Source organism: Mycobacterium intermedium (genome assembly GCF_002086275.1).
GTDB lineage: Bacteria > Actinomycetota > Actinomycetes > Mycobacteriales > Mycobacteriaceae > Mycobacterium > Mycobacterium intermedium.
Genome location: NZ_MVHT01000019.1, coordinates 1 through 57,671, shown reverse-complemented (window position 1 = coordinate 57,671; position 57,671 = coordinate 1). Strand labels below are relative to the sequence as shown.

Sequence of the window (57,671 nt, the reverse complement as noted above, 5' to 3'; positions counted from 1 at the left end):
TGTGACGACCGTTGACCAGGGGAGCGGCGAAACCATGGCCCGGCGTCGTTGTCACATGGGCGACGCACTGAGGGGAGCACACCGTCCGGATGGTCCAGGTCGAGGTGTCCCCGTCCTCGTCCAGGTAGGTATAGACACCTTCCATGACCGGGACCTCGGCTCTGGCTGATGGTTGTGCCCCGGCGCTCGCGCTGAGCAAAAGGCTGGATAGTAGTGCAGCGGTCGCGGCGAGCCTGTTGAACCTCATCTACCAGCCTTTCGCCAAGTTAATTGCGCATGCGCAACTTATGTATAGAGGATCAGCGGGGCGGCGGACAACTCCGCATGTCCAAGCACGCTCATGGACGACTCCTATGGATCGAAACCATTTGGAGTGGTTGATCAGCAAATTACGCTCACGCTGCGCAAATAGTATCTGCGGCGCGCGTCGCGGAAGCTGTGAATTGGATAAGTGTCAGCGGCCGTCAACGACCGATTCGGGGTAGCGGCTTATCGCCGCCACCTATGTCTGCTCAAGCAGTCGGCACGGTGAAGGTGATCCCGCCGATCGCGGCAATGAGGGTCCGGAGAACGAGCGAAATGACGATTTCGACCGCTGCAGCGATGATCGGCCCAATAAAAAAGCCGAACGGATTCTGCAGGATGGTGAGCAGTAGATTCAGCGCGGCAACGAAGCTGTTCAGCGCTGGGATCTGGATGGCGGCGGCGGTGGGAATCGTGCTGGCAATCTCAAGAGCGGGTTGCAACGCGGCGGTGTTAGCCGACTCGGCGCTGCCATACGCGGCCGCGCCGGCGGTCAATCTATCGACAAACTGCTGGTGAAATGTGGCCGCTCGCCCGGCCAGGTCCTGGTAGTCCTGGGCGTGCGCCGAGAACAGTTGAGCGATGTTTGCCGAGATCTCATCAGCGGCCGCGGGTGGCAGTGTGCTCGTCGAGGGGGCGGCGGCCGCATGCGCTGCACTCAGGGTCGAACCGATATTTGCCAAATCCGCTGCCGCCGTGGCCATCAGACCAGGTATTGCGATCACATTCGACATGTCTGCCCCCGCTCATCATCGGGCCGCCAAAGTGGCAAGAGTATCGCGTGGGCTGGCCGTATCCAGCAATTTTGCTCCAAGTCGTCGCCGAACACTCAAATAAAGTGCACCGCAGATGTTTTCAATAATCCCTATCGGGTGACCTGCATCGAAGGGCGCTCGCACCGAGTTCGCCGAAGGTGGGGCAGGTTGCCCGCCGAAGGCGATTCCGAGTGCACGCGCCACACATTCGGCGTCGGGTGGAGGCCCCACTCGTTCATCAGCCGCCGAAGACGGAGAGGTCCCTGTATGGGGAGGGCGGCCCCACCGGTGGGGACTTGCGAACTGCGCCCTTCTGACCATAATTGGCACTCATAGAGGGAGAGTGCTAACGCGTGTGGTGAAGCGGAGGGAGGGAAATGTCCATGCGCGGTGCTGATTTCGTGTTTTGGTCTGATGGTGCGGAGTCCGCTCGTCCACTGCGGATCGTGATGGTCGCACCGCCGTATTTCGACATCCCGCCGACCGGCTACGGCGGTGTCGAGGCCGTCGTCGCCGACCTCGCCGACACCCTCGTCGCGCGCGGCCACCACGTCACCGTGATCGGTGCCGGAAAGGGGCGGACCGCGGCGCAGTTCGTGCCGTTGTGGAGCCGCACGATGCCGGAGCGGTTGGGGGAGCCCTACCCCGAGGTGATGCACGCGTTGAAGGTGCGCAGCGCGATCGCCCGAATCGCGGCGGACCAAGGTGTCGATGTCGTGCACGACCACACCTTCGCCGGCCCGTTGAACGCACCGGCCTATCAGGCCATGGGGCTGCCGGTGGTGGCGACCGTGCACGGGCCCGTCGATGACGACCTGTACCCGTACTACCGCGAACTCGGCCCGGACGTGGGTCTGGTGGCCATCAGTGACCGTCAGCGCGAACTGGCACCCGACCTGAATTGGGTTGGGCGCGTACACAATGCGTTGCGGATCAACGATTGGCCGTATCAGCCGGACAAGGGTGACTACGCCTTGTTCCTGGGGCGGTTCGCGCCGTACAAGGGCGCGCATCTGGCCGTGCAGGCCGCGCACGAGGCGGGTATTCCGCTCGTCCTCGCCGGCAAGTGCAGCGAGCCCGCGGAGAAGGAGTACTTCGAGGAATGTGTGCGACCGCTGCTCACTGACACCGACCATCTGTTCGGCGAGGCCGACGCGGTCAGCAAGCGCAAGCTGTTGGCCGAAGCGCGGTGCCTGCTGTTCCCGGTGCAGTGGGAGGAACCGTTCGGGATCGTGATGATCGAAGCGATGGCGTGCGGTACCCCGGTTGTCGCGCTGCGCGGTGGCGCGGTGCCAGAGGTGGTTGTCGACGGTGTGACGGGCTTCGTCCGCGACGATCCCGCCGACCTGCCGGCCGCGATCGAACAGGCGTCCACCGTCGATCCGCAGGCCTGCCGCCACCATGTCGCAACCAACTTCGACGTCGTGCGACTGGGTAGCGGCTACGAGCGGATCTATCGAAAGGTCAAGCGGCAGCACGTGATTCAGTCCGGAACATCAGGAATGGTGGAACCGACGGCGCAGCGCTCGCTGGTCCGGGAACTGAGTGACAAGGCCACTGCATGACTGCTTCGGGCGGGTTCAACACCGGTGCCCCCGCCCAGATCGGCTCGGGCGCCGAGAACGTGACACTGGTCGAAGGGGCGACATTCTGCCTCTCCGACCGGCGTGGCGACGTGCTGCTCGGCACGTCACACGGACTGTTCTTCCGTGACGCGCGGGTGCTGTCACGTTGGGAACTGCGGGTCGACGGCCAGGCCCCCGAGTCGTTGTCCGTGGAGCCGACGGAAGCCTTTGCGGCCCAATTCATTCTGCGTCGGGCACCGCGCGCCGGACGAGCCGACAGCACGTTGCTCGTGGTTCGCGAGCGGTTGATCGCCGACGGGCTCCGCGAAACCATTTCGCTGCACAACCTCGACGACGAGAGCACTGTGGTGTCGCTGGAGCTGCATGCCGACGCCGACTTCGCCGATCTATTCGAGGTCAAGGCGGGGCGTGTCGCGGTGCCCGGTGCCGACATGGCCGTCGTCGACGGCGAGCTCGTCTTGCGTGAGCCGGGTGATCAGGTGCGAGGCCTGACGGTCGCGGCGACCGGTGACCCCATCGTGCTGCCCGGTTCGCTGAACTGGCGGGTGGTGGTGCCGCCGCGGGGGCGCTGGCAGACCGAGATTGTGGTGCAGCCGACGTGGGCCAACCAGAAGATCACTACGCGGTTCACGCGCGGCGAGGACGTGCATTCCAGTGCTCCGGCCCGCAAGATCAAGGCGTGGCGGAGCACGGCGACCACCGTCGTCACCGACTACCCGCTGCTGACGCAGGTTTTGCGCCAGACCGAAAGCGACCTGGGCGCGTTGCTCATGCACGACGAAACCGGCCGTGGCCGCTCGTTCGTCGCCGCGGGGGCCCCGTGGTTCATGACGCTGTTCGGCCGCGACAGCATTCTGACCGCATGGATGGCCCTGCCCTTGGAGGTCGGGTTATCGATAGGCACGCTGCAGCGACTCGCCGACTTGCAGGGCCGGCGCGTCGACCCGATCACCGAGGAAGAACCGGGCCGGATCATGCACGAGATCCGCCGCGGCCCTGCCAGTGACGATGTCCTGGGCGGCAGCATTTATTACGGGTCGATCGACGTCACGCCCTTGTTCGTGATGCTGCTGGCGGAAAGCTGGCGATGGGGCGCCGACGAATCAGCCGTGCGATCGCTGTTGCCCGCGGCCGACGCGGCACTGGCCTGGGCGGAACGCTACGGCGACCGTGACGGCGACGGCTTCATCGAATATCAGCGCGCCACCGACCGTGGCCTGATCAACCAGGGGTGGAAGGACAGCTTCAACGCCCTCGCGGACGCCGCCGGGCGTGCGGCCGACCCGCCGATCGCACTGTGTGAAGCCCAGGGCTACCTCTATGCCGCGTTGCTCGGGCGGGCCGAGCTCGCCGACGCGTTCGGCGACGCGGCCGCGGCGGCGCTGTTGCGCGAGCGCGCGCAAACCTTGCGCAGGGAGTTTCACAACGCCTTCTGGCTGCCCGAACAGGGCTGGTACGCGTTCGCCCTGGACGGCCGAAAACGCCCGGTTGATGCACTGACCAGCAATGTCGGCCATTGCCTGTGGACGGGGATTGCGTCGGACGAGCATGCCGCGGTGCTCATCGAACGGCTCTCGGGCCTCGAGATGGACTCCGGGTTCGGTTTGCGCACGTTGGCGACGACGATGGGCGCCTACAACCCGATGAGTTACCACAACGGCTCGGTGTGGCCGCACGACACCGCAATCGCGGTGGCCGGACTGCTGCGGTACCGCCATTTGCCCGGCGCCGTCGCACTCGCCGAACGGCTGACCACCGGCCTGCTCGACGCGGCGGAGGCGTTCGGCGGGCGATTACCCGAGTTGTTCTGCGGCTTCCCCCGCTCCCAGTTCCGCACCCCGGTGCCCTATCCCACGTCGTGTTCCCCGCAAGCCTGGGCGAGCGCCGCGCCGCTGCTGTTGCTGCGATCGTTTTTGGGTCTGGACCCCGACGTGCCACACCGACGTTTGTCCGTGGCGGCCCAATTGCCTGCCGCCTGGGGACGCGTCGTACTCACCGATCTGCGACTCGGCAACCTGACGGTGCACATCGAGGCCGAGGGACAGCAGGTCAAGACGCAAGGGTTGCCCGCCGACTGGGAGCTCCTGACCGGTTCTGACTGACCCGGCCGACCGCGCCGTGACAGGACAACAGGTGCCGATCAGGCTTGCTTGGTCTCCCAGAAGATCTTGGCGATCTCGTCGATCTTGTCGAGGAGTTGCTGCGCAACCTGCGGGTCGATGGAGCCCTTGGTACCGCCGGCGCCGGCGAGCTTGGTGGCTTCGTTCACCAACTGGTGAAGCTGGGGGTACTTCTCGAAGTGAGGCGGCTTGAAGTAGTCGGTCCACAGCACCCACAGGTGGTGCTTGACGAGTTCGGAACGCTGCTCCTTGATGATCAGCGCCCGGGTGCGGAACTCGGGGTCCTCGTTCGCCTGGTACTTCTCGGCGATGGCCTTGATCGACTCGGCCTCGATTCGCGCCTGGGCCGGGTCGTACACACCGCAAGGCAGGTCGCAGTGCGCACGAGCGATGAGGTTAGGGGCGAGAAAGCTCGGCAGTCGCATTCGATCCTCCAACAACGCAAACTTCGGTGTGGCTGCGCGAATGTCTGTTCGCGCACGGAGAGCGGTGTTCGGTCTCCTTACTGGCGACCCTACCGCTAAAACACCAGATAAACCGATGCAGAACCTGGACGGAATTTCGGGCGGCGGCTGACATCGCGGCCTGGTGGTCTCGTAAGCGGACGGTACGGTTCGGCTGTGACCCCGGTGCGGCGCAGGACGGTCGTGGTAGTACTTGCCGCCGCGGGCGCGGCGGTCGGGTGGCTGGTGTCGCGGGCGTTGCGAGTCGGAGTGTCCGGGCCCTCGATGGTGCCGACGCTGCGTGACGGTGACGCGCTGGTGGCTTACCCGGTGCGCCGAGTGCGGCCGGGCGACGTGGTGATCGCGCGATTCCGCAGCCGACCGGACCTGCTCGTCGTCAAACGGGCGATACGGCCACATGGGGACGGCTGGTGGATCGAGGGCGACAATCCGCTCGTCACGGACGACTCGCGGAAATACGGTGAAGCGATCGTGTTGGGTCGCGTCCTCTTCCGGTACTGGCGTTCCGATGCTGGCGGCGTCCCCGGTCGACGCGGTCCGTAGATGTCGTCCACCCGTGTCGCTCAGAAAAGACTTGCCGAGAGCCCCCCGTCGACCACAAACGCACCGCCGGTGCTGAATTGTGCGCGATCACCAGCCAGGAAGACGGCCAGATCCGCGACGTCGTCGACTGTGACGTAACCGCCCTGTGTCTGGGCCAGCAGGTCGTCGAAATCGATGCCCAGGGCCTGGTTGTACAGTTCGCGGTTCCCGGTCACCAGCTCCGTCTCCACGAAGCCCGGCAGTATCGCGTTGACCCGGATCCCGGCGGGCCGCAGCTCGAGCGCTGCTGTTTTGGTCAGGTTGACCACGCCGGCCTTCGCCGCGGCGTAGTGCCCAGCCAGCGGCACTGCGGCCAGGGCGGTCACGGACGCCATCGTGATGATGGATCCCGCCACCTGCGAGGCGATCATCGCGCGGGCGCCATGTTGCACGGTGAGGAAGACGCCATCGAGGTTGATCGACATCATCTGCCGCCACATGTCAAACGGCATGTCGAGCAGCGGTGCAAGAGTAGCGATTCCGGCGTTCGCCACAACGATGTCGATCTTGCCGTGCTCGGTGAGCACGTGATCGAACAGGGCTGCGGTGGTGACTTCGTCGCGGACGTCGCACCTCACGGCGGTGGCGTTGGGCAACGTCTGTGCGGCCGAGGCGGCCGCATCCTCGTTGATGTCGGACACGACGACCACCGCACCGTGAGCTGCGTATTTCTTGGCGACTTCGTAGCCGATGCCGCGGGCGGCGCCGGTGATGACGGCCACCTTGCCGGCCAGGGAGCCGGACGTGCTGATTGTGAAGCGTTCAGGTGAAGTTGTGATTGTCATTTGTGTTCTCCTAGAAAAGGTTTGCGGTGAGTCCACCGTCGAGCAGGTAGTGAGATCCATTGACGAAGCGGGCTTCGTCAGAGGCAAGGAAGGCGACGGTTTCGGCGACCTCGGCGGGGGTGCCGTAGCGGCCCTGCTTGAGGTTGACCAGGTCGTCGAAGGGGATCGGTGCGATCGCCTCGACGGCTGCGCCCAGTCGGTCGCCCATGTCGGTTTGGATGATTCCGGGACAGACCGCGTTGACGCGGATGCCGACCTGGCGAAGCTCGATGGCGGCCGACTCCGTGAAGCGCACGACCGCTCCCTTTGATGCGCAGTACGCACTGAGCAGTGGCCCACCCGCGGTGCCGGCGGCGGAGGCCAGGTTGACGATCGCGCCCCCTCCGGACGCGGCCATCACGGGGACCACCGCCTTGGTGCAGCGGAACGTGCCGACGACGTTGATGTCCAATATGTGGCGGAATTCCTCGTCGGTGAGTTCCGTGATGGGCTTGGCGATTTCGATGCCGGCGTTGTTGACCAGCAGGTCGAGGCCGCCGAATGCTTTCACGGTGGCTTCGACGGCGGCCTGCACATCGTCGGTGGAGCGCACATCGCAGCCCAGGCCGATGCATCCGTTGCCGAGTTCGTTGGCGGCGGCGACGGCCCCATCGGCGTTGAGATCGGCCAGTGCCACGCGGGCACCGCCCTGGACCAGGCGGCGCGCGATGGCCAGGCCGATGCCGCGTGCAGCGCCGGTGACGAGTGCGCGTCGCCCTGAGAGATCATTCATTTCCGTTTCCTCGAGTTGTCATTTGATTTGTCGTTCAACGCAGTTCGTCAAGCGCGAGCTGCGCGGCATTGGCCCCGCACATGCCGTGTGCACCCGGGCCCGGCGGTGTGGCCGCCGAGCAGATGAACATTCCGGGTATCCCTACGCGGTAGGGCGAGAGTGTGGTGCGCGGACCGAAGACGAGCCGGCGGACGTCCTTCGAGCCAGTCATGATGTCTCCGCCGACGTAGTTGAGGTTGTAGGACGCCATCTGCGTGGTCGATCGGACCGTGTATCCGACGATCCGTTCCCGGAAACCCGGTGCGAATCGCTCGATCTGGCAGACGATCGCCTCCGTCGCATCACCGGTGTAGCCGTTCGGGACGTGGGCATAGGTCCATAGCGGATGGACGTTGCCGACGGAGCGCTGCGGGTCGGCGAGATACTGCTGCCCGACCAGCACGAAAGGACGCTCGGGCATCCGGCCGGCGTGAACGTCCCGTTCGGCGGCGGCCAGCTCGGGGAATTCGCCGACCACGTGGACCGTCCCAGCGTGGCGCGCGGCAGGATTGGTCCATGGGACGCTGTCCTCGACGGCGAAGTCGACCTTGAATGCACCCGGTCCGCGCCGGAATCGCCGATAGGCCCGGGAAACCCTGCGCGGCAACCGATCTCCGAGGATTCCCGCTATCGCCTCCGGGGCCAGATCGAACATCGTGACGTCGTTGGGCGGGAGCTGCGACGCCGTTTCGATACGCACGCCGGTCTCGATCTTGCCACCGAGGTCGACCAACAGCGATGCCATCGCGTTGGCAATGGATTGCGAGCCGCCGGCAGCGACCGGCCAGCCGTGGCGATGGCCGGCGGTGAGTATCCCGAGTCCGATCGCCGACGTCATGGGATGGTGCAAAGGCCGGAATGCGTGGGCGGCAACACCTCCGAACAGGGCGCGGGCTTCGGGGGTACGAAAGCAGCGGGCCAGCGTTGACGCGGGCAGCACGGTCGGAACGCCAAAGCGGGCCAGTGTCAAGGGATGTGAGGGAATCCGCAGCAGCGGACCCATGATGTCGTCGGACAGCGCATCGTATTTCGAGGATGGACCACTGAACAGTGCGCGCCAGCGCGATCCATCACCACCCAGACCGTCCGCCGTCTGATCCACCGAGCGGTAGAGCACGCCGGCGCTGCCGTCGTCGAGCGGATGGGCACAGTCGACCTCGGACCACCGCCAGGACAATCCGTAGCGCTCCAATGGCAGCCCACTAAGAAACGGCGATCCCACGGCCATCGGGTGTATGGCGGAGCAGTGATCATGCAACAGTCCCGGAATGATCGCCTCGCTGCTCCTGGTACCGCCGCCGATCTCGTCGGCGGCCTCCAGCACGGTCACCTGGACTCCCGCTTGAGCGAGTGTGATCGCGGCGGCGAGCCCGTTGGGCCCGGCTCCGACGACGATCGCGGTGCTCATGGCAGGGCCTCAACGCGGTGGTTCTGCCTAGTCCAGCTCACCTCGGTCGGGATAGGGCCGTTGGGCAGCCACGGCTGCTCGGCAACTGCGTCGGCGACCTTCCAAGTGCCACGCTCGATCACGCCCAGGGCGGCGTCGATGACCTTGTAGTGCTGTACCTTGCTGCCCCAGGCCTGCGACTCGACCCACGCGACCACCAGTTCGCCCGGCTCGAAGGCCGCTTCCCGCTGCACAGCGGCGATCAGGTCCTCGTTATGCAGGTGACCGTCACCGAAGTTGAACCCGATCAACGAATTGCAGACGAACTCAGCCTCACGCACGGTGCGGGTGTCGATGTCGGGCAAGTTGTTCAGTAGCACCGACAACAGGCCGCGGCCCTGGCTGTGCATGGTCCGAAACGCAACGGGTTGGTGCATCGTGATTTCGGCCCACCGCGGTTCGTACCCGAAGTCGACAAACTGGTCGACCAGGTTCTTCGTCGAGCGCGTGACCTTGTCGAGCTTCTTCTCCCCACCTGGCGCGAACGCCCAGACGGCCGAGGCCCAGTTGCCGGAGTACTGCCGCAGCGACGGCAGAAACGACACCTTGTCGGGTCGGAAGCTGCCGAGGATCGGGAAGAACAGCAGACCAACGACGATCCCTGCCAACAACCACGGCGACGACATGTCCGTGGTCGCGTATCCGTTCCAGTTCGGGAAGCCGAGGAACAGGAAAATGGTTGTGTAGGCGAACATCACGTTCCACTCCAGCGGTACCGCCAGGGGGAACGTCGAGATGATGAACAGGTGGAACCCAACCATCAGGACCACAGCGGCGACCGTCAGCCATTTGTTGGTGGAGAACAGCAGGATCAGCGGGGCGATGATTTCGACGGTGGTGCCCAACACGTGGGCCATCCCATCGGCGAGCCGTGACGGGCGCAGGTCGCGGGGGAAATCGCGGTAGTGCGCCCGCTTCAGCCACTTGAACCGGACCAACGGGCTGTTACTCACCATCGGCGGGATGACGTTGGAAAAGTGCTTGCCGAACTTCGACACTCCCGCACCGACCCACACCGCGACGATCAGCAGCTTGAGCGCGATGATCATGTCGATGAACGGCAGGACCGTGAAGAAAAGGATCGCGGGCAGGTACTGCTCGCTGCGTGCAGCCAGGAAGATGATTTTGTCCCGCAGACCGAGCACTACCAGCAGCACCATCGGTGCGACGAGTAGAACCGGACTCACCAGACCCGAGACGTTGTGGGGCATGACCGCAGACAGTGAGTCGCTGTGCACGCCGGGTGAAAGCAGCGGAACGGCAACGGCGATGAGCAGCGCGACATAGAGCACCACGTCGAACCAGGTACGGCGGTCTCCGCCGGTGAATGGCACCCACCTGAAGGGACGTAACCGGATGGTGCCCGGTCGTGCCCAGAAACGGGCTCCACCAGTCATCGGTTTGACCTTGCCGCACAACGGTCCCCATGCGCCCGCGACGTTCAAGCACTCGAGCAGCACGGTCCAGAGCACGAACTTTCGATACACGATCGGCTGGTTCCACCATTCGGAGATGTGCCAGAACGCCGGCAGATCCGACGTCAACGTGGCGACGAGGACACCGCCCAGCGCGTAGCAGAAGATCAGTTTGACGATGTAGATCGCGTGGACCATCGTCGGCGAGCCGAACCCGTTGTCAACCCAGTTGGTCGTGAGCAGGCGCATCCGCTCCGTAAATGTCTTCTGCAGAAACGTGTCCGGATCGACGTCCGGGAACACCGGTGTAGTAAATCCCATTTGAGTGAATCCTGGTTCGTTGGATGGGTGTTGGAGGTTGGGTGTTACGCGGTGTGCGGAACGGTCTGCAAGTTCTTCCGGAGCGACGGCTTGTCGATTTTGCCGACGGGGTTCTTCGGAAGTTCGTCAAGAATCGTGATCTCAACGGGCAGCTTGTATTTCGCTATGGCACCGGAGAGGTACTCGCGAATCTGATCGGGCTCGATTGTCATACCCGGGGTCGTCCCGACGAACAGGACGGGCTCTTCGCCGTAGACCGGATGGGCGCGGCCGACTACGGCCGCCTCGGCGATTTCCGGCAACTGGTAGACGACGGTCTCGATTTCCTTCGGATAGATGTTCTCGCCGCCACGGATGATCATGTCCTTGGCCCGGTCGACGAGAACGAGGTAGCCGTCCTCGTCGAACCGGCCGATGTCGCCGGTATGCAGCCAGCCGCCGACCAGCGCCTTGGCGGTCTCCTCCGGCCGATTTAGATACCCGCGCATGACATTTGGTCCTTGTATTAGGACTTCGCCGGCCTGACCGTCGGGGACGGGTTGACCGCTTGCGTCGGCGATGCGGATCGTCTGCCCGGGCAGCGGCAGTCCGACCGTGCCCGCCTTGCGCGTACCGTGGAGCGGGTTGATAGTGCTCGCACAGGACCCTTCGGACAGTCCGTACCCTTCGATAAGTGGTATGCCATAACGGTTTTCAAACTTGTTCAGCAGCTGGACGCTGGCTGGGGCGGCACCGCAGACGGCGAACCGTACCGAGGATGCATCCGGGCGGATCTCGGCGGGCAGGTCGGCCAGCATCGCGTAGATGGTTGGGACGGCCGAGAAGTACGTGGCGCGGCTCCGCTCGATCCGATTCCAGAATGTCTTCGGGCTGAACCGGCCGGCGATGGTCGTGCGACCGCCTGCGAGCAGCGGTGAAAGCGTGCCCGCCACAATGCCGTTGGCGTGGAACAGGGGCAGGATCAGCAGGCTGTGGTCGGCTTCGGTGAGTTTGAACGCATCGATCGCCATGGCGCACATCGCATCCAGGTTGGCGTGGTCGAGCATGACTCCTTTGGGGCGCCCCGTCGTTCCGCTGGTGTAGATCAGCAGTGCGAGCGCATCACCGACGACCGGGGTGGCAGCCGCGGACCCGGCGGAGGTCAGCTCATCGGTCAGGAGCACCTCCGCAGAAACCTCGAAATCGATGGGATAGTCAACAATCACGACCTTCGCCGCGGCGTCGGCCACCTGATAGACCGCCTCCGCCGGCGCGAGCGCGGGATTGATCGGGGTCACCGCCGCGCCCAGACGCCATGCTGCGAAAAGGGATACGACAAGGCTGGCGGTGTTGGGCAGCATGACGGCAACGACATCGCCGGCGCGAACGCCGTGCGCCTGCAGGGTCGCGGCGGCGCCGGTGACCGCGTCGAGGAACTGTGCGTTGTTGAGGTCAAACCGGTCGTCGGCGATGGCCGGCGCGCCGGGGTCCTGCTGTGCGCGAAGGTCGGGGAGGGTAGGCAAGTTCATGTGATGAACGTACGAATCGGCGGCGCTCAAAACACCGTCGCGACGCCATGAACTTCATTCCCGCTTTTGTCGCCGGAAGACAGTATTTCCCACAGTCGGGTCCCGAGACGTTCTACAGTTTGTTCATGCCGGATCCGAACCGGTGCGACGAGGCGGCCGTCACCGAGACAGCCGCCGCGGTGGTCGATCGGCTCGCCGCCCGGCTACCCAGCCTGACGCGGGCCGTGGTGGACACCTTGACGAGGGGTATCTCGGAGCTCCCTGGCGACGCCCAACTGATGGGCCTGCTCGCCGCCAGTACCGCAGGAAACGTGGATACGGTCTTTCGCGCCTTCCAGCACGACATTCCGATCGATCGAGTCGAGCCCCCTACTGCGGCGCTCGAATACGCCAGGCGGCTGGCGCAGCGCGGCGTGCCGATGCATGCAATGGTGCGTGCATATCGGTTGGGGCATCAGGCGATGGTGGGGATGATTGCCGACGAGGTCCGCACGCTCAACCTCGATCCGGCGCTTGGCCGCGACGTCTTCGAGTGGATGACCGAGGTGACCTTCCGGTATATCGACTGGATTTCCCAACAAGTCGTTGAGGTATACGAGGCCGAGCGGGACCTTTGGCTGGAGAACCGCAGCCGCGTGCGTGCCGTCCGCGTTGCCGAGATCCTCACCGGCGGCGACGTCGACGTGGACGCGATGACGACGGCCATCGGCTACCCGCTGCGGCGAACGCATTTGGCGCTCATCCTCTGGCTGCCCGACGACTCGACGGCAGGCAACGAAATCGCAAGGCTGGAACGCTATCTCAACGAAATCGCCGACACCGCGCAGGCCAGCAATGCGTTGTTCATCGCGGCCGATCGGCTCACCGGATGGGGCTGGATCGCACTCGGGGCCGACGCCGGTGCCAACCCGATCGGGCGCATCCGCGCACTGCTAGCCGATAAGTCCGACGGACCGCGTGTCGCGCTCGGGACGGCGCTGCCCGGCGTCGACGGGTTCCGGCGCTCGCACGGCCAGGCGCAGAATGCCCGCCGCGTGGCAATCGCCGCCGGATCCGCGTCGCCCCGCATTGTCGCCGCAAGCGAGCCGGGATTGACCCCGGCGGCACTGTTGAGCGGCGATATCGGCGAAACGCGCGCGTGGGTGCGTGAGACTCTCGGCCCGCTGGCGAACGATTCCAAAAACGATCGACTCCTGCGCGAAACGCTGCGGGTGTTTCTTCGGGAGGGCGGCAGCTACAAGGCGGCGGCCGAGGAGCTCAACCTGCATTTCAATTCGGTGAAATATCGCGTGCAGCGGGCGATCAGTCGCCGGGGATGCCCGATCGAGGACGACAGGCTCGACGTCGAGCTGGCATTGCTCGTCTGCCACCGGCTTGGTACTGCAGTCCTCGAGGGTTAACCAGAAGATCGCCACGCGGTTCCTGCGCGAAGTTCGCGAGCGACCGCGTTTGTACGGCGACACGCCGCAGATTACGTACAAATGCGCGCGCTCGCGCCGGGCTCGGCGGCCAACGCCGCTATCGACGTGACCAGATCCTGCGGAGCTTGCCTCCGCGCTCCCCGCCCGAACCTGGAGTCCGACCGGAAGCCTGCGCGGGCACGGTGTGCACCTTGAGGTCCTCCGCGCAGTCGCATTCGGCGATCACCTTGCGGAATCCGGCGCCATCGCCCTCGATAGCACGGCGTTGAAATTCCATCAGCAGCTCGATGGCTTCAGGCAGCACGGGCACCGGCAGGGTGTCCGAGCCGACCACCGCCCATCCCCGGGCGAAAGGCGGATCGGCGGCCGAGATGAATTCCACACGCACGCGCTGCCAACCGACTGGTGCCGCCTCGCGAACATGACCGAGAGCGTCCTCGATCAGCGACCGGTTGCCGGCATCGTGGCGTTGCGTCCTTGTCACGTTGACCACCTCATTGGAATTGGATCGAAGGGTATCCGTCAGGACCGCGAACAACCCGTCGGCATGGGGACAAGACTGCCGCATTTGCGGCGTCTGCGGAATTCACGTCTAGCACGGTGGCGGACTGGTGTTCGACTCGCGGCAAGCCGTGCCATGACTGGGCGCATCTGCACTGGGACCCGCGGCTTCGTGCTCGAGTTCCGGTTCGGAAATCCTCGATGCCTGGTAGAAACTGCGCTCGACCATCCAGCACAACATGCGCGCCGAAGCGGGCGCGTCGTCGGGTCCGTCGCCGAATGTCAGTCCGCCACGCACCAGTAATGCGGTAAAAGCCTCGGCGACAGCGTGCACGTCGCCGCCGGACGGGCCGACATGCTCGCCGCTCCGGTGCCGGGCGCGCGCCGGCGTCGGGCTGAATCCCACACTCACGCAACGAGCTTTACCGGGCGGTGACCTCGCCGCCTGGGGGGAACACCGCCGACCCAACGATCACCCGGCCAGTACAGCCGACCAGCGAAAACGGCACTGGGCATAGCTTGAATGTGAACAGAGTTCGGTGTCGCGCCGATTATGCAGACGTGGACAAGATCGAGTGCTAGCGTCCGGCCCATCAGAAGGTGATGGAAGGGATGAAGATGGCTGCGTTCGATCAGGATTGGAGTAAGCCGGCGGCGATGGCCATCCCCAAGGAGGGCTACTTCGAACCGCAACGCGGCCGTTACGGCCCGGTTTATCCGCGAACTCCGGCTTGCTACGGATTTTCCATCATCGCAAAGGTCAAGGAGGGCCGTGAGGAGGCGCTTCGTGCCTACGGCAAGCAGATCGAGGAGACGATCAAAGCCAGTCCGGACGCGCTAGCCGTCTTGCGCCTGCACTACCTGCGCTGGGTGCTTTTCGATGTGGGGTTCGGCTTGTACTTCCAATACCAAGGCATCTTCGACACCGACTTCGACAAGTACACCGAAGACGCGGTGCAGTTGTTCAGCCAGACCGGAATCACGACGGCTTTCGTGAACTTGGAGGGCTTCCCCGAGGACTGGAAGGAGAATCCGGAAGCATTTGTGCAGTTCGTGCGCGACCACCACTTCCCGAGCTTCTTGGAATACGGTGAATACCCGTACGTCACAGCGGACGAGGTCAAGAAAGCTCTGCGGCTCAAGGCGGCATTCTCCACGATGCTCGATCAGATGCAGTGAACGCCGCAGTCTGTGGCAAACATGCTTGAACTCGATGACATCCAGCACATTCTGCTGACCCGCACGCCGGCGATGACCGGTCGCTACGAGTTCCTGTCCTTCGACACGGCCGTCGGCGGCCGGGCGTGGCTGTCCGAAATGGTGGAAGTCGTGGAGTCGGCGGCATCGGTGCCGAGCACGATGGACGACACCAAGCGGTGGGTCACGCTGGGGTTCACGTGGACGGGTCTTCGAGCGTTGGGAGTGCCCGAGGAGTCACTGGACACCTTCCCCGAGGCCTTTCGCCAAGGGATGGCTGCACGCGCTGACATCTTGGGTGATACCGGCCCCAACCACCCCGACAACTGGGTCGGCGGTTTGGCCGGCGAGGATCTGCACGCGATTGCGATCCTGTTCGCCCGTGATGACGCCGAGCAGGCCAGGGCCACCGGCGTCCACGACGACCTTCTCGCGCGTATCGGTGGTGTGCGGCGGCTATCGTATCTGGACCTGAATGCCACACCGCCGTTCAACTATGCCCACGACCACTTCGGCTTCCGGGATCGCCTGTCTCAACCGGTGATCGAGGGGACCGGCGAGGAGCCCACTCCGGGCTCCGGCGACCCGCTGAAGGCGGGCGAGTTCATCCTCGGCTATCCCGACGAATTGGGTCCGGTAGTTAATCTGCCGCAACCGGACGTGCTGTCCCGGAACGGCACATACGCCGCGTACCGACGGCTGCAGGAACATGTCGGCCTCTTCCGAGAGTACTTGAGCGACAACGCCGAGACCCCCGAGGAACAGGAGTTGCTTGCGGCGAAGTTCATGGGTCGCTGGCGCAGCGGCGCCCCGCTTGTGCTGGCGCCCGATAAGGATGACCCCGAGTTGGGTGCCGATCCCATGCGCAACAACGACTTCAACTACAAAGAGATGGACCCGCATGGGTACGCATGCCCGCTCGGCGCTCACGCGAGGCGGCTCAACCCTAGGGACACCGCGCACAACATGAACCGACGGCGGATGATCCGCCGCGGGGCTACCTACGGTCCTGCGCTTCCAGACGGAGCTGCCGACGACGGCGCCGACCGCGGCATCGCCGCGTTCATCATCTGCGCAAACCTGATGCGGCAGTTCGAGTTCGCCCAGAACGTCTGGATCAACGACCGGACCTTTCACGAGTTGGGCAACGAACACGATCCGATCTGCGGCACGCAGGACGGCACGCTCGAATTCAAGATCCCCAAGCGTCCGATACGAAAGGTCCTCAAAGGACTTCCAGCATTTACGACCCTGACCGGCGGGGCGTACTTCTTCTTGCCCGGCATCAAGGCAATGCGTTATCTCGCCCAACTCAGTTGAACAGCAGGAAAACTCATGACCGCTACACGACGCGGAGCTCGCACCTACAACCAACTGCACGTTCCACGAACACATTCGGGTGGGCGGCGCATCAGCATCTACTGGACGTGGAGCTATCCCTGGGAGTCGCAACGCGATATTGAAGAACTGGACAACAGGTTCTCCACCATGACCGAGGTGCGCAGGGCGGCATGGCCGAACTACGAAGGCGAGGATTGGGACGAAGCCAACTTCCTGCAAGGCGTCGCAGGCACTCTGGAGCTGTTTCACCGCTCGACGCTGGCGTTTCAAGAGTTGGCCGGTGAAGCGACGGGCCATCCGGTGGCGGTGTTTCAGCGCATTGATCAGGCGGGCTACAAGCAGCTGATCGACGAGCGGATCCTCGCTGACACCGACACCATGATGGTGTTCGGGCTGGATCATCTGGTTGGGCAGGAGGAAGCGGCACCGGAGGAAATTTCAGCCATTCAAGAATGGCTGAAGCGGGAAGGCACCTGCCTGCTGCTGGCTCCGCATCATGACGTCGGTTTCACCGACGACATGCAGCAGCGGCAGGTCGAGTACCTACACCATGGCGACCCGTTGGTGCCACGCCAGCAACGCTTCACCGCCTACACCCGCTCACTGATGAAGGCGCTCGACGTTCCCGTCTACAACAAATGGGGACTTCGCCCTGCCGTCGTGGACGGCACCGATGAAATCGCTCCGCTCAGCGCGTGTCGCGACTTGGACACTCCGCGGCTGCTCGACAACGTCACCACCCTCAATTTCCATCCCCACCTGCCGCACTACGAACTGACCGCACCAGAAAGCGACTCCTTGCGCGTACTGGGCCGTCAACGCGTTGACCCCAACCGGCCTCATCCCTTCACCGCCGACGGCAACACCGAGTTCAACGCGCTGATCTGGATGCCGCCCAGCGGGCAACGGGCCGGTGACATCGTCCTGATCGACTCAACGAACTTCACCACCCTCTTCGGAGGCACAGACAGTCTCAAAAACCTCTGGCACAACCTCGCCACAATGAAGTAATCGCCGACGGGCGCACTGCAGAAAGCCGTTCCGATCGCGACCCTGATCTTCGTCATGTCGAGAATGGTCGCGATGGGCATTCCGGTGTCCGCGCTGCCGCCCTTGGCCCGCTCCGAGGGCGGGGTGCGCTGGTGGCACTGGGCGGCGGGTGAGCGCGGACGGTGCCGTGGTGTTCTGTTGAGGACAACGGCGAGTGGGCGGCCGAGCAGGAGCTGTAGCGCGCTTCAGGTAGCTGGCTCGATACGAAACTGCGCTTCAGCTAGTCACCCTCCGCCGCTACGGTGGCCCTATGGCAGGGAGCCGTCTGGAAGTGCGCCTACACCAGGGACGGGATCGAGCCGAGCTCTCGCAGTTCACGCGCACCCTCGACGAGATCCGATGATCGCTGCGGGATATCGACGAGGTCTACCTCCTACAGGGCACCCCGGCCACGTGGGTGGTCGACTCAAGCGGACCGAAATGGTATGGACCGCGACGCTCTACGACGAATGAACCTCGCCGTGCAAGCAATAGCCCTGCCTACACCTTTGCGAGACCGACACAGGCTCGCGAACAACGGGAGCGCTGGACCGGCGTGGCATCCAGTGAAGCGGCGCGGCAACGCGGAATGATGGGCCACCGTGGTGGAGGAAGCGAAAGACCTAGACGATGAAGACGTTGGCCAATACGGGGGCATGAGCACGGCCAACAAGATCCGCGTGGTGCAGACGGTGCTTGCCGCCACCGTTGCGGCCTTCGCCATATCGGTCGTGGTGGCCGGACACTGGTGGACCACCCCGCCACCGCCGCCGCCGCCGCCCCTGCCGCCGCCGTCGGTCAACGTTCCGTTGGTGAAGCAGCAGGTCGTCGAATTGCTGCAGAATCAGATGAACACTCTCGATGCGTTCAAGGATTACGGAATCACGGTTGCGGACGACTTGACGCTGATCAACACCGGCCTCAACAAATACGACGGGCTTGCCACCGTTCACACGCGCAAGGGCACCCAGAAATACCTGAGTGTCACCGTGTGGGCAGATCCCACTGGCGCGATGTTCTACCAGATGGACCCCACGTCGGCGGCCAACCTGGTCGAGGCGGCCCGCAAGGAGGGCGGTGGCTGACCAGGGGTTTGCTGTCCGCCGCCGCCGCGCCGCGACAATCGCGCTGATCGCACGCAGGCCGTTGAGCTATCACCCAAAAATCGAGTCTGAGCTGCAAAAAAAGCTTGTGCCCCCGGCAGGATTCGAACCTGCGGCCTTCTGCTCCGGAGGCAGACGCTCTATCCCCTGAGCTACGGGGGCGCACAAACCAGATGCACCGATGGGGCTCGCCCAGAGTAACGCATCACAATGGAGGCCTGACCACCGCAATGGATTCGGGGGGCAAGCACCCCAGCCAATAGGATGGACGATCGTGACCCCCGCTGACCTCGCTGAGCTGCTCAAAGCCACCGCTACTGCGGTGCTGGCCGAGCACGGCCTCGACGTGTCCGCATTGCCGGCAACGGTCACGGTGGAGCGGCCGCGCAACCCTGAGCACGGTGATTACGCCAGCAACCTGGCCCTGCAGCTGGGCAAGAAGGTCGGCGCCAACCCCCGTGAGCTGGCCGGATGGCTCGCCGAGGCCCTGGCAGGCGCCGACGGTATCGCCTCCGCAGAGGTGGCCGGACCGGGTTTCATCAACATGCGCCTGGAGACCTCGGCGCAGGCGCAGATCGTCAAGAGTGTCATCGAGGCCGGTGACGCCTTCGGCACCTCTGACCTGCTGGCCGGGCACAAGATCAATCTGGAATTCGTCTCGGCCAACCCCACCGGGCCGATCCACATCGGCGGCACCCGCTGGGCCGCGGTCGGTGACGCCCTGGGTCGGCTGTTGACCAGCCAGGGCGCGGACGTGGTCCGCGAGTACTACTTCAACGACCACGGCGCCCAGATCGACCGGTTCGCCAACTCCTTGATCGCGGCGGCCAAGGGCGAACCGACGCCCGAAGACGGCTACGCGGGCACCTACATCAACGACATCGCCGCCCAGGTCCTGCAGAAGGCGCCGGACGCGCTGAGCCTGCCCGACGACGAGATGCACGAGACCTTCCGTGAAATCGGTGTCGACCTGATGTTCAGCCACATCAAGGAGTCGTTGCACGAATTCGGCACCGACTTCGACGTCTACACCCATGAAGACTCGATGCACACCAGCGGCCGGGTCGACCAGGCCATCGCCCGATTGCGCGAAACGGGCAACATCTACGAAAAGGACGGCGCAACCTGGTTGCGCAGCAGCGCTTTTGGTGACGACAAGGACCGCGTCGTGATCAAGAGCGACGGCAAGCCGGCGTATATCGCCGGCGACCTCGCATACTACCTGGACAAGCGCGAACGCGGCTTCGACCTGTGCATCTACATGCTCGGTGCCGACCACCACGGATACATCTCGCGGCTCAAGGCGGCGGCGGCCGCGTTCGGGGAGGACCCGGCCACGGTCGAGGTGCTCATCGGGCAGATGGTCAACCTGGTCCGTGACGGTCAACCGGTCCGGATGAGCAAGCGCGCGGGCACCGTGATCACCCTCGACGACCTGGTCGAGGCGCTGGGCGTCGACGCCGCGCGCTACAGCCTGATCCGTTCGTCGGTGGACACCGCGATCGACATCGATCTGGAACTGTGGTCCTCCGCCTCGAACGAAAACCCGGTGTATTACGTGCAATACGCGCACGCCCGGCTCTCGGCCTTGGCGCGCAACGCCGCCGAACTCGGCCTCGCCCCGGACACCGAACACCTCGATCTGCTCAGCCACGACAAAGAGGGCACGTTGCTGCGCACCATCGGGGAGTTTCCGCGGGTGCTCAAGACGGCCGCGTCGCTGCGCGAACCACACCGGATCACCCGCTACCTGGAAGACCTGGCCGGCGACTACCACCGGTTCTACGACTCGTGCCGGGTGCTGCCGCAGGGTGACGAGGAACCCACCGACCTCAATGCCGCACGTCTCGCGCTGTGCCAGGCGACCCGTCAGGTCATCGCCAACGGGCTGGCAATCCTCGGAGTGAGTGCCCCGGAGCGCATGTGAACGTTCATCCCGCCGGTCCTCGCCACGCCGAAGAGACCCGACCCGCGCCCAGCCCCCCGCGTCCGCAGTCCACGGACGAGCTACTACGGCTGGCGCCAAATGTATGGCCGCGCAACACCACTCGTGACGAATCCGGTGTTGTCAGCATCGGTGGCCTCAAGCTGACCGACCTCGCGCACGAGTACGGCACGCCGCTGTTCGTCATCGACGAGGACGACTTCCGCTCCCGCTGCCGCGAGACCGCCTCGGCATTCGGCGGTGGCGAGCACGTGCACTATGCGGCAAAGGCGTTCCTGTGTACCGAAATAGCGAGATGGATCGACCAAGAGGGCCTGTCGCTGGACGTGTGCACCGGCGGTGAGCTCGCGGTGGCGCTGCATGCGAACTTCCCCCCGGGCCGAATTGCCCTGCACGGCAACAATAAATCGGTCGCCGAATTGACCGCGGCCGTCAAAGCCGGTGTGGGCCATGTAGTCGTGGACTCGATGCAGGAAATCGAGCGTCTGGACGCGATCGCGGGCGAGGCGGGAGTCGTCCAGGACGTTCTCGTGCGGCTCACCGTCGGAGTCGAGGCGCACACCCACGAGTTCATCTCCACCGCCCACGAAGACCAGAAGTTCGGGTTGTCCATTGCCAGCGGTGCGGCCATGGCCGCGATCCGCCGGGTTTTCGCCACCGATCACCTGCGTCTGGTTGGCTTGCACAGCCACATCGGTTCGCAGATCTTCGATGTCGCGGGCTTCGAGATCGCCGCGCACCGCGTCATCGGCCTGTTGCGCGAGGTCGTCCGCGAGTTCGGCGCGGAAAAGACCGCGCAGCTTGCCACGATCGACCTCGGTGGGGGATTGGGTATCTCGTACCTACCGTCCGACGATCCGCCCCCGATAGCCGACCTGGCCGCCAAGCTGAGCACCATCGTCAGCAACGAATCGGCCGCCGCCGGCCTGCCCACGCCGAAGCTGGTCGTTGAGCCCGGACGCGCCATCGCCGGACCCGGGACCGTCACGCTCTATGAGGTCGGCACCGTCAAGGATGTCGACGTCAGCTCCACCGCAAACCGGCGCTATGTCAGCGTCGACGGCGGCATGAGCGACAACATCCGGCCCGCTCTCTATGACGCGCAATACGACGTCAGGCTGGTATCCCGGCTCAGCGATGCGCCCGCGGTGTCGGCCCGGGTTGTCGGAAAGCATTGTGAGACCGGCGATATCATCGTTCGCGACACCTGGGTGCCCGACGACCTGCGGCCCGGCGACCTGATCGCCGTCGCAGCGACCGGAGCGTACTGCTATTCATTGTCGAGCCGTTACAACCTGCTTGGCCGCCCTGCGGTGGTAGCCGTCAACGCAGGCAAGTCCCGCCTGATTCTGCGCCGGGAGACGGTCGACGATCTGCTGAGTTTGGAAGTGAGGTGACCTGTGCCGGATGACGAAAAGCCGGTCGGCGTAGCGGTACTGGGGTTGGGTGTCGTCGGCAGTGAAGTCGTGCGCATCATCAACGAGAGCGCCGACGATCTTGCCGGCCGCATCGGGGCCCCATTGGTGCTGCGCGGCGTGGGAGTGCGCCGCGTCTCCGCCGACCGAGGCGTACCGATCGAACTGCTGACCGACGACATTGACGAGCTGGTGTCACGCGATGACGTCGACATCGTCGTCGAAGTGATGGGCCCGGTCGAACCGGCCCGCAAGGCGATCCTCTCCGCGATCAAGCACGGCAAGTCCGTTGTGACAGCCAACAAGGCGCTACTGTCGACCTCCACCGGCGAGTTGGCCAAGGCCGCCGAAAGCGCGTTCGTCGACCTGTATTTCGAGGCGGCGGTCGCCGGCGCGATCCCGGTGATCCGCCCGCTGACCCAGTCACTTGCCGGCGACACGGTCCTACGCGTGGCCGGCATCGTCAACGGCACCACCAACTACATCCTGTCCGCCATGGACAGCACCGGTGCCGACTACGAAAGCGCCCTGGCCGACGCGAGCGCGCTGGGGTACGCCGAGGCCGACCCCACCGCGGACGTGGAAGGTTACGACGCGGCGGCCAAAGCCGCCATTCTGGCGTCCATCGCCTTTCACACCCGGGTGACCGCGGATGACGTGTACCGCGAAGGCATCACCAAGATCACCCCGGCGGATTTCGCGTCCGCACGGTCGCTGGGCTGCACCATCAAACTGCTCTCGATTTGCGAGCGCATCACCACCGACGAAGGACAGCAACGGGTTTCGGCCCGGGTCTATCCCGCTCTGGTGCCCTTGTCGCATCCGCTCGCCTCGGTCAACGGGGCGTTCAACGCCGTCGTGGTCGAGGCCGAGGCGGCCGGGCGCCTGATGTTCTACGGCCAGGGTGCCGGCGGCGCACCCACCGCCTCGGCGGTCACCGGTGATCTGGTGATGGCGGCGCGTAACAGGGTCCTGGGCAGCCGCGGCCCACGCGAGTCCCAGTACGCCCAATTGCCGGTGGCTCCAATGGGCTTCATCCCCACCCGCTACTACGTCAGCATGAACGTCGCCGATAAACCCGGCGTACTGTCCGCCGTCGCAGCCGAATTCGCCAAACGTGAGGTGAGCATCGCCGAAGTTCGCCAGGAAGGCGTGGTGGACGAGGGCGGCCGATGGGTGGGCGCACGCATCGTTGTGGTCACCCACCAAGCGACCGATGCCGCGCTCTCGGAAACCGTTGATGCACTGGCCGACTTGGACGTTGTCTCGGGGGTGGCAAGCGTGCTGCGATTGGAAGGAACCAGCATATGAGTACCCCGAGGACCACGGTCCACCAGCCCTGGCCCGGTCTTATTGCGGCATACCGCGACCGGCTGCCAGTGGGCGACGACTGGACTCCGGTCACCCTGCTCGAGGGTGGCACCCCGCTGATCGCGGCGACCAAGCTCTCGAAGAAGACCGGTTGCACCATCCACCTCAAGGTGGAAGGTCTCAACCCCACCGGTTCGTTCAAGGACCGCGGGATGACCATGGCGGTCACCGACGCGGTGGCTCGTGGGCAACAGGCAGTGCTGTGCGCTTCGACCGGCAACACGTCGGCGTCGGCGGCCGCCTACGCCGCCCGCGCCGGCATCACCTGCGCGGTGCTCATTCCGCAGGGCAAGATCGCAATGGGCAAGCTGGCGCAGGCGGTTATCCACGGCGCCAAGATCATTCAGATCGACGGCAACTTCGACGACTGCCTGGAACTGGCCCGCAAGATGGCGGCAGATTTCCCGACGATCTCGCTGGTGAACTCGGTCAACCCGGTGCGCATCGAGGGGCAGAAGACCGCGGCATTCGAGATTGTCGACGCGTTGGGTTACGCGCCGGACATCCATGCCCTTCCGGTGGGCAACGCCGGCAACATCACCGCGTACTGGAAGGGTTACACCGAGTATCACCGAGACGGGCTGATCGACAAGCTGCCCCGCATGCTCGGCACCCAGGCGGCCGGCGCGGCGCCATTGGTGCTCGGCGAACCCGTCAGCCACCCCGAGACCATCGCCACCGCCATCCGCATCGGTTCACCCGCATCGTGGACGTCAGCCGTTGAGGCACAACAACAGTCCAAAGGGCGCTTTCTGGCCGCGACCGACGAGGAGATTCTGGCGGCTTACCACCTGGTGGCCAGCACCGAGGGTGTGTTCGTCGAGCCCGCGTCGGCGGCCAGCATCGCGGGCCTGCTCAAGGCTATTGACGACGGCTGGGTGGCGCGCGGGTCGACCGTGGTCTGCACGGTGACGGGTAACGGTCTCAAAGACCCCGATACTGCGCTCAAAGACATGCCAATTGTGTCTCCGCTGCCGGTGGATCCGGTATTGGTGGTGGAAAACCTGGGGCTGGCATAGTGGAGTTCGCGAGCGCGGCGGAGTCGGACGAAGCGGGACGCCACTCATCCGACCTGGTGTTCGCGAATGCGGCGGAGTCGAGCGCCGCGGGCGCCGCACTGGCCCTGCCCCTGCCCGCAGGTCTGATCGGGAGCGCCGTCGTCTCGGCATCGAGCGCCAACCTCGGCCCTGGTTTCGACACCCTCGGCCTGGCGTTGAGTCTTGTCGACGAGATCGTGGTCGAGACAACGGAATCCGGCCTGGTGGTGGAGGTTGAAGGCGAGGGCGCCGGTCAGGTGCCGCTGAACGCTGACCACTTGGTGGTACGCGCCGTCCACCGTGGTCTGGAGGCCGCAGGAGTCAGCGCGACGGGCCTGGTGGTGCGCTGCCGCAACTACATTCCGCATTCACGCGGGCTGGGCTCCTCTGCGGCGGCCGTCGTCGGCGGGTTGGCCGCGGTTAATGGTCTTGTCGCACAGACGGATTCGAAACCTCTGAGCGAGGCGCAGCTAATCCAGCTGTCCTCGGAGTTCGAGGGCCATCCGGACAACGCCGCCGCCGCGGTACTAGGCGGCGCGGTGGTGTCCTGGACCGACGCGACCCAGGATCGGCCCAGATATCTGGCGGCCCCGCTGCAGCTCCACCCGGATATTCACCTGTTCTCGTTGATTCCGGATGTGCGGTCGTCGACCGCGGAAACTCGGGTACTGCTGCCCGTGCAGGTCACCCACGAGGACGCACGATTCAACATCAGTCGCGCTGCGTTGCTGGTCGTCGCGCTCACGCAACGCCCTGATTTGCTGCTGGCCGCCACGGAAGACGTATTGCATCAGCCGCAACGCGCTCCGGCGATGCCGGCATCGGCGGAATATTTGCGCTTGCTTCGGCGTCTCAATGTTGCGACAGCCCTATCCGGGGCTGGGCCCGCATTGATCGCACTCACAACGGAGCCGGAATTACCCCCGGAAGCCGTGGAGTACGGGGCGGCAAATGGATTCAAGATAGCTGCGATGACCGCCGGCGAAGGAGTTCGCTGGAGCCCGGGACCCACAGTTCGGGATTGATTCACAACGTTGCCGGGGGGTTGCTTGCTTCCCGCCAGGAAGCGGGCTATCCTCGGAGCCGTCCAGCAATCGCAGCACCTGCATCTGCATACACTGCATTGCCGCTAGGACAAACCACCAATTCTTCTCGTACGAGGTTCGCCGCTTACTCCGCCCCCTTATTGGCGATCACCGTTGCAGAGTCGACTATTGGGCATTCGGCCATCTAGCTGATTGCACGAACCCCCCGCATGACCTGATCAGCAGGGGAAAGAAAGGAAATCCGTGTCTGATACGGACCTCATCACGGCTAGCGACAGCACCGACGTCACGTCGGTTTCCGCCGCCACCGAGTCTCGCGAAAGTCGAGCGACTCAAGAAACCAAGGACACCCCAGCCACTTCAGATGTAAAGACCACTGCATTGGCCGGCTCGGGCTCCCTATCCACGATGGTGCTGCCCGAATTGCGTGCACTGGCCAACCAGGTTGGCGTCAAGGGCACCTCGGGCATGCGCAAGAGCGAATTGATCGCCGCGATCCAGGAAATCAGAAACCAGTCCAACGGTGTGTCGGGTACCAAAGCGCCCTCGACAGAGGCTGCAGACGCCGGCGCGGACGCCCCCAAGGCCGAGGCGTCGACGACAACCGAGGCACCGTCCAAGGACGAGCAGAGCGGTCAGTCGGCCGGACCGCGGCGTCGGGAGCGTCGCGGCGCATCGCGCGACGCCGGGTCGTCCTCCGGTGCCGATGGCGGCGCCGACAACAAAGCCGACGACAAAGCCAACACCGACGACAAAGCCAACCAAGCTGACAAAGCCGAGAAAGCCGAGAACCGCCAGGACGGCGGGCAGGACACCAAGACCGCCGAACGCAAGGACTCCGACCAGGACCAAGGCGGTGACCAGCAGGGCTCGGGTGGTCAGCAGGCCCGCGGTGGCGACGACGAAGGCGAAGGACGGCAGGGCCGTCGTGGCCGCCGATTCCGCGACCGCCGCCGCCGCGGCGAGCGATCAGGCGAGGCCGGTGGCGAAGCCGAACTGCGTGAGGACGACGTCGTCCAACCGGTCGCCGGGATCCTCGATGTGCTCGACAACTACGCGTTCGTCCGTACGTCGGGGTACTTGCCCGGTCCGCACGACGTCTACGTGTCGATGAACATGGTGCGTAAGTACGGCCTACGTCGCGGCGACGCCGTGACCGGCGCGGTACGGGTGCCCAAGGACGGCGAGCAGCCCAACCAGCGGCAGAAGTTCAACCCACTGGTGCGCTTGGACAGCGTCAACGGCGGGCCGGTCGAGGACGCCAAGAAGCGGCCCGATTTCGGCAAGCTGACGCCGTTGTATCCAAACCAGCGGCTGCGTCTGGAGACGACCCCCGAGCGCTTGACGACGCGCGTCATCGACCTGATCATGCCGATCGGCAAGGGACAGCGCGCCCTGATCGTGTCGCCGCCCAAGGCGGGTAAGACGACCATTCTGCAGGACATCGCCAACGCCATCACCAGGAACAACCCCGAATGCCACCTCATGGTCGTGCTCGTCGACGAGCGGCCTGAAGAGGTGACCGACATGACCCGCTCGGTCAAGGGAGAGGTCATCGCCTCGACGTTCGACCGGCCCCCGTCAGACCACACCTCGGTCGCCGAGCTGGCGATCGAGCGGGCCAAGCGGCTGGTGGAGCAGGGCAAGGACGTTGTCGTGCTGCTCGACTCGATCACCCGGTTGGGCCGCGCGTACAACAACGCGTCGCCGGCGTCGGGCCGGATCCTGTCCGGTGGTGTCGACTCGACCGCGCTGTACCCGCCCAAGCGTTTCCTGGGCGCCGCCCGCAACATCGAGGAAGGCGGCTCGCTGACCATCATCGCCACCGCGATGGTGGAGACGGGCTCCACCGGTGACACGGTCATCTTCGAGGAGTTCAAGGGCACCGGTAACGCCGAGCTCAAGTTGGACCGCAAGATCTCCGAGCGCCGGGTGTTCCCCGCGGTCGACGTGAATCCGTCGGGTACCCGCAAGGACGAGCTCTTGCTCTCGCCCGACGAGTTCGCCATCGTGCACAAGCTGCGCCGGGTGCTGTCGGGCTTGGATTCCCACCAAGCCATCGACCTGCTCATTTCGCAGCTGCGCAAGACGAAGACCAACTACGAGTTCCTGGTCCAGGTTTCCAAGACGACACCTGGCAACATGGACAACGACTGACACAAACCCGCCGCCGGGAATGTCCGAGCCCTTATCGGTGTTTTGGGTTCATGGCGGTTGACCTGGCATAATCGCCCTCGACTACAAGCCGGACAGCCGCGTCACGAGCCGAGGGCCACGAGCGAAAGATCGAAGAGGACAGCATGAAGACCGACATTCATCCCGCCTACGACGAGACCACCGTGGTCTGCGGTTGCGGGAACACGTTCCAGACGCGCAGCACCAAGCCGGGCGGTCGCATCGTGGTCGAGGTTTGCTCACAGTGCCACCCCTTCTACACCGGCAAGCAGAAGATCCTCGACAGCGGCGGCCGGGTCGCCCGCTTCGAGCGGCGGTACGGCAAGCGCAAGGCCGCAGCTGACAAGGCCGAAGCCGACAAATAGCTGGCACACCGACGCCCGAACTGTGCACAACGCTGCACAGGCCGGGCGTCGGTTCGCGTTTACGGTAAGCAGGCGGCAGGAGGTGTGACATGACGCAACCGGTGCAGACGATTGACGTCTTGCTCGCCGAACACGCCGAACTCGAGCGCGCGCTGGCCGATCCCGAACTGCACAGCAAGCCCGACGAAGCGCGCAAAGCCGGGCGCCGGTTTGCCCGCTTGGCCCCCATCGTCGCGACCCATCGCAAGCTGGTAGCTACGCGCGAGGATCTCGAGACCGCGCGTGAACTGGCCGCCGACGACCCGTCGTTCGTCGACGAGGTTGCCGAACTGGAGGCACGGGTCGCCGAACTGGACACCCAACTCACCGACATGCTGGCCCCCCGGGATCCGCACGACGCCGACGACATCGTGCTCGAGGTCAAATCCGGTGAGGGAGGGGAAGAGTCGGCGCTGTTCGCCGCCGACCTGGCCAGAATGTACATCCGCTACGCCGAGCGCCACGGGTGGACGGTGACGGTCCTGGATGAGACCACTTCCGATCTCGGCGGCTACAAGGACGCCACGCTGTCGATCGCCAGTAAGGGCGATTCGCCCGACGGTGTCTGGTCGCGGATGAAGTTCGAGGGCGGCGTACACCGGGTGCAACGCGTGCCGGTAACGGAATCCCAAGGCCGCGTGCATACTTCGGCCGCGGGCGTGCTGGTCTACCCGGAACCCGAAGAAGTCGGCGAAGTGCACATCGACGAATCGGATCTGCGCATCGACGTTTACCGTTCTTCGGGCAAAGGCGGCCAAGGCGTCAACACCACCGACTCCGCGGTGCGAATCACCCACTTGCCCACAGGAATCGTCGTCACCTGCCAGAACGAGCGGTCGCAGCTGCAGAACAAGACGCGCGCGTTGCAGGTGTTGGCCGCCCGTCTGCAGGCCTTGGCCGAAGAGCAGGCGCTTGCCGACGCCTCGGCGGACCGCGCGAGCCAGATCCGCACGGTGGACCGCAGCGAGCGCATTCGCACCTACAACTTCCCGGAAAACCGCATCACCGATCACCGAATCGGGTTCAAGGCGCACAACCTCGACCAGGTGCTCGACGGCGACCTCGATGCGCTTTTCGACGCCCTGGCCGCCGCCGACAAGCAGTCTCGACTACAACAGGCATGACCTCGCTTCGGCACGCGATCGACTCCGCTGCGACGCTGCTCGCCGAAGCGGGAATCGACTCCGCGCGCAGCGATGCCGAGCAGTTGGCCGCCCACCTGGCCGGCACCGAGCGCGGGCGGTTGACCTTGCTGGAACCGCCCGGCGAGGAATTCTTCGGACATTACCGCGACGTCGTGGCCCAACGGGCCCGACGGATTCCGTTGCAGCATCTCATCGGAACGGTCTCGTTCGGGCCGGTCGCGCTCCACGTCGGCCCTGGTGTCTTCACGCCCCGCCCGGAAACCGAGGCGATCTTGGAGTGGGCTGTCGCGCAGCAACTTTCGACGCGCCCGCTGATCGTTGATGTATGCACCGGATCTGGCGCGTTGGCGATCGCTCTCGCCCGGCACCGGCCGGCGGGCAGAATCTACGGCATCGACGTTTCCGACACCGCCCTCGAGTACGCACGGCGCAACGCCGCGGGCAGCAACGTGCAGCTGGTAAGGGCCGACGTCACTGAACAAGGGCTGCTTCCCGACCTTGATGGGCAGGTCGACCTCGTCGTCGCCAACCCGCCCTACGTTCCCGACGGAACCTTTGTCGAACCCGAAGTGGCACAGCATGATCCGCACCACGCCGTGTTCGGCGGCCCGGATGGCATGGCGGTGATACCGGCCGTTGTCCGCCTTGCCGCCCGTTGGTTGCGTCCCGGCGGCCTGGTCGCCATCGAGCATGACGACACCACTTCCCGGTTGACCGCCGAATGCTTCGAGGCCGCCGGGGTTTTCGAGGACATAGTGCCGCGCAACGATCTCGCCGGACGACCGAGGTTCGTGACGGCCAGGAGGGGGGCGGCGCAAAGTGAGTGAGATCTTCGACTGCGCCGACCCCGACCAGCGTGCGCGCGGCCTCGAGACGGCCGCGGCGCAGCTCAAGGCCGGGCGTTTGGTCGTCATGCCGACGGACACCGTCTATGGACTGGGCGCGGACGCCTTTGACAGCGTCGGCGTGAATGCGCTGCTGGCGGCCAAGGGGCGTGGGCGCGACATGCCCGTCGGGGTCCTGGTCGGCTCCTGGCACACCATCGAAGGCCTGGTCTACTCGATGCCCAACGGGGCCCGGGAATTGATCCGTGCCTTCTGGCCCGGTGCGCTAAGTCTTGTGGTGGTGCAGGCGCCGTCGTTGCAGTGGGACCTCGGCGACGCACACGGCACCGTCATGCTGCGAATGCCATTGCACCCCGTCGCCATTGAGTTGCTGCGGGAGGTCGGCCCGATGGCGGTTTCCAGCGCCAACGTGTCCGGTCAGCCGCCCGCTGTCGATATCACCGAGGCGCGGCGCCAACTCGGCGAGCGCGTCGACGTCTACCTCGACGCCGGCCCTTCCGCGCAGCAGGCCGCGTCGACCATCGTCGACTTGACCGGCGCCGCCCCGCGCATCCTGCGGCCGGGACCGGTTGGTGCCGAGCAGATCGCGTCGGTCCTCGGCGTGGATGCCGAGAGCTTGATCGCCTAGGCGCATTCCGCCGGGTGCTATCGCCGGCGATGGCGCATTTCAAAGTCGATTGCTGCCCGGCTCACGGTACAGGTGTGGCTGCTGTGAAAGACCGACAGCTGACCCCACAACTGGCGGCATTCACTGCGCAGACCGCATCCGCAAGCGGACCTCCCAGGTTGGTGAGCAGGTTGGTGAAGTAGGGTCTCGAGGTGTCCAGCGACGTGGCCAGCCTTGCCGGTGGCTTGCTAGCACTCAATGATCGCAGCGCCGGTGTCCCACTGCGCGAACTGGCCCTCGTCGGCCTGACCGCCGCCATCATCACGTATTTCGCCACCGGACCGGTGCGCGTGCTCGCTACCCGGTTGGGTGCGGTGGCCTATCCACGAGAACGGGACGTGCACGTCACGCCAACCCCGCGGATGGGCGGGCTGGCGATGTTCCTCGGTGTCGTTTCGGCGGTCTTCCTCGCTTCGCAGCTTCCGGCGCTCACGCGCGGCTTCGTCTATTCAACCGGCATGCCCGCCGTGTTGGTGGCGGGAGCGGTCATCATGGGCATCGGGTTGATCGATGACCGATGGGGTCTGGACGCCCTGACCAAGTTTGCTGGGCAGATCACGGCGGCCAGCGTGCTGGTCACCATGGGAGTTGCCTGGAGCGTGCTCTACATCCCATTCGGCGGCGTCGGAACCATCGTGTTGGACCAAGCCTCGTCGATCCTGCTCACCTTGGCGCTGACGGTTTCGATCGTCAACGCAATGAACTTCGTCGACGGACTCGACGGCCTGGCCGCCGGACTAGGCCTCATCACGGCGCTGGCCATCTGTATGTTCTCGGTCGGTCTGCTTCGGGATCATGGCGGTGACGTGTTGTTTTATCCGCCCGCGGTGATCTCGGTAGTGCTCGCGGGAGCGTGCCTCGGCTTCCTGCCGCACAACTTCCACCGGGCCAAGATCTTCATGGGTGACTCCGGGTCGATGCTCATCGGCCTGATGCTCGCCGCGGCGTCCACCACCGCCGCCGGCCCCGTTTCCCAGAACGCCTACGGTGCCCGCGACGTGTTTGCTCTGTTGTCGCCCTTCCTGCTGGTGGTGGCGGTCATGTTCGTGCCGATGCTCGACTTGCTGCTGGCCATCGTTCGTCGCACGCGTGCTGGCCGTAGCGCCTTCACCCCCGACAAGATGCACCTGCACCACCGATTGCTGCAGATCGGCCACTCGCATCGACGTGTGGTGCTGTTGATCTATCTCTGGGTGGGCATCGTCGCCTTCGGTGCCGCCAGCACGATCTTCTTCGACCCCCGACATACGGGGGCGGTGATGCTGGGCGCGATTTTCGTGGCAGGGGTCGCGACGGTGATACCCCTCCTGCGTCGCGATGACGAGGACGACGAATACCTCGACTATGACTAGCCGGGAGGCGATCGCCGCCCGTCCGGCAACGCCTGCGAGGGCCACTACGACAGTCAGTAGTAGTGGCGTGTTCCTTATGGTACGGTGCTGGTAGAACCCCGAAATAAACTTCGCGGGTTGCCGGCCAACCGGCCCGTCGGATGCACATTCGAGCGTGCCGATTAACGACCGACACAGGGAGTGACCCCTTGGGTGATTCCACCATGAGCCTTGCGATACGCTCGGCGGGCCACAAAACAGCCAGTCGAGTGTTTCCCGCCACGTAAACCCGGATTGAGGTACCGAAGTGACGACACCAGCGCAGGACGCGCCGTTGGTGTTTCCGTCCGTTGCGTTTCGTCCAGTTCTTTTGCTGGTCATCAGCGCTGGCGTGACGGCGGTGGCGCTTCTGCTCACCGGACTGAACGGTCAGCTGAAGATCGGTGCGTTCTTCGGCCTCGGGATGCTGCTGGGTTTGCTCAACGCGCTCCTGGTGCGGCGGTCGGTCGCCAACATCACCGCCAAAGACCATCCGATGAAAAGCACGATGGCGCTGAACTCGGCGTCACGGCTCGCGGTCATCACCGTCATCGCGCTCGTTATTGCCTTCATCTTCCGGCCTTCCGGTTTGGGTGTGATGTTTGGACTGGCGCTCTTCCAGGTGTTACTGGTGGCAATGACCGCATTGCCGGTTTGGAAGAAACTGCGAAGCGGGCAACCGGAGGCAGAAGCGGTAGGGACGGAGGGGCGCATCAGCGATGAATGAGTCGATCATGGCGGAAGCTGGCATCGAGGTTGGTCACCACCGCACTGCCGAATTGCTTGGATTCACCGTCAACATTGACACGATCCTGTCCACGGCCATCGCCGCGGCGATCGTCATCGCGCTGGCCTTCTATTTGCGTTCCAAGGTCACCTCGACGGATGTGCCGAGTGGGGTGCAACTGTTCTTCGAGGCGATCACCATCCAGATGCGTGGCCAGGTGGAAAGCGCCATCGGCATGCGCATCGCCCCGTTTGTCCTGCCGCTCGCGGTCACCATCTTCGTGTTCATCCTGATCTCGAACTGGCTTTCCGTTCTCCCGCTGCAGTACCAGGAAGACGGGAAGACAACCGAATTGCTGTCGTCGGCGGCCGCGGACATCAACTACGTGCTGGCGCTGGCCCTCTTCGTCTTCATCTGCTATCACGCGGCGGGCATTTGGCGCCGCGGCATTATCGGGCACCCCGTCAAGGTCTTGAAGGGGCACGTCACGCTGCTCGCGCCGATCAACGTCGTCGAAGAGCTTGCGAAGCCGATCTCGTTGTCGCTCCGTCTTTTTGGCAACATCTTCGCCGGCGGGATTCTGGTCTCGCTGATCGCGATGTTCCCGTGGTACATCATGTGGTTGCCGAATGCGATCTGGAAATCTTTCGACCTGTTCGTCGGCGCCATCCAGGCGTTCATTTTCGCGCTGCTGACGATCCTGTACTTCAGTCAGGCCATGGAGTTAGAAGAAGACCACCACTAAAAATCCTGGTAGACCGCTACCAGCGTTATCAAGGAGGATAAGAATGGCATTGGATCCCCAAATCGTTTCCGGCGCCCTCATTGGCGGTGGAATCATCATGGGTGGCGGCGCCATCGGTGCTGGTATCGGTGACGGCATCGCCGGTAACGCGCTGATTTCCGGTGTTGCCCGCCAGCCCGAGGCGCAGGGACGGTTGTTCACGCCGTTCTTCATCACCGTCGGTCTGGTTGAGGCGGCCTACTTCATCAACTTGGCGTTCATGGCGTTGTTTGTCTTTGCCACTCCCGGCGCCTCGTAATTCGTAGTGATGGGTCCTGAAGGCGAAGTGCGCCTTCTTGCTTCGGCTGTTGACGTCGTAGCGGAAGGCCAGAAGAACTTCCTCATTCCCGACGCCACATTTTTCTTTGTGCTGGCGATCTTCCTGATCGTGCTCGGCGTTATCAGCACATGGGTGGTGCCACCAATCCTGAGGGTGCTGCGGGAACGTGAAGCCATCGTGGCCAAGACGATCTCGGACAACAAGAAGGCGTCGGAGCAGTTCGCGGCGGCCGAGAGCGACTACGAAGAAGCCATGAAGGAGGCCCGAGCTCAGGCGGGCACCTTCCGTGACAATGCCCGGATCGAGGGTCGCAAAGTCATTGAGCAGGCGCGATCTCGAGCCGAGCAAGAGGTGGCGGCGACGCTGGCAACCGCCAACGAGCAACTGAAGCGCGAAAGGGACTCCGTCGAAATGGACTTGCGTGCCAACGTCGGAACCATGTCGGCCACCTTGGCCAGTCGAATCCTTGGAGTCGACGTGACGCCGTCTGCGACGACCAGGTAGCCACCATGTCAACTTTCATTGGCCAACTAATCGGCTTTGCACTCATCGTGTTCCTGGTCGTGAAGTATGTCGTCCCGCCGGTGCGCCGCTTGATGACCGATCGGCAGAACCTGGTGCGTCAGCAGCTGGCAGATTCGGAGAAGGCCGGCAAGCGGCTGACCGAGTCGACCACCGCGCACAGCCAGGCCGTGCAACGGGCAAAGGACGAAGCGGAGCGCCTCGTCGAAGAGGCCAAGGCCGACGCCGAGCGCATCACCGAGCAGCTGCAGGCTCAGGCCGAGTCCGACGCGGAACGCATCAAGGCACAGGGTGTGCGCCAGGTGGAATTGCTCCGGGTGCAACTGACCCGTCAGCTCCGCTTGGAGCTCGGCCACGAATCCGTGCGTCAGGCAAGGGAATTGGTGCGCGACTACGTTGCCGATGAGGAGCAGCGAGCGGCCACCGTCGACCGGTTCCTCGACGAACTCGACGAGATGGCACCCGAGCCGGCCGAGATCGAGTACCCCGTGCTGGCAAAGATGCGGTCCGCCAGCCGACGCGCACTGGGCAACCTGGTCGACCGGTTCGACACCATCGCCAAGGATCTCGACGAGTCGGCGTTGGAAAAGCTGGCCGATGAGCTGGTTTCGGTCGCCGGCCTGCTCAACCGCGAAGTTGTGGTGACCCGGTACCTGACCGTGCCGGCCGAAGAGGCCTCGCCGCGAGTCAAACTCATCGAGCGGCTGGTCTCGGGCAAGGTCGCCGACTCCACGCTCGACATCCTCAAGACGGCGGTTTCGGAGCGTTGGTCGGCCAACGGGGACCTGATCGATGCCCTCGAGCACGTGTCGCGGCAAGCGCTGTTGGAGGTCGCCCAGCGCGAGGGTCGGGCCGAAGAAGTCGAAGACCAGTTGTTCCGGTTCGCCCGCGTTGTTGACACGCAGCCGCGCCTGGCCATCCTGTTGGGCGACCAGACGACATCGGCCGAGGGCCGCGTCGAATTGCTCCGCAAGGTGCTTGACAGCGCGAGCGGCGACGTCGACAAGACCACCAAAGCGCTGCTGTCCCACACGATCGAGCTGTTGAGGGGTCAGCCGGCGGATGAAGCCATTGCACTGTTGGCTGACGTCGCCGTAGCGCGCCGCGGCGAGATCGTCGCCCAAGTCAGCGCCGCCGCCGAGCTCCGCGATGCTCAACGCACCCGCCTGGGTGAGGTACTGAGCCGCATCTACGGGCATCCGGTGGCGGTGCAGCTTCAAGTGGATCCCGATCTGCTCGGTGGCCTGTTGATCTCGGTGGGCGACGAGGTGATCGACGGCTCGTTGAAGTCACGCTTGGCTGCCGCCGAAGCCCAGTTGCCCGATTAACCCCAAATACGAACTAGTCACCACAAACTCCGAAGTAGGAAGACGAAAAGCCATGGCCGACTTGACAATCTCCGCTGATGACATTCAGAGCGCGATTGAAGAGTACGTAAGTTCGTTCACCTCCGACACCTCCCGTGAAGAGGTCGGCACCGTCGTCGACGCGGGGGACGGTATTGCCCACGTCGAGGGTCTGCCGTCGGTGATGACACAGGAGCTGCTCGAGTTCGAGGGCGGCGTCCTTGGTGTCGCCCTCAACCTGGACGAGCACAGCATCGGCGCGGTCATCCTCGGTGACTTCGACAAGATCGAAGAGGGCCAGCAGGTCAAGCGCACCGGCGACGTGCTGTCCGTGCCGGTCGGTGATGCGTTCTTGGGCCGCGTGGTCAACCCGCTCGGCCAGCCGATCGACGGTGGCGGCGACATCGAGACCGACCAACGCCGCGCGCTCGAGTTGCAGGCGCCGTCGGTGGTGCAGCGCCAAGGTGTGCGGGAGCCGCTGCAGACCGGCATCAAGGCGATCGACGCCATGACGCCGATCGGCCGCGGGCAGCGTCAGCTGATCATCGGCGACCGCAAGACCGGCAAGACGGCGGTCTGCGTGGACACGATCCTCAACCAGCGCAAGAACTGGGAGACCGGCGACGAGAAGAAGCAGGTGCGCTGCGTCTACGTGGCCATCGGGCAGAAGGGCACCACCATCGCCGCCGTGCGCCAGGCTCTGGAGGAGGGCGGCGCGATGGACTACACCACCATCGTGGCGGCCCCGGCCTCCGACTCGGCCGGCTTCAAATGGCTTGCGCCGTACACAGGTTCGGCGATCGCCCAGCACTGGATGTACGACGGCAAGCACGTGCTGATCGTGTTCGACGACCTGACCAAGCAGGCCGAGGCCTACCGCGCGATCTCGCTGCTGCTGCGCCGCCCGCCGGGTCGCGAGGCCTACCCCGGTGACGTCTTCTACCTGCACTCCCGGTTGTTGGAGCGCTGCGCCAAGCTGTCCGACGAGCTCGGTGGCGGTTCGCTGACCGGGCTGCCGATCATCGAGACCAAGGCCAACGACATCTCGGCCTACATCCCGACCAACGTCATCTCGATCACCGACGGGCAGTGCTTCCTGGAGAGCGACCTGTTCAACCAGGGTGTCCGGCCGGCCATCAACGTCGGTGTGTCGGTGTCCCGCGTCGGTGGCGCCGCGCAGATCAAGGCGATGAAGGAAGTGGCCGGTTCGCTGCGCCTGGATCTGTCGCAGTACCGCGAACTGGAATCCTTCGCCGCGTTCGCCTCGGACCTCGACGAAACCTCGAAGAAGCAGCTGGCGCGCGGCGAGCGTCTGGTCGAGTTGCTCAAGCAGCCGCAGTTCCAGCCGATGCCCGTCGAGGAGCAGGTGGTTTCGATCTTCCTGGGTACCGGCGGCCACCTGGACTCGGTGCCGGTCGAGGACGTCAAGCGCTTCGAAGCCGAGCTGCTGGACCACATCCGGGCCTCCGAGCAAGGGTTCCTCGACGAGATTCGCACGACCGAAAAGCTCACCGAGGAAGCCGAAAACAAGCTCGTCGACATCATCAACCACTTCAAGAGGGGCTTCTCGACCAGCACCGGCGAGTCAGTGGTGCGCGACGAGCACGTCGCACCCTTGGACGAAGAGGAACTGGAGAAGGAATCCGTCAAGGTCAAGAAGGAAAAGCCCAAGTCCAAGGACAAGAAGGACAAGAAGTAGCTAAAAATGGCTGCCACACTTCGCGAACTTCGAGGCCGGATTCGTTCGGCGGGCTCGATCAAGAAGATCACCAAGGCCCAGGAACTGATCGCGACCTCGCGCATCGGCAGGGCTCAGGCTCGGCTGGAATCCGCACGTCCGTACAACTTCCTGCTCACCTCGACGCTGCTTACCCTGTCCGCAGAGGCGGCGCTGGACCATCCGTTGCTCGTCGAGCGTGAAAACCCAACGCGGGCGGGCGTTCTGGTGGTGTCCTCCGACCGTGGTCTGTGTGGTGCCTACAACTCCAGCATTTTCCGCCGGTCGGAGGAGTTGTTCTCCCTGCTGCGGGAGGAAGGCAAGGAGCCGGTTCTGTACACGGTCGGCCGTAAAGCCCAGAACTACTTCTCGTTCCGAAACTGGGACATCAAGCAAGCTTGGACGGGCTTTTCCGAGCAACCCCAACCCGAGAACGCGGCGGAAATCGGCGACACTCTGGTCGAGACGTTCATGGCGGGCAGGGACGATGACGACGACAACGCCGATGGGGTAGAGGGCGTTGACGAATTGCACATCGTCTACACGGAATTCAAGTCGATGATGTCGCAGCAAGCGGTGGCCCACCGGATCGCACCGCTGGTCGTGGAGTACGTCGAGGAAGACACCGGTCCGCACACCCTGTACTCCTTCGAGCCGGATGCGACCACGCTGTTCGAGGCCCTGCTGCCGCGATACCTGACGACGCGCGTGTATTCGGCGCTGCTGGAATCGGCCGCCTCGGAACTGGCATCGCGCCAACGCGCCATGAAGTCGGCGACCGACAACGCCGACGAATTGATCAAGGACCTGACGTTGCAAGCCAACCGCGAGCGGCAGGCCCAGATCACCCAAGAGATCAGCGAAATCGTCGGTGGCGCAAACGCGCTCGCCGACGCCTCCAAATAAGGCCCGACGAGGAAGCGAAAGAACTATGACTGCCACTTCAGAAACGACTGACAAGAAGTCGGGCGGATCCGACACCAACGGCCGCGTGGTTCGGATCACGGGTCCCGTCGTCGACGTCGAATTTCCGCGTGGTTCCGTGCCGGAACTGTTCAACGCGTTGCACGCCGACATTCCCTTCGAGTCGCTGAAGAAGACGCTCACCCTGGAGGTGGCGCAGCACCTGGGTGACAACCTGGTGCGCACCATCTCGATGCAGCCCACCGACGGCTTGGTGCGTGGCGTCGAGGTCATCGACACGGGTCGGTCGATCTCGGTGCCGGTGGGCGAGAAGGTCAAGGGCCACGTCTTCAACGCGTTGGGGCGCTGCCTCGACGAGGAGGGGTACGGCGAGGACTTCGACCACTGGTCGATCCACCGCAAGCCGCCGGCCTTCGAGGACTTGGAGCCTCGTACCGAGATGCTCGAGACCGGCCTCAAGGTCGTGGACCTGCTGACCCCGTACGTGCGTGGCGGCAAGATCGCACTGTTCGGCGGTGCCGGCGTGGGCAAGACGGTGCTGATTCAGGAGATGATCAACCGTATCGCCCGTAACTTCGGTGGCACTTCGGTTTTCGCCGGCGTGGGGGAGCGGACCCGTGAGGGCAACGACCTCTGGGTCGAGCTGAAGGAAGCCGACGTCCTCAAGGACACCGCCCTGGTGTTCGGTCAGATGGACGAGCCGCCCGGCACCCGTATGCGGGTGGCCCTGTCCGCGCTCACCATGGCGGAGTGGTTCCGCGACGAAGCCGGCCAGGACGTGCTGCTGTTCATCGACAACATCTTCCGCTTCACCCAGGCCGGCTCCGAGGTGTCGACGCTGCTCGGTCGTATGCCGTCCGCGGTGGGTTACCAGCCGACGCTGGCAGACGAGATGGGCGAGCTGCAGGAGCGCATCACCTCGACCCGAGGCAAGTCCATCACGTCCATGCAGGCCGTGTACGTGCCCGCCGACGACTACACCGACCCGGCGCCGGCAACCACCTTCGCCCACCTCGACGCGACCACCGAGCTGTCGCGTTCGGTGTTCTCCAAGGGCATCTTCCCCGCGGTGGACCCGCTCGCGTCCAGCTCAACCATCCTCGACCCCAGCGTCGTCGGCGACGAGCACTACCGGGTAGCGCAGGAAGTCATCCGAATCCTGCAGCGCTACAAGGACCTTCAAGACATCATCGCCATTCTGGGTATCGACGAGCTGTCGGAAGAAGACAAGCAGTTGGTCAACCGGGCGCGGCGTATCGAGCGGTTCTTGTCGCAGAACATGATGGCCGCCGAGCAGTTCACCGGCCAGCCGGGTTCCACGGTGCCGGTGAAGGAGACCATCGAAGCGTTCGACAAGCTGACCAAGGGCGACTTCGACCACGTACCCGAGCAGGCCTTCTTCTTGATCGGCGGACTGGACGACTTGGCCAAGAAGGCCGAGACCTTCGACGTCAAGCTGTGATCGGGCACGGCTACCTGACCCGGCACGCAGCGGAGGTGTTGTGACATGGCCGTATTGAACGTTCAGATCGTCGCCGTCGACCGCAAGATCTGGTCGGGCGAGGCAACGTTCCTGTTCACTCGCACCACCGTTGGCGAGATCGGCATCCTGCCCAACCACATTCCGTTGGTGGCGCAGTTGGTTGATGACGCCATGGTGCGTGTCGAACGCGAAGAAGGGGACGACTTGCGCATAGCGGTCGACGGGGGCTTCTTGACGGTCACGGAAGATGGCATCAGCGTGCTCGCCGAATCAGCCGAGTTCGAAAAGGACATCGACGAGAGCGCCGCCAGGCAGGACGCCGAGTCCGACGACCCGAAGACCGCCGCCCGGGGGCGCGCTAGATTGCGCGCTCTCGGCGTGATCGACTAGCAGTCCGATGAGCGCGCCCATGATCGCTATGGCCGTGCTCGTCATGGTGCTGGGCGTGGCGGTACTGGCGCTCAGCTATCGGTTGTGGAAGCTGCGCCAGGGCGGCACGGCGGGCATCATGCGCGACATTCCCGCCGTCGGCGGTCACGGCTGGCGGCACGGCGTAATCCGCTACCGCGGCGGCGAAGCGGCCTTCTACCGGTTGTCCAGCTTGCGGTTGTGGCCGGATCGCCGGCTCAGCAGACGTGGGTTGGAGGTCGTGGGCAGGCGCGGGCCTCGCGGCGACGAATACGACATCATGACCGACGAGATCGTCGTTCTGGAACTGCGCGACACCACGCAGGACCGGCGCTCGGGGTACGAAATTGCTTTGGACAGAGGGGCGTTGACCGCGTTTCAGTCCTGGCTGGAGTCCCGCCCATCGCCGCGTTCGCGCCGGCGTAGGGTCTGACGGCGGTAGTGCGCCTAGCTTGCGCCGCGACCGCCGCCTGGTTGCCACTTCACGTCGCCATCGGGGTTGGCCACGCGGGCGAGGATGAACAGCAGGTCCGACAGCCGGTTGAGGTATTTCGCCGGTAACACGCTGACCCCCTCCCGATGGGCGTCCACGGCAGCCCACGCCGAGCGCTCAGCCCGGCGCACCACTGTCCGCGAGACGTGCAACAGCGCCGACAGTGGTGAGCCACCAGGCAGCACAAACGAATTCAGTGCCGGCAGGCCCTCGTTGTAGCTGTCACACCACTTTTCGAGGCGATCGATGTAGGCCTGGGTGATGCGCAGCGGGGGATGCTTGGGGTTCTCCACCACCGGGGTGGACAGGTCCGCGCCCGCGTCGAACAGATCATTCTGGATCTGCCGGAGCACAGCCGCGATCTGCTCGTCCGGCCCGCCCAGGGCAAGGGCGACCCCGATCGCGGAGTTGGCCTCGTCGCAGTCCGCGTACGCCACCAACCGCTCGTCGGTCTTGGACACCCGTGAGAAATCGCTCAACCCCGTGGTCCCGTCGTCGCCGGTCCGGGTATATATGCGGGTCAGGTGGACAGCCATGCCCAAAACCGTACCCGGCTGACCGAGTCGGCTGACTGACAAGCCGATAGCCCTTCACTAGACTGACGCGGGTGGCGGAGCGATTCGTGGTGACTGGTGGCAACCGGTTGTCAGGCGAAGTCGCCGTCGGAGGTGCCAAGAACAGCGTCCTCAAGCTGATGGCCGCGACATTGCTGGCGGAGGGCACCAGCACCATCACCAACTGTCCCGACATCCTCGACGTGCCGTTGATGGCCGAGGTGCTGCGCGGTCTGGGCGCGACGGTGGAGCTTGACGGTGACGTGGCCCGCATCACCTCACCCGACGAACCGAAGTACGACGCCGACTTCGCGGCGGTGCGGCAGTTCCGCGCTTCGGTCTGTGTGTTGGGCCCGTTGGTCGGGCGCTGCAAGAAGGCCAGGGTTGCTCTTCCGGGCGGCGACGCGATCGGGTCGCGTCCGCTGGACATGCACCAAGCGGGCCTGCGCCAACTGGGCGCGACGTGCAATATCGAGCACGGCTGTGTGGTCGCCCATGCGGACACGTTGCGGGGTGCAGAGATTCAGTTGGAGTTCCCGTCGGTGGGAGCTACCGAGAACATTTTGATGGCCGCTGTCCTGGCCGAGGGCGTCACCACCATCCACAACGCCGCGCGGGAGCCCGATGTCGTGGACCTGTGCACGATGTTGAACCAGATGGGCGCGCAGGTCGAAGGCGCCGGCTCCCCGACGATGACCATCACCGGCGTCCCGCGGCTGAACCCGACCGAGCACCGGGTGATCGGGGACCGCATCGTCGCCGCGACATGGGGCATCGCCGCCGCCATGACGCGCGGCGACATCACGGTGACGGGAATAGATCCGTCGCATCTGCAGTTGGTGCTGCACAAGCTGCACGACGCGGGGGCTACCGTCACCCAAACCGACAACAGTTTCCGCGTGGCCCAGTACGAGCGACCCAAAGCGGTCAATGTCGCGACGCTGCCTTTCCCCGGGTTTCCGACGGATTTGCAGCCCATGGCGATCGCGCTCGCAGCAATTGCCGACGGCACTTCGATGATCACCGAGAACGTGTTCGAAGCCCGGTTCCGGTTCGTCGAGGAGATGATCCGGCTGGGTGCCGATGCCCGCACCGACGGACACCACGCGGTGGTACGCGGACTGCCTCAACTGTCGAGCGCTCCGGTGTGGTGTTCGGACATCCGAGCCGGCGCCGGACTGGTGCTGGCCGGCCTTGTGGCAGACGGCGATACGGAGGTCCACGACGTCTTCCACATCGACCGCGGCTACCCATTATTCGTCGAGAACCTGCGGATTTTGGGAGCGGAGATCGAGCGGGTACACTAACCAACGTCAACGCCATCAGGCGCGGACCTCAAGACAAAGAGGACCGAAACCGGGAGTTGACTTTCCTGCCGGATCTGTATTAAGCTGGCAGGGTTGCCCCAAAACGGGCGGAACAAGTGTTGTTTGAGAACTCAATAGTGTGTTTGGTGTTTTTGTTTGTTGTTTTTTTGACTGCACCTAGCACTCCCCGTGTGTGGGTGTAGTCGTTTTTTCAGATGCCAGTATTGGTGTCTTTTTGTTAGGTCAGATTTCTCTGATTGTGAATTCTCCTCGATACCGAGGCGATTTTGTTTGGAGAGTTTGATCCTGGCTCAGGACGAACGCTGGCGGCGTGCTTAACACATGCAAGTCGAACGGAAAGGCCCCTTCGGGGGTACTCGAGTGGCGAACGGGTGAGTAACACGTGGGTAATCTGCCCTGCACACTGGGATAAGCCTGGGAAACTGGGTCTAATACCGGATAGGACCTCTCGGCGCATGCCTAGGAGGTGGAAAGCTTTTGCGGTGTGGGATGGGCCCGCGGCCTATCAGCTTGTTGGTGGGGTGACGGCCTACCAAGGCGACGACGGGTAGCCGGCCTGAGAGGGTGTCCGGCCACACTGGGACTGAGATACGGCCCAGACTCCTACGGGAGGCAGCAGTGGGGAATATTGCACAATGGGCGCAAGCCTGATGCAGCGACGCCGCGTGGGGGATGACGGCCTTCGGGTTGTAAACCTCTTTCAGCAGGGACGAAGCGCAAGTGACGGTACCTGCAGAAGAAGCACCGGCCAACTACGTGCCAGCAGCCGCGGTAATACGTAGGGTGCGAGCGTTGTCCGGAATTACTGGGCGTAAAGAGCTCGTAGGTGGTTTGTCGCGTTGTTCGTGAAATCTCACGGCTTAACTGTGAGCGTGCGGGCGATACGGGCAGACTAGAGTACTGCAGGGGAGACTGGAATTCCTGGTGTAGCGGTGGAATGCGCAGATATCAGGAGGAACACCGGTGGCGAAGGCGGGTCTCTGGGCAGTAACTGACGCTGAGGAGCGAAAGCGTGGGGAGCGAACAGGATTAGATACCCTGGTAGTCCACGCCGTAAACGGTGGGTACTAGGTGTGGGTTTCCTTCCTTGGGATCCGTGCCGTAGCTAACGCATTAAGTACCCCGCCTGGGGAGTACGGCCGCAAGGCTAAAACTCAAAGGAATTGACGGGGGCCCGCACAAGCGGCGGAGCATGTGGATTAATTCGATGCAACGCGAAGAACCTTACCTGGGTTTGACATGCACAGGACGCGTCTAGAGATAGGCGTTCCCTTGTGGCCTGTGTGCAGGTGGTGCATGGCTGTCGTCAGCTCGTGTCGTGAGATGTTGGGTTAAGTCCCGCAACGAGCGCAACCCTTGTCTCATGTTGCCAGCGGGTAATGCCGGGGACTCGTGAGAGACTGCCGGGGTCAACTCGGAGGAAGGTGGGGATGACGTCAAGTCATCATGCCCCTTATGTCCAGGGCTTCACACATGCTACAATGGCCGGTACAAAGGGCTGCGATGCCGCGAGGTTAAGCGAATCCTTTTAAAGCCGGTCTCAGTTCGGATCGGGGTCTGCAACTCGACCCCGTGAAGTCGGAGTCGCTAGTAATCGCAGATCAGCAACGCTGCGGTGAATACGTTCCCGGGCCTTGTACACACCGCCCGTCACGTCATGAAAGTCGGTAACACCCGAAGCCAGTGGCCTAACCCTTTGGGAGGGAGCTGTCGAAGGTGGGATCGGCGATTGGGACGAAGTCGTAACAAGGTAGCCGTACCGGAAGGTGCGGCTGGATCACCTCCTTTCTAAGGAGCACCACGAAAAGCACCCCAACAAGTGGGGTGCGAGCCGTGAGGGGTTCTCGTCTGTAGTGGACGGGGGCCGGGTGCAACAACAAGCAAAGCCAGACACACTATTGGGTCCTGAGGCAACACTCGGACGCTGTTTTCGAGGGTTGTCCCACCATCTTGGTGGTGGGGTGTGGTGTTTGAGAATTGGATAGTGGTTGCGAGCATCAAAATGTATGCGTTGCCGTTCGCGGTGGCGCGTTGTTTTGTGCAATTTTATTCTTTGGTTTTTGTAGTGTTTGTAAGTGTCTAAGGGCGCATGGTGGATGCCTTGGCATCGAGAGCCGATGAAGGACGTGGGAGGCTGCGATATGCCTCGGGGAGCTGCCAACCGAGCGTGGATCCGAGGATGTCCGAATGGGGAAACCCAGCACGAGTCATGTCGTGTTACCCGTACCTGAATATATAGGGTGCGGGAGGGAACGCGGGGAAGTGAAACATCTCAGTACCCGTAGGAAGAGAAAACAATTGTGATTCCGCTAGTAGTGGCGAGCGAACGCGGAAAATGGCTAAACCGTACGCATGCGATACCGGGTAGGGGTTGTGTGTGCGGGGTTGTGGGACTATTACTTCTCAGCTCTACCTGGCTGAGGGGCAGTCAAAAAGTGTTGTGGTTAGCGGAAGTGGCCTGGGATGGTCCGCCGTAGACGGTGAGAGCCCGGTACGTTAAAACCCGACACCTGCCTTGTTTTAGCTCCCGAGTAGCAGCGAGCCCGTGGAATTTGCTGTGAATCTGCCGGGACCACCCGGTAAGCCTAAATACTTCTCGATGACCGATAGCGGATTAGTACCGTGAGGGAATGGTGAAAAGTACCCCGGGAGGGGAGTGAAAGAGTACCTGAAACCGTGCGCCTACAATCCGTCAGAGCCTCCTCGTGGGGTGATGGCGTGCCTTTTGAAGAATGAGCCTGCGAGTCAGGGACATGTCGCGAGGTTAACCCGTGTGGGGTAGCCGCAGCGAAAGCGAGTCTGAATAGGGCGTATCCCCGTAAGGGGTGTAGTGGCATGTTCTGGACCCGAAGCGGAGTGATCTACCCATGGCCAGGGTGAAGCGCGGGTAAGACCGCGTGGAGGCCCGAACCCACTTAGGTTGAAGACTGAGGGGATGAGCTGTGGGTAGGGGTGAAAGGCCAATCAAACTCCGTGATAGCTGGTTCTCCCCGAAATGCATTTAGGTGCAGCGTTGCGTGGTTCACCACGGAGGTAGAGCTACTGGATGGCCGATGGGCCCTATCAGGTTACTGACGTCAGCCAAACTCCGAATGCCGTGGTGTCAAGCGTGGCAGTGAGACGGCGGGGGATAAGCTCCGTACGTCGAAAGGGAAACAGCCCAGATCGCCGGCTAAGGCCCCTAAGCGTGTGCTAAGTGGAAAAGGATGTGCAGTCGCAGAGACAACCAGGAGGTTGGCTTAGAAGCAGCCACCCTTGAAAGAGTGCGTAATAGCTCACTGGTCAAGTGATTGTGCGCCGATAATGTAGCGGGGCTCAAGCACACCGCCGAAGCCGCGGCACATCTACGTAAGTAGGTGTGGGTAGGGGAGCGTCCCTCATTCAGCGAAGCCGTCGGGTGACCTACGGTGGAGGGTGGGGGAGTGAGAATGCAGGCATGAGTAGCGAATAGGCAAGTGAGAACCTTGCCCGCCGAAAGACCAAGGGTTCCTGGGCCAGGCCAGTCCGCCCAGGGTGAGTCGGGACCTAAGGCGAGGCCGACAGGCGTAGTCGATGGACAACGGGTTGATATTCCCGTACCCGTGTGTGCGCGCCCGTGATGAATCAATTCTGCTAACCACCCAAATGGTGGTCTATCAATCCCTTCGGGGTGCGAGGATCGCCGGCTGCGTGGGACCCGGGTTGGTAGTAGTCAAGCGATGGGGTGACGCAGGAAGGTAGCCGTACCAGTCAGTGGCAATACTGGGGCAAGCCCGTAGGGAGAGCGATAGGCAAATCCGTCGCTCATTAATCCTGAGAGGTGATGCATAGCCGATTGAGGCGAATTCGGTGATCCTCTGCTGCCAAGAAAAGCCTCTAGCGAGTTCACACACGGCCCGTACCCCAAACCAACACAGGTGGTCAGGTAGAGAATACCAAGGCGTACGAGATAACTATGGTTAAGGAACTCGGCAAAATGCCCCCGTAACTTCGGGAGAAGGGGGACCGGCATGCCGTGAACACCCTTGCGGTGGGAGCGGAAACCGGTCGCAGAAACCAGTGAGAAGCGACTGTTTACTAAAAACACAGGTCCGTGCGAAGTCGCAAGACGATGTATACGGACTGACGCCTGCCCGGTGCTGGAAGGTTAAGAGGACCCGTTAACTCGTAAGGGTGAAGCGGAGAATTTAAGCCCCAGTAAACGGCGGTGGTAACTATAACCATCCTAAGGTAGCGAAATTCCTTGTCGGGTAAGTTCCGACCTGCACGAATGGCGTAACGACTTCTCAACTGTCTCAACCATAGACTCGGCGAAATTGCACTACGAGTAAAGATGCTCGTTACGCGCGGCAGGACGAAAAGACCCCGGGACCTTCACTATAGCTTGGTATTGGTGTTCGGTACGGTTTGTGTAGGATAGGTGGGAGACTGTGAAGCCTCGACGCCAGTTGAGGTGGAGTCGTTGTTGAAATACCACTCTGATCGTATTGGACACCTAACGTCGAACCGTATATCCGGTTCACGGACAGTGCCTGGTGGGTAGTTTAACTGGGGCGGTTGCCTCCTAAAATGTAACGGAGGCGCCCAAAGGTTCCCTCAACCTGGACGGCAATCAGGTGTTGAGTGTAAATGCACAAGGGAGCTTGACTGCGAGACCTACAAGTCAAGCAGGGACGAAAGTCGGGATTAGTGATCCGGCACCCCCGAGTGGAAGGGGTGTCGCTCAACGGATAAAAGGTACCCCGGGGATAACAGGCTGATCTTCCCCAAGAGTCCATATCGACGGGATGGTTTGGCACCTCGATGTCGGCTCGTCGCATCCTGGGGCTGGAGCAGGTCCCAAGGGTTGGGCTGTTCGCCCATTAAAGCGGCACGCGAGCTGGGTTTAGAACGTCGTGAGACAGTTCGGTCTCTATCCGCCGCGCGCGTCAGAAACTTGAGGAAACCTGTCCCTAGTACGAGAGGACCGGGACGGACGAACCTCTAGTGCACCAGTTGTCCCACCAGGGGCACCGCTGGATAGCTACGTTCGGACAGGATAACCGCTGAAAGCATCTAAGCGGGAAACCTTCTCCAAGATCAGGTTTCTCACCCTCTAGGAGGGATAAGGCCCCCCGCAGAACACGGGTTCGATAGGCCAGGCGTGGAAGCTCAGTAATGGGTGAAGCGGACTGGCACTAACCGGCCGAAAACTTACCAACACATAACCAATCGCAACCACTATCCGTCTCCGGCATTTATGCCGTTAGACACTGCACCCCGCCACCAAACAAACTTGAATGTGTAAAATAAATAGAGTTACGGCGGCCACAGCGACAGGGAAACGCCCGGTCCCATTCCGAACCCGGAAGCTAAGCCTGTCAGCGCCGATGATACTGCGCTTATCGCGTGGAAAAGTAGGACACCGCCGAACACACAAAAACACCCCCAGCAATGGGGGTGTTTTTGCATGCGCCGGCCCGCCGAGACCGGCTGCTGCGCGGCGCTGAGCGCCTCACTGCCCAGCAATGAGCCACGTTGCTCGCTAAGCTGCCGGCGGCCGATGCCAACCAAGACCTTGCATTCGGATTCCGCGACGCCGACGGCCAATGTCGCCGAGTACGGTGGTCTGCTGGTGAGGAGTGGCGGGGCTCTCGCTAAATGGCGCCGATTGCCTGGAGGAGTGCGAGCCCGCCGGTCGCCCGGGCGATTTCATAACCTAGGCCGCCCAATTGGGTGCCCTGATACGAATAGGTTGAACCCACAAACGTCCCCGGCTGGTCATAATAGGTTACCGAAATGGGCTGAGCACCAGCCATGAGCCCGCCAAAGGGAATCTTGAGCGTGAAGGCATCCTGCCCGCCAACGCCACCAGTGTTCAGAATTGCTGGCAACTGGGATGACCCAATCTCGACCGTGTGATGGCCAAACAGTATGGAATTGGTGAATTCGAAAGGCGCGGATACGAATGCACTGGTAGCGCCCACGAAGTCACCATTAGCAATGGCAGCGAAGAATGCGTTGTTGCTGTTCGCGAGCGAGGCTTGCCCGGTGACATAGGGGCCGGCCATGGCCGCTAGCAGCGGAAGCGCCGGGGGCAGGGTTATTGTTCCCCCGGTCATTTGGGAGGAGGGGGGGGACAACAAACCGCTGTTGGACCACACCACGGTCCCAACTGCAGTCTCAAGGGTTAGCGTCATCGTCATTGCTCCAGGGAGTACGTCGGCGTAGTCCACGGTCGTCCATGCTTTTATCGGGCCGAATGGTGTCTCCCACAAGACTGGGCCGGATGTCCCTGAGGCGGCGGGGTTTGGCAGGGTTGAGGCGCTTCCGATCGCGAGTTGGCCCAAAAGGTTCTGAATGGGCGCATTCAGCGTGTTGGCCAGGGCTTGTTGAGCATTGGTCAGCTCCGTGCTGAGGTACTGGGCCGCGCTGTTATTCAACAATTTCACGAATCCGTCGTGAAAATTCAAGGCCTGGTTGGCGAGGGATTGGAATTGCTGGGCGTTGGTACTGAACAATGCCGCGATCGCCGTGGACACCTCATCGGCGGCAGCAGCCAGTACCTGCGTCGTAGGTGCTGCGGCCGACGCATTTGCCGAGCCGATCGCCGCTCCTATCTCGGCCAACTCCGAAGCGGCCCCAGCCACGATCTCCGGCGCGATGAATGTCGATGGCATCAAGAAACCTCCAACTTGGATACTGGCAACGACGGTTCGCCTTCGGGACTGGTCTTTCAGGAGTGCGCTTAGTGGCTTTCGCGCCAGCAACCGCCTCGTCGAGATGTCCTCGCGGCATCCAAGACCGTATTGTCGGTGTGGCCGCGTCGATAGAGGGATTTCCCTGGAGTTGGCCGCGTCGTTCGCGCCGAGAGTGTGGACTGTGGCCCGAAACCGACCTAGGGCCGGGTGCTCCCCTCACGTTCGGCGAGGCCGACATCCCCGCGACGGGGCAGGCCAACCGCGACAACGGCAAGGTGCCGGTTCGCCAGTCGGCAATGCCGTCGATGGACTACTGGGTCCGCGCGGGCACCTCGATATCCAAAACGCCGTGGTCCTGCGCGGCGATTCGACGGGCCTGCCCCGCCAGAATCCCGGGCTGGGCATCGGTGTGCGCCGACGCCACGTGCGTCAGGATCGTGCGCTGCCCCTCGATGTTTGCGGACCACCTGCACAGTCACCGGGCCCCAGGGCGCGTGCGCACCTTCCGCATGTACGCCACGGCCCGAAGCTACCGGCTTGGTGCCCCAGACGAGCCGCTAAGCCGAGCGAAAGCGCAGGTCAGCGAACTGGAAATGCAGAACTCACCCAACGGGTGTCCGAAGTCAGCGCAGAAAAGTGCTTACGATCGTGTTCAGCAGGACCGGGAAGAATCCGCCGAATTGCGTTCCGCTGTAGGCGATGTCATGTGCCAGGCTCGTGGCCTGCACCCCCGGTTGCCATATGGGGTTGTCAATCGTGTAGTCGGGCGATGTGACCCGGATGGGTTGGGCGGGCGCGAAAAGTCCGCCAAAGGGAATGTGGAACGTCCGCGGGTACGCGCCGAGTTCCTCCCCAAGCGGGATCGAGATCGTTTCATGCCCGAAGAGCACGGCGCCGGTGAAATTGAACGGGGCCCCCAACCATGCGACCGCGGCCCCCAACGGGTTCCCGGTCTGTACGGCATTGAAGAACGCGTTGGTGCTGTTGCTCAGCGATGCCCCACCCGTGATGTAAGGGCCGGCTAACGCGGCGAGGAATGGGACCGCCGGTGGCGTGATCAATGTCCCCCCGGTTGTTGTGATCACCTTCCCGGTCTCCGACATGATCCCATTCGTCTCCCAAACGAGTGAGCCGAGCGGAGTGGTTACTCTCAGACTCGACGAGAGAGGCCCGTTCAAGCCGTCCGGGTAAACCTCGCTGTAGTTCAACGCGAATTCGCCGAACGGCGTGGGAAAACTGAGAGGGGGTAGGACGGTCTGCGTTTCGGCCGCAGACACGGCGCTCTGGCCAACTCCGATCGCGTTCGCTAGCGTTTGCTGGGCATTTGCGAGCTCAGTGCTCACATACTGGGCGGCACCACCGCTCAACAGCTTCACGAACTCGCCGTGAATGGTCGCCGCTTGGGCGGAAAGAGCTTGGAACTGCTGGCCGCTTGTACTGAACAACGCCGCGATCGCCGTGGACACTTCATCGCTGGCGGCCGCGATGACCTGCGTCGTGGGGACGGCTGCCGCGGCGTTAGCCGAGCTGACGGTCGATCCGATCTCGGCCAGCTCCGCGGCCGCAGCGGTGACTGCCTCTGGGCTGACGAACGTAAACGACGACATCGGAAGCCTCCAGACTCCTTTGCGAGACCGACTCCAAAGGACTTCTGGGCTGCGGCCTCGGACCCGTGATTTTGCGGGCCAACGATATAAGTCGCTTTCCTGCTTCGATAGAGGGTTTTCCCTGGAGTTTGGCGCCATCGCACGCCCATGATCGGCAGGGCGGTCTGCGGGAAACCCTCGACCACGGGTTCAGTCGAACAGGGTCAATTCCGCCGGCGTCCGGCGCTTCTCCAATCCGAGCAGGGTCTGCTTACGGTCCAGGCCGCCGCCGTAGCCCGTCAGTTTTCCGCTGGCACCGATCACGCGGTGGCACGGCACGATGATCGCAATCGGATTGTGGCCGTTGGCCAATCCGACGGCGCGGGCCGCGCCGGGGGCGCCGATCTGCTCGGCGATCTCGCCATAAGACCGCGTCTCCCCATACGGAATTGTCAACAGCGCCTTCCAGACTCGCAGCTGGAATTCGCTGCCGCGCAGGTCGAGTTCGAGATCGAAGTCGGTGAGCTCGCCGGCAAAGTAGGCCTCCAATTGGGCGACGGCATCGCCAAACGCCCCGCCGTCTTCGGTCCAGCCGGTACGGCTCGGTTCGTAGGTCTGGTCGACCATGCGCAGATTCGTCAGCGTCGAACCGCGGCCGGCCAATGTCAGCTGCCCTATCGGACTGTCGATGGTGCGGTAGTGAATCATGCGATCTCCCGTACGGGCCATTCGTTTACCGGATGTTCGAGGGTGGCCCACAGATGCTGGGTGGCATAGGAGCGCCACGGCCGCCAGCGGGCGCTGTGTTCCAGCAGTGCCCGCTCCTGGACGGGTAGGCCAAGTTGCTTCGCAGCCAGCTTCAACCCCAAGTCGCTGACCGGAAACGCGTCAGGGTCTCCGAGTCCGCGCATGGCGATCACTTCCGCGGTCCAGGGACCGATGCCGGGCAGTTCCAACAACTGTCGACGCGCGCGTTCCCAATCGCATCCGGCGTCCAGGGTCACGCTACCGTCGGCGAGCCCGGCGATCAGCGCGGTCACGGTCCGCTGGCGCGCCTTGGGAACCGACAGATGCGCAGGGTCGATCTCAGCCAGTTGTTCGATGGACGGGAAGGTGTGCGTCAGTCCGCCGTGCGGGTCGGTCATTGTCTGGCCGTACGCGGCGACCAGTCTGCCGGCGTGGGTGCGTGCCGCCTTCGTGGAAACCTGCTGGCCTAGGACGGCCCGCACGGCTAGTTCGGCTTCGTCCACTGTTCGCGGAATCCGTTGTCCGGGAGCTTTATTCACTACCGCACGCAATTGAGGGTCAAAGCTGAGCGCTTCCACTACCGCTTCCGGATCGGCGTCAAGATCCAGCAGCCGTCGGCATCGGGCGGTGGCGGCCGCGAGGTCGCGGAAGTCGTCGAGGACCAGCACGCACCGCACGTGGTCGGGTGCCGGGGTCAGTGCGACGACGCCGTTGCCCCACGCCAGCCGTAGCGTGCGCCGGTACGCGCCGTCGCGAACCTCCTCGCAACCCGGCACCGCGCCGGCGGCCAGATGACCGAAGACCCCCTCGTAGGCGAACGGTGTCCGGACTGGCAGGCGTAGCGACACCGCGCCCGCCGATGCGGTGTTGGACCCAAATCGGGCGGCCGCGCGCTTGCGCAGCTGCGTCGGTGTGCTGTCGCACACCAACCGCACGGTCTCGTTGAACTGCCGGATGCTGGAAAAGCCGGCGGCGAAGGCGACGTCGCCGAAGGGGAGATCCGTGGTCTCGATCAGGATCCGGGCGGTCTGCATGCGCTGCGCGCGGGCCAGCGCGAGTGGCCCCGCGCCGACTTCGGCCTGCAGCAGTCGCTCAAGTTGACGCGTTGTGTAGCCCAGGTGTGCGGCGAGGCCGGTGACGCCGTCTCGATCCACTGCGCCGTCGGCGATCAAGCGCATGGCCCGGGCGACGACATCACCACGCACGTTCCATTCGGGAGAGCCCGGCGACGCGTCAGGACGGCACCTCTTGCACGCGCGGAAGCCCTCTCGCTGCGCGGCCGCGGCTGTCGGCAGGAAACGCACGTTGCGGGCGAACGGGGGACGCACGGGGCAACTGGGGCGGCAGTAGATCCGGGTGGTCAAGACCGCGATCACGAACCAGCCGTCGAACCGGGCGTCCTTCGACTGGACGGCCCGGTAGCAGCGGTCGAAATCTTCATGCACCCTTCGACAATTACACCTGGTCGCCGACAAGACTGGCGGAAAAGCGACATCAATGTGGATCGCAGGTGAGAGCAACAAGGGTTACGCGACGGTCCAACCGTCGCGGCGGTCATCTACTTTGAGGGTTTGGCGGGCTCGACCGGCGATGCGGTCCGGATGCGCTGGTCGTAACCGCGCAGCTTCACATAGCGTCCCAAAGACCAATGGGCGCGCTCACTTTCGCTCGCGCCCTGCACAACCTGCTCCGAGGCCAACAGCTTGCCGGGCTTGGATTTCGCGAGTTCGCACAGTCGCGCCGCCTCGTTGACGGGCTCGCCGATGACGGTGTACTCAAACCGTTCTTTGGAGCCCACATTGCCTGCGACCACCTCGCCCGCGGCCACGCCGATGCCTGCCGGGCATTCGGGGACCTCCTCCACCAGTCGTTTCGCTATCGCGCGGGCAGCGGCCAGGGCATGGTCTTCGGGGTTCTCAAGCCTGTTAGGGGCGCCGAAAATAGCGAGCGACGCGTCGCCTTCGAATTTGTTGACGAGTCCGCGCTGGCGGTCCACCTCTTCGACGACGACTGCGAAGAATCGGTTCAGCACTTCGACGACCTCGGCCGGAGGGCGCTTGGTCACCATTTTCGTCGAGCCTTCGATGTCGATGAAAACCACAGCGACGTGGCGTTCTTCACCGCCCAGCTTGGGCTTCTCCTTTTCGGCCGCTAGCGCGACTTCGCGTCCGACGTGACGGCCGAAGAGGTCGCGGAGCCGCTCCCGCTCCCGCAGGCCGTCGACCATCGCGTTGAATCCGCGTTGCAGCTCACCCAATTCGGTTCCGTCAAACGCCACCAGGTCGCCGCGCAAGTCGCCCTGCTCGACACGTTTGAGCGCCGCACGCACCACCCGGACCGGCGTCGCCGTCAGCCAGGCCAGGATCAACATCAGGATGAAGCCGAAGATCAGGGTGACGGTTGAGATGATGAGCACCCCCACCGCGAATTGGGTCTGGGTGAGATTGCGCAACACGATCTCGAAGAAGGCCAGCAGGGCGATGCCCACCACCGGAACACCCGAACCCATCAGCCACACCATCATGGTTCGCCCCATGATCCCCGGTGCCAGCCGTCGCGGTGGTGGCCCCGCTTCGAGCGCCTGCGCCGCGACCGGACGCAGCGCGAACTCGGCCAGCAGATAACTGCCGGTGGCGACCAACAGGCCGCAGAAGCTCACGGACAGCAGGAATCGGGGGATGAACAGGTGATTCACCATCCCGAACAGGGTCGTTGTCAGCACGGCGCCGACTCCCCACAAGATCAGGTCGACGACCGCGACGCGCCACGGAGCCAGGAACGTGTTCCGTGAGTCGTTGCGGTCCGGCTTGCGTTCCTCGATTGCCCAGCGCAGCGACAGCACCGTCTGCCGGGTGATCCAGTAGGCGCCAAACGCCACCGCAAGAACGATGTAGATCGGCACGGCGATGGTCGAGATCCATAACGGGGCGTCCTCGAACACGCTTGGCTCCGGAATTGCCACGGTTACCAGCAGGATCGCCACGCCGATCCCGATCAGGTTGGCCACCACGATCAACGTCGTCAGGATGACCTGGATGCGGACCCGCCGACGATGTTGGCTCTCGGTGACCCGCCCCAGCAGCCACGACCCGTATGCGGGCGTGTCCGGCCGCCCGCTCTGGTGGGTGACCCTCTCGAGCACTCGGCCCACGCGTTGCGCTGTGGTCCTGTTGGTCTTCTTGGGCGACCCTTTTGTCGGCATGTTGGCGTCAGCCTAATTCGTCAAACAGGCTCTAAGGTGATTCGGGTGCGTCTCGTCATTGCTCAATGCACCGTCAACTACATAGGTCGGCTCACCGCACATCTGCCTTCCGCGCGCAGGCTGCTGCTGTTCAAGGCTGACGGGTCAGTCAGCGTTCACGCCGACGACCGTGCTTACAAGCCGTTGAATTGGATGAGTCCGCCGTGCTGGTTGACCGAAGAGGTCGACGGCGAATTTCCGGTTTGGGTGGTCGAGAACAAGGCCGGCGAACAGCTGCGAATCACGGTGGAGGCGATCGATCACGACTCCAGCCACGACCTGGGCGTCGACCCGGGTTTGGTCAAGGACGGCGTGGAAGCCCATCTGCAGGCGTTGCTCGCCGAGCACGTCCAACTGCTCGGTGAGGGATACACGTTGGTTCGTCGCGAATACATGACCCCGATCGGGCCCGTCGATCTGCTGTGTCGTGACGAGCGGGGCGGTGCGGTTGCGGTGGAAGTCAAGCGCCGCGGCGAGATCGACGGCGTGGAGCAGCTCACCCGCTATCTCGAATTGCTCAATCGCGACAGCGTTCTCGCGCCCGTCAAGGGGGTGTTCGCCGCCCAGCAGATCAAGCCCCAGGCCCGGACACTGGCTAATGATCGCGGAATCCGTTGCCTGACATTGGATTACGATCGCATGCGGGGGATGGACAGCGACGAGTACCGGCTCTTCTGATGCCTCGGCGCGGGCGGGGTAAGCCGCCGCGGCGCCGCGAGCCGGCAAAGTTCGCGCCGATGGCGGGGCGCGTGGAGATCGGGCCCGATGGCTACGAATACGAAGTGCGCCCGGTCGCTGCGGCCCGCGCGGTCAAGGTATATCGCTGCCCCGGATGTGACCACCAAATCCAGCCTGGCACAGCGCATGTGGTGGTTTGGCCTACCGATCTGACGCAAGCGGTCGAGGAACGCCGGCACTGGCACACCCCGTGCTGGGCAAATCGCGCTACCCGCGGCCCCACTCGAAAGTGGTCGTGAGTAGCCGGATTGGCCGGAACCAGGAAGAAATCAGGAAGCGGGCTCGACCAGTTCGATCAGAACGCCGCCGGCGTCCTTGGGGTGGATGAAGTTGATCCGGGAGTTTGCCGTGCCGCGACGGGCCTGCTCGTACACGAGGCGGACGCCCTGATCGCGCAACCGTTCACAGATCGCGTCGAGATCGCGAACGCGGCAGGCCAGCTGTTGGATGCCCGGCCCGCGCTTGTCCAAGAACTTCGCGATGACCGATGACTCGTCTAGGGGGGCCATCAGCTGGATCTGTGCTGTGGAACCCGGCACGGTCAGCATTGCCTCGCGGATGCCCTGGTCCTCGTTGACCTCCTCATGCACGAGAATCATGCCGAGGTGGTCGTTGTACCACTCGATTGCGGCGTCGAGGTCCGGGACCGCGATGCCGACGTGATCGAGCCCGGTAACCAGCGAGGTACCCAGAACCTGACGGGCGTCAACTTGATCGGTCGTCACCCCCTAACGGTAACCTCGATATAAAGAATCTGTCTCTACCGGGTTCTCCGGACGGGCTGTTCTCGTGCGCTTAGGAGGTAGTTGTGACGACGTCGGTGATAGTTGCTGGAGCACGGACGCCTATCGGAAAATTGATGGGTTCGCTGAAGGATTTCAGCGCCAGCGATCTGGGTGCCATCGCCATCAAAGGTGCCCTGGAAAAGGGCAACGTTCCGGCCTCATTGGTCGAGTACGTGATCATGGGGCAGGTGCTGACCGCGGGGGCGGGCCAGATGCCCGCTCGCCAATCTGCCGTTGCTGCAGGCATCGGCTGGGATGTGCCGGCACTGACCATCAACAAGATGTGCTTGTCCGGCATCGACTCGATCGCTTTGGCTGATCAGCTCATCCGCGCCGGCGAGTTCGACGTGGTGGTGGCCGGGGGACAGGAATCCATGACAAAAGCCCCCCACCTGCTGATGGACAGCAGGGCGGGCTACAAGTACGGCGACGTCAAGGTCTTGGACCACTTGGCTTATGACGGGCTGCACGACGTATTCACCGACCAGCCAATGGGGGCGCTCACCGAGCAGCGCAACGACGTCGACCAGTTCACCCGTCAGGAACAGGACGAGTACGCCGCCGCATCGCACCAAAAGGCCGCTGCCGCTTGGAAAGACGGCATTTTCGCCGACGAGGTTGTCCCGGTGAGCATTCCGCAGCGCAAAGGTGATCCGCTGCAGTTCAGCGAGGACGAAGGCATTCGCGCGAACACCACCGCCGAGTCTCTCGCCGGTCTCAAGCCGGCGTTTCGCAAGGACGGCACCATCACCGCCGGGTCCGCGTCGCAGATTTCCGACGGAGCGGCCGCGGTTGTGGTGATGAACAAAGAAAAGGCCCAGGAACTGGGGTTGAGTTGGCTGGCCGAGATCGGTGCGCACGGTGTGGTCGCCGGGCCGGATTCGACGCTGCAATCGCAGCCGGCCAACGCGATCAAGAAAGCCCTTGGCCGCGAAGGCATTTCGGTCGATCAACTCGACGTCGTGGAGATCAACGAAGCGTTCGCCGCGGTGGCCTTGGCCTCTACGAGGGAACTCGGCGTGAACCCCGAGATCGTCAACGTCAATGGTGGCGCAATTGCGGTCGGGCATCCGATCGGCATGTCAGGGGCACGGATCACCCTGCATGTGGCGCTCGAGTTGGCGCGCCGTGGATCGGGCTACGGAGTGGCTGCGTTGTGCGGCGCCGGCGGCCAGGGCGACGCGTTGATCCTGCGCGCTGGTTAACTCGTCAGTAGCTTTGCTAACGATCCGCGGACACG

The 57,671-nt window shown here is 63.7% G+C and carries 50 protein-coding genes, 1 tRNA gene, 3 rRNA genes and 1 pseudogene (1 of these 55 running past the window's edge); 36 read left to right on the top strand and 19 right to left on the bottom strand.

The window, feature by feature from the left end; all coding sequences use genetic code 11:
• Together BST27_RS09500 and BST27_RS09495 are read right to left on the bottom strand one after the other, a co-directional pair.
• Window positions 1-145: the 5' end (the start) of a hypothetical protein gene (locus tag BST27_RS09500; protein ID WP_069418826.1), read on the bottom strand. It extends 212 nt beyond the left edge of the window; the window shows 145 of its 357 coding nt (coding positions 1-145); it begins with the start codon at window positions 143-145; its stop codon lies beyond the left edge, outside the window.
• Window positions 146-512: 367 nt separating this feature from the next.
• The gene (locus BST27_RS09495; RefSeq protein ID WP_069418825.1) at window positions 513-1,037 is read right to left on the bottom strand and encodes a PE family protein; all 525 of its coding nucleotides are present in this window, start codon (window positions 1,035-1,037) and stop codon (window positions 513-515) included.
• A gap of 404 nt (window positions 1,038-1,441) precedes the next feature.
• Here BST27_RS09495 and BST27_RS09490 point away from each other — a divergent pair, with 404 nt between their 5' ends.
• A complete protein-coding gene (locus BST27_RS09490; RefSeq protein WP_069418864.1) occupies window positions 1,442-2,623 on the top strand; it encodes a glycosyltransferase family 4 protein in 1,182 nt (393 codons plus the stop codon).
• Window positions 2,620-4,746, top strand: coding sequence for an amylo-alpha-1,6-glucosidase (locus BST27_RS09485; RefSeq protein ID WP_069418824.1), 2,127 nt, complete (start codon window positions 2,620-2,622; stop codon window positions 4,744-4,746). Before BST27_RS09490 ends, BST27_RS09485 begins: the two co-directional genes overlap by 4 nt.
• A gap of 38 nt (window positions 4,747-4,784) precedes the next feature.
• Here the strand turns inward: BST27_RS09485 and sodN are convergent, their stop codons facing one another.
• Entirely contained in the window at window positions 4,785-5,189 is a 405-nt protein-coding gene (gene sodN, locus BST27_RS09480; RefSeq protein ID WP_069418823.1) for a superoxide dismutase, Ni, read from the bottom strand.
• Between the two features lie 195 nt (window positions 5,190-5,384).
• On the opposite strand from sodN, the gene BST27_RS33105 reads away from it, so the two are divergent.
• Complete coding sequence (locus tag BST27_RS33105) at window positions 5,385-5,771, top strand: S26 family signal peptidase (protein ID WP_232007246.1); 387 nt, start codon at window positions 5,385-5,387, stop codon at window positions 5,769-5,771.
• A gap of 20 nt (window positions 5,772-5,791) precedes the next feature.
• Here the strand turns inward: BST27_RS33105 and BST27_RS09470 are convergent, their stop codons facing one another.
• From BST27_RS09470 to BST27_RS09450, 5 genes are read right to left on the bottom strand one after another with little or no spacing between them, the layout of a single operon-like run.
• Window positions 5,792-6,595 (bottom strand): SDR family NAD(P)-dependent oxidoreductase, encoded by an 804-nt coding sequence (locus BST27_RS09470; protein WP_069418822.1) that lies wholly within the window; start codon window positions 6,593-6,595, stop codon window positions 5,792-5,794.
• Window positions 6,596-6,605: 10 nt separating this feature from the next.
• On the bottom strand, window positions 6,606-7,367 hold the full coding sequence (locus BST27_RS09465; protein WP_069418821.1) for an SDR family NAD(P)-dependent oxidoreductase: 762 nt from the start codon (window positions 7,365-7,367) through the stop codon (window positions 6,606-6,608).
• Window positions 7,368-7,401: 34 nt separating this feature from the next.
• Window positions 7,402-8,814 carry a phytoene desaturase family protein gene (locus BST27_RS09460; RefSeq protein WP_069418820.1) on the bottom strand — a complete coding sequence of 471 codons (1,413 nt, stop codon included), beginning with the start codon at window positions 8,812-8,814 and terminating at the stop codon, window positions 7,402-7,404.
• A complete protein-coding gene (locus BST27_RS09455) occupies window positions 8,811-10,589 on the bottom strand; it encodes a DUF3556 domain-containing protein (RefSeq protein WP_069418819.1) in 1,779 nt (592 codons plus the stop codon). Before BST27_RS09455 ends, BST27_RS09460 begins: the two co-directional genes overlap by 4 nt.
• 44 nt (window positions 10,590-10,633) lie before the next feature.
• Window positions 10,634-12,097 carry a class I adenylate-forming enzyme family protein gene (locus tag BST27_RS09450; protein ID WP_069418818.1) on the bottom strand — a complete coding sequence of 488 codons (1,464 nt, stop codon included), beginning with the start codon at window positions 12,095-12,097 and terminating at the stop codon, window positions 10,634-10,636.
• Between the two features lie 125 nt (window positions 12,098-12,222).
• Between BST27_RS09450 and BST27_RS09445 the strand changes: the two genes are divergently transcribed.
• The gene (locus tag BST27_RS09445; protein WP_069418862.1) at window positions 12,223-13,497 is read left to right on the top strand and encodes a PucR family transcriptional regulator; all 1,275 of its coding nucleotides are present in this window, start codon (window positions 12,223-12,225) and stop codon (window positions 13,495-13,497) included.
• Window positions 13,498-13,615: 118 nt separating this feature from the next.
• Here the strand turns inward: BST27_RS09445 and BST27_RS09440 are convergent, their stop codons facing one another.
• Both BST27_RS09440 and BST27_RS09435 read right to left on the bottom strand, forming a co-directional pair.
• Window positions 13,616-14,002, bottom strand: a complete 387-nt coding sequence (locus BST27_RS09440) for a hypothetical protein (protein WP_139805082.1) — start codon at window positions 14,000-14,002, stop codon at window positions 13,616-13,618.
• Between the two features lie 108 nt (window positions 14,003-14,110).
• Complete coding sequence (locus BST27_RS09435) at window positions 14,111-14,431, bottom strand: hypothetical protein (protein ID WP_139805081.1); 321 nt, start codon at window positions 14,429-14,431, stop codon at window positions 14,111-14,113.
• Window positions 14,432-14,637: 206 nt separating this feature from the next.
• Between BST27_RS09435 and BST27_RS09430 the strand changes: the two genes are divergently transcribed.
• The 4 genes from BST27_RS09430 to BST27_RS09415 all read left to right on the top strand — a co-directional run bounded on the left by BST27_RS09430 (window position 14,638) and on the right by BST27_RS09415 (window position 18,671).
• Window positions 14,638-15,198 carry a hypothetical protein gene (locus BST27_RS09430; RefSeq protein WP_069418861.1) on the top strand — a complete coding sequence of 187 codons (561 nt, stop codon included), beginning with the start codon at window positions 14,638-14,640 and terminating at the stop codon, window positions 15,196-15,198.
• A 21-nt stretch (window positions 15,199-15,219) separates the two neighbouring features.
• Window positions 15,220-16,536 carry a Dyp-type peroxidase gene (locus BST27_RS09425; protein WP_069418815.1) on the top strand — a complete coding sequence of 439 codons (1,317 nt, stop codon included), beginning with the start codon at window positions 15,220-15,222 and terminating at the stop codon, window positions 16,534-16,536.
• A 15-nt stretch (window positions 16,537-16,551) separates the two neighbouring features.
• The gene (locus BST27_RS09420) at window positions 16,552-17,568 is read left to right on the top strand and encodes a hypothetical protein (RefSeq protein WP_069418814.1); all 1,017 of its coding nucleotides are present in this window, start codon (window positions 16,552-16,554) and stop codon (window positions 17,566-17,568) included.
• Window positions 17,569-18,188: 620 nt separating this feature from the next.
• Complete coding sequence (locus tag BST27_RS09415) at window positions 18,189-18,671, top strand: hypothetical protein (protein WP_083148445.1); 483 nt, start codon at window positions 18,189-18,191, stop codon at window positions 18,669-18,671.
• 107 nt (window positions 18,672-18,778) lie between these two features.
• Here BST27_RS09415 and BST27_RS09410 read toward each other — a convergent pair.
• Window positions 18,779-18,851: transfer RNA gene (locus BST27_RS09410), tRNA-Arg, on the bottom strand.
• Between the two features lie 112 nt (window positions 18,852-18,963).
• Between BST27_RS09410 and argS the strand changes: the two genes are divergently transcribed.
• From argS to BST27_RS09300, 21 genes are all read left to right on the top strand, one after another.
• Entirely contained in the window at window positions 18,964-20,616 is a 1,653-nt protein-coding gene (gene argS / locus BST27_RS09405) for an arginine--tRNA ligase (RefSeq protein ID WP_069418812.1), read from the top strand.
• Between the two features lie 89 nt (window positions 20,617-20,705).
• Window positions 20,706-22,031 carry a diaminopimelate decarboxylase gene (gene lysA / locus BST27_RS09400; protein WP_232007248.1) on the top strand — a complete coding sequence of 442 codons (1,326 nt, stop codon included), beginning with the start codon at window positions 20,706-20,708 and terminating at the stop codon, window positions 22,029-22,031.
• Window positions 22,032-22,034: 3 nt separating this feature from the next.
• On the top strand, window positions 22,035-23,360 hold the full coding sequence (locus tag BST27_RS09395) for a homoserine dehydrogenase (RefSeq protein WP_069418810.1): 1,326 nt from the start codon (window positions 22,035-22,037) through the stop codon (window positions 23,358-23,360).
• The gene (thrC, locus tag BST27_RS09390; protein WP_069418809.1) at window positions 23,357-24,439 is read left to right on the top strand and encodes a threonine synthase; all 1,083 of its coding nucleotides are present in this window, start codon (window positions 23,357-23,359) and stop codon (window positions 24,437-24,439) included. Before BST27_RS09395 ends, thrC begins: the two co-directional genes overlap by 4 nt.
• A 98-nt stretch (window positions 24,440-24,537) precedes the next feature.
• A complete protein-coding gene (gene thrB / locus BST27_RS09385) occupies window positions 24,538-25,482 on the top strand; it encodes a homoserine kinase (protein WP_069418860.1) in 945 nt (314 codons plus the stop codon).
• Window positions 25,483-25,746: 264 nt separating this feature from the next.
• Window positions 25,747-27,660, top strand: coding sequence for a transcription termination factor Rho (gene rho / locus BST27_RS09375; RefSeq protein WP_069418808.1), 1,914 nt, complete (start codon window positions 25,747-25,749; stop codon window positions 27,658-27,660).
• 143 nt (window positions 27,661-27,803) lie between these two features.
• Entirely contained in the window at window positions 27,804-28,043 is a 240-nt protein-coding gene (gene rpmE, locus BST27_RS09370; RefSeq protein WP_069418807.1) for a 50S ribosomal protein L31, read from the top strand.
• 89 nt (window positions 28,044-28,132) lie between these two features.
• The gene (prfA, locus tag BST27_RS09365; RefSeq protein ID WP_069418806.1) at window positions 28,133-29,206 is read left to right on the top strand and encodes a peptide chain release factor 1; all 1,074 of its coding nucleotides are present in this window, start codon (window positions 28,133-28,135) and stop codon (window positions 29,204-29,206) included.
• Window positions 29,203-30,054: a peptide chain release factor N(5)-glutamine methyltransferase gene (gene prmC / locus BST27_RS09360; RefSeq protein ID WP_069418805.1), complete on the top strand. Its 852-nt coding sequence runs from the start codon at window positions 29,203-29,205 to the stop codon at window positions 30,052-30,054. The genes prfA and prmC overlap by 4 nt, the downstream gene beginning before the upstream one ends.
• The gene (locus tag BST27_RS09355; protein ID WP_069418804.1) at window positions 30,047-30,700 is read left to right on the top strand and encodes an L-threonylcarbamoyladenylate synthase; all 654 of its coding nucleotides are present in this window, start codon (window positions 30,047-30,049) and stop codon (window positions 30,698-30,700) included. Before prmC ends, BST27_RS09355 begins: the two co-directional genes overlap by 8 nt.
• Before the next feature lie 191 nt (window positions 30,701-30,891).
• The gene (locus tag BST27_RS09350) at window positions 30,892-32,091 is read left to right on the top strand and encodes a glycosyltransferase family 4 protein (RefSeq protein WP_069418803.1); all 1,200 of its coding nucleotides are present in this window, start codon (window positions 30,892-30,894) and stop codon (window positions 32,089-32,091) included.
• Window positions 32,092-32,377: 286 nt separating this feature from the next.
• Window positions 32,378-32,836, top strand: coding sequence for an ATP synthase subunit I (locus BST27_RS09345; RefSeq protein ID WP_069418802.1), 459 nt, complete (start codon window positions 32,378-32,380; stop codon window positions 32,834-32,836).
• The gene (atpB, locus tag BST27_RS09340) at window positions 32,829-33,581 is read left to right on the top strand and encodes a F0F1 ATP synthase subunit A (protein WP_069418801.1); all 753 of its coding nucleotides are present in this window, start codon (window positions 32,829-32,831) and stop codon (window positions 33,579-33,581) included. Before BST27_RS09345 ends, atpB begins: the two co-directional genes overlap by 8 nt.
• Window positions 33,582-33,630: 49 nt before the next feature.
• Window positions 33,631-33,879, top strand: coding sequence for a F0F1 ATP synthase subunit C (locus BST27_RS09335; RefSeq protein WP_197518098.1), 249 nt, complete (start codon window positions 33,631-33,633; stop codon window positions 33,877-33,879).
• A gap of 9 nt (window positions 33,880-33,888) precedes the next feature.
• Window positions 33,889-34,404 (top strand): F0F1 ATP synthase subunit B, encoded by a 516-nt coding sequence (locus BST27_RS09330; protein WP_069418799.1) that lies wholly within the window; start codon window positions 33,889-33,891, stop codon window positions 34,402-34,404.
• Between the two features lie 5 nt (window positions 34,405-34,409).
• Window positions 34,410-35,750 (top strand): F0F1 ATP synthase subunit B/delta, encoded by a 1,341-nt coding sequence (locus tag BST27_RS09325; RefSeq protein WP_069418798.1) that lies wholly within the window; start codon window positions 34,410-34,412, stop codon window positions 35,748-35,750.
• Window positions 35,751-35,802: 52 nt separating this feature from the next.
• Window positions 35,803-37,467 (top strand): F0F1 ATP synthase subunit alpha, encoded by a 1,665-nt coding sequence (gene atpA, locus BST27_RS09320; protein WP_069418797.1) that lies wholly within the window; start codon window positions 35,803-35,805, stop codon window positions 37,465-37,467.
• Between the two features lie 6 nt (window positions 37,468-37,473).
• Entirely contained in the window at window positions 37,474-38,391 is a 918-nt protein-coding gene (locus BST27_RS09315; protein ID WP_069418796.1) for a F0F1 ATP synthase subunit gamma, read from the top strand.
• A gap of 25 nt (window positions 38,392-38,416) precedes the next feature.
• Entirely contained in the window at window positions 38,417-39,871 is a 1,455-nt protein-coding gene (gene atpD / locus BST27_RS09310) for a F0F1 ATP synthase subunit beta (RefSeq protein ID WP_069418795.1), read from the top strand.
• Window positions 39,872-39,916: 45 nt separating this feature from the next.
• Window positions 39,917-40,282 (top strand): F0F1 ATP synthase subunit epsilon, encoded by a 366-nt coding sequence (locus tag BST27_RS09305; RefSeq protein WP_069418794.1) that lies wholly within the window; start codon window positions 39,917-39,919, stop codon window positions 40,280-40,282.
• A gap of 7 nt (window positions 40,283-40,289) precedes the next feature.
• Window positions 40,290-40,733 (top strand): DUF2550 domain-containing protein, encoded by a 444-nt coding sequence (locus BST27_RS09300; RefSeq protein ID WP_069418793.1) that lies wholly within the window; start codon window positions 40,290-40,292, stop codon window positions 40,731-40,733.
• Between the two features lie 14 nt (window positions 40,734-40,747).
• On the opposite strand, the gene BST27_RS09295 is transcribed toward BST27_RS09300, so the two are convergent.
• Window positions 40,748-41,329: a cob(I)yrinic acid a,c-diamide adenosyltransferase gene (locus BST27_RS09295; RefSeq protein WP_069418792.1), complete on the bottom strand. Its 582-nt coding sequence runs from the start codon at window positions 41,327-41,329 to the stop codon at window positions 40,748-40,750.
• 71 nt (window positions 41,330-41,400) lie between these two features.
• Between BST27_RS09295 and murA the strand changes: the two genes are divergently transcribed.
• The 4 genes from murA to rrf all read left to right on the top strand — a co-directional run bounded on the left by murA (window position 41,401) and on the right by rrf (window position 48,067).
• Window positions 41,401-42,654, top strand: coding sequence for a UDP-N-acetylglucosamine 1-carboxyvinyltransferase (gene murA, locus BST27_RS09290; RefSeq protein ID WP_069418791.1), 1,254 nt, complete (start codon window positions 41,401-41,403; stop codon window positions 42,652-42,654).
• A gap of 288 nt (window positions 42,655-42,942) precedes the next feature.
• A 16S ribosomal RNA gene (locus BST27_RS09285) occupies window positions 42,943-44,463 on the top strand.
• A 281-nt stretch (window positions 44,464-44,744) separates the two neighbouring features.
• A 23S ribosomal RNA gene (locus BST27_RS09280) occupies window positions 44,745-47,855 on the top strand.
• 98 nt (window positions 47,856-47,953) lie between these two features.
• Window positions 47,954-48,067, top strand: a 5S ribosomal RNA gene (rrf, locus tag BST27_RS09275).
• The 16S, 23S and 5S rRNA genes sit together here, the layout of an rRNA operon.
• Before the next feature lie 223 nt (window positions 48,068-48,290).
• Here rrf and BST27_RS09270 read toward each other — a convergent pair.
• From BST27_RS09270 to BST27_RS09245, 6 genes and pseudogenes are all read right to left on the bottom strand, one after another.
• Window positions 48,291-49,313: a PE family protein gene (locus BST27_RS09270; RefSeq protein ID WP_069418790.1), complete on the bottom strand. Its 1,023-nt coding sequence runs from the start codon at window positions 49,311-49,313 to the stop codon at window positions 48,291-48,293.
• A gap of 334 nt (window positions 49,314-49,647) precedes the next feature.
• Window positions 49,648-49,845 (bottom strand): annotated as a pseudogene (locus BST27_RS35005) (IS1634 family transposase); the annotation flags it as partial.
• A gap of 112 nt (window positions 49,846-49,957) precedes the next feature.
• A complete protein-coding gene (locus tag BST27_RS34460) occupies window positions 49,958-50,941 on the bottom strand; it encodes a PE family protein (protein ID WP_069418789.1) in 984 nt (327 codons plus the stop codon).
• Window positions 50,942-51,130: 189 nt separating this feature from the next.
• On the bottom strand, window positions 51,131-51,628 hold the full coding sequence (locus BST27_RS09255) for a methylated-DNA--[protein]-cysteine S-methyltransferase (RefSeq protein ID WP_069418788.1): 498 nt from the start codon (window positions 51,626-51,628) through the stop codon (window positions 51,131-51,133).
• A complete protein-coding gene (locus BST27_RS09250; RefSeq protein ID WP_069418787.1) occupies window positions 51,625-53,112 on the bottom strand; it encodes a DNA-3-methyladenine glycosylase 2 family protein in 1,488 nt (495 codons plus the stop codon). The genes BST27_RS09255 and BST27_RS09250 overlap by 4 nt, the downstream gene beginning before the upstream one ends.
• Window positions 53,113-53,225: 113 nt before the next feature.
• Window positions 53,226-54,869: an adenylate/guanylate cyclase domain-containing protein gene (locus BST27_RS09245; protein WP_069418786.1), complete on the bottom strand. Its 1,644-nt coding sequence runs from the start codon at window positions 54,867-54,869 to the stop codon at window positions 53,226-53,228.
• 45 nt (window positions 54,870-54,914) lie between these two features.
• Here BST27_RS09245 and nucS point away from each other — a divergent pair, with 45 nt between their 5' ends.
• Together nucS and BST27_RS09235 are read left to right on the top strand one after the other, a co-directional pair.
• Window positions 54,915-55,586: an endonuclease NucS gene (gene nucS / locus BST27_RS09240; protein WP_069418859.1), complete on the top strand. Its 672-nt coding sequence runs from the start codon at window positions 54,915-54,917 to the stop codon at window positions 55,584-55,586.
• Window positions 55,586-55,885 (top strand): hypothetical protein, encoded by a 300-nt coding sequence (locus tag BST27_RS09235; protein ID WP_079219552.1) that lies wholly within the window; start codon window positions 55,586-55,588, stop codon window positions 55,883-55,885. The genes nucS and BST27_RS09235 overlap by 1 nt, the downstream gene beginning before the upstream one ends.
• Before the next feature lie 30 nt (window positions 55,886-55,915).
• Here BST27_RS09235 and mce read toward each other — a convergent pair whose 3' ends face one another.
• Entirely contained in the window at window positions 55,916-56,371 is a 456-nt protein-coding gene (gene mce, locus BST27_RS09230) for a methylmalonyl-CoA epimerase (protein WP_069418785.1), read from the bottom strand.
• A gap of 83 nt (window positions 56,372-56,454) precedes the next feature.
• Here mce and BST27_RS09225 point away from each other — a divergent pair, with 83 nt between their 5' ends.
• Entirely contained in the window at window positions 56,455-57,636 is a 1,182-nt protein-coding gene (locus BST27_RS09225) for an acetyl-CoA C-acetyltransferase (RefSeq protein ID WP_069418784.1), read from the top strand.
• The last annotated feature ends 35 nt before the right edge of the window (window positions 57,637-57,671 follow it).

Excerpts from the sequence above, each read along its gene's own strand:
- BST27_RS09460 (WP_069418820.1), bottom strand. The coding sequence starts at position 8,814 with ATGAGCACCGCGATCGTCGTCGGAGCCGGGCCCAACGGGCTCGCCGCC.
- BST27_RS09455 (WP_069418819.1), bottom strand. The coding sequence starts at position 10,589 with ATGGGATTTACTACACCGGTGTTCCCGGACGTCGATCCGGACACGTTT.
- thrC (WP_069418809.1), top strand. The coding sequence starts at position 23,357 with ATGAGTACCCCGAGGACCACGGTCCACCAGCCCTGGCCCGGTCTTATT.
- BST27_RS09445 (WP_069418862.1), top strand. The coding sequence starts at position 12,223 with ATGCCGGATCCGAACCGGTGCGACGAGGCGGCCGTCACCGAGACAGCC.
- BST27_RS09425 (WP_069418815.1), top strand. The coding sequence starts at position 15,220 with ATGCTTGAACTCGATGACATCCAGCACATTCTGCTGACCCGCACGCCG.
- BST27_RS09430 (WP_069418861.1), top strand. The coding sequence starts at position 14,638 with ATGGCTGCGTTCGATCAGGATTGGAGTAAGCCGGCGGCGATGGCCATC.
- BST27_RS09465 (WP_069418821.1), bottom strand. The coding sequence starts at position 7,367 with ATGAATGATCTCTCAGGGCGACGCGCACTCGTCACCGGCGCTGCACGC.
- sodN (WP_069418823.1), bottom strand. The coding sequence starts at position 5,189 with ATGCGACTGCCGAGCTTTCTCGCCCCTAACCTCATCGCTCGTGCGCAC.
- BST27_RS09330 (WP_069418799.1), top strand. The coding sequence starts at position 33,889 with ATGGGTCCTGAAGGCGAAGTGCGCCTTCTTGCTTCGGCTGTTGACGTC.
- BST27_RS09305 (WP_069418794.1), top strand. The coding sequence starts at position 39,917 with ATGGCCGTATTGAACGTTCAGATCGTCGCCGTCGACCGCAAGATCTGG.
- BST27_RS09490 (WP_069418864.1), top strand. The coding sequence starts at position 1,442 with ATGCGCGGTGCTGATTTCGTGTTTTGGTCTGATGGTGCGGAGTCCGCT.
- BST27_RS09270 (WP_069418790.1), bottom strand. The coding sequence starts at position 49,313 with ATGCCATCGACATTCATCGCGCCGGAGATCGTGGCTGGGGCCGCTTCG.
- BST27_RS09495 (WP_069418825.1), bottom strand. The coding sequence starts at position 1,037 with ATGTCGAATGTGATCGCAATACCTGGTCTGATGGCCACGGCGGCAGCG.
- BST27_RS09450 (WP_069418818.1), bottom strand. The coding sequence starts at position 12,097 with ATGAACTTGCCTACCCTCCCCGACCTTCGCGCACAGCAGGACCCCGGC.
- prfA (WP_069418806.1), top strand. The coding sequence starts at position 28,133 with ATGACGCAACCGGTGCAGACGATTGACGTCTTGCTCGCCGAACACGCC.
- BST27_RS09235 (WP_079219552.1), top strand. The coding sequence starts at position 55,586 with ATGCCTCGGCGCGGGCGGGGTAAGCCGCCGCGGCGCCGCGAGCCGGCA.
- atpA (WP_069418797.1), top strand. The coding sequence starts at position 35,803 with ATGGCCGACTTGACAATCTCCGCTGATGACATTCAGAGCGCGATTGAA.
- BST27_RS09485 (WP_069418824.1), top strand. The coding sequence starts at position 2,620 with ATGACTGCTTCGGGCGGGTTCAACACCGGTGCCCCCGCCCAGATCGGC.
- BST27_RS34460 (WP_069418789.1), bottom strand. The coding sequence starts at position 50,941 with ATGTCGTCGTTTACGTTCGTCAGCCCAGAGGCAGTCACCGCTGCGGCC.
- BST27_RS09295 (WP_069418792.1), bottom strand. The coding sequence starts at position 41,329 with ATGGCTGTCCACCTGACCCGCATATATACCCGGACCGGCGACGACGGG.
- BST27_RS09470 (WP_069418822.1), bottom strand. The coding sequence starts at position 6,595 with ATGACAATCACAACTTCACCTGAACGCTTCACAATCAGCACGTCCGGC.
- rpmE (WP_069418807.1), top strand. The coding sequence starts at position 27,804 with ATGAAGACCGACATTCATCCCGCCTACGACGAGACCACCGTGGTCTGC.
- atpB (WP_069418801.1), top strand. The coding sequence starts at position 32,829 with ATGAATGAGTCGATCATGGCGGAAGCTGGCATCGAGGTTGGTCACCAC.
- BST27_RS09255 (WP_069418788.1), bottom strand. The coding sequence starts at position 51,628 with ATGATTCACTACCGCACCATCGACAGTCCGATAGGGCAGCTGACATTG.
- BST27_RS09325 (WP_069418798.1), top strand. The coding sequence starts at position 34,410 with ATGTCAACTTTCATTGGCCAACTAATCGGCTTTGCACTCATCGTGTTC.
- prmC (WP_069418805.1), top strand. The coding sequence starts at position 29,203 with ATGACCTCGCTTCGGCACGCGATCGACTCCGCTGCGACGCTGCTCGCC.
- BST27_RS09315 (WP_069418796.1), top strand. The coding sequence starts at position 37,474 with ATGGCTGCCACACTTCGCGAACTTCGAGGCCGGATTCGTTCGGCGGGC.
- BST27_RS09245 (WP_069418786.1), bottom strand. The coding sequence starts at position 54,869 with ATGCCGACAAAAGGGTCGCCCAAGAAGACCAACAGGACCACAGCGCAA.
- BST27_RS09420 (WP_069418814.1), top strand. The coding sequence starts at position 16,552 with ATGACCGCTACACGACGCGGAGCTCGCACCTACAACCAACTGCACGTT.
- atpD (WP_069418795.1), top strand. The coding sequence starts at position 38,417 with ATGACTGCCACTTCAGAAACGACTGACAAGAAGTCGGGCGGATCCGAC.
- BST27_RS09300 (WP_069418793.1), top strand. The coding sequence starts at position 40,290 with ATGAGCGCGCCCATGATCGCTATGGCCGTGCTCGTCATGGTGCTGGGC.